The sequence below is a fragment of the Kribbella sp. NPDC056345 genome (assembly GCF_042262745.1).
Lineage (GTDB): Bacteria > Actinomycetota > Actinomycetes > Propionibacteriales > Kribbellaceae > Kribbella.
In genome coordinates, this window is the sequence record NZ_JBHJQQ010000014.1 from 1 (window position 1) to 55,517 (window position 55,517).

55 protein-coding genes (1 of these 55 running past the window's edge) are annotated in these 55,517 nt (G+C 67.8%); 24 read left to right on the forward strand and 31 right to left on the reverse strand.

Annotation, left to right across the window (positions count from 1 at the left end; translation table 11 throughout):
• Window positions 1-170 precede the first annotated feature (170 nt).
• Complete coding sequence (locus tag ACFCV3_RS34800; protein WP_376037589.1) at window positions 171-3,803, reverse strand: S8 family serine peptidase; 3,633 nt, start codon at window positions 3,801-3,803, stop codon at window positions 171-173.
• Between the two features lie 226 nt (window positions 3,804-4,029).
• Between ACFCV3_RS34800 and clpB the strand changes: the two genes are divergently transcribed.
• From clpB to ACFCV3_RS34815, 3 genes are read left to right on the forward strand one after another with little or no spacing between them, the layout of a single operon-like run.
• On the forward strand, window positions 4,030-6,609 hold the full coding sequence (gene clpB, locus ACFCV3_RS34805; RefSeq protein ID WP_376037592.1) for an ATP-dependent chaperone ClpB: 2,580 nt from the start codon (window positions 4,030-4,032) through the stop codon (window positions 6,607-6,609).
• 29 nt (window positions 6,610-6,638) lie between these two features.
• Window positions 6,639-7,034, forward strand: coding sequence for a hypothetical protein (locus tag ACFCV3_RS34810; RefSeq protein ID WP_376037595.1), 396 nt, complete (start codon window positions 6,639-6,641; stop codon window positions 7,032-7,034).
• Window positions 7,034-7,384 carry an ArsC/Spx/MgsR family protein gene (locus tag ACFCV3_RS34815; protein WP_376037598.1) on the forward strand — a complete coding sequence of 117 codons (351 nt, stop codon included), beginning with the start codon at window positions 7,034-7,036 and terminating at the stop codon, window positions 7,382-7,384. The genes ACFCV3_RS34810 and ACFCV3_RS34815 overlap by 1 nt, the downstream gene beginning before the upstream one ends.
• 125 nt (window positions 7,385-7,509) lie before the next feature.
• On the opposite strand, the gene ACFCV3_RS34820 is transcribed toward ACFCV3_RS34815, so the two are convergent.
• The 3 genes from ACFCV3_RS34820 to ACFCV3_RS34830 all read right to left on the reverse strand — a co-directional run bounded on the left by ACFCV3_RS34820 (window position 7,510) and on the right by ACFCV3_RS34830 (window position 11,459).
• Complete coding sequence (locus tag ACFCV3_RS34820; RefSeq protein ID WP_376037601.1) at window positions 7,510-8,661, reverse strand: pyridoxal phosphate-dependent aminotransferase; 1,152 nt, start codon at window positions 8,659-8,661, stop codon at window positions 7,510-7,512.
• A gap of 37 nt (window positions 8,662-8,698) precedes the next feature.
• On the reverse strand, window positions 8,699-10,657 hold the full coding sequence (locus tag ACFCV3_RS34825) for a glycosyl hydrolase family 28-related protein (protein WP_376037604.1): 1,959 nt from the start codon (window positions 10,655-10,657) through the stop codon (window positions 8,699-8,701).
• A gap of 109 nt (window positions 10,658-10,766) precedes the next feature.
• The gene (locus ACFCV3_RS34830) at window positions 10,767-11,459 is read right to left on the reverse strand and encodes a FadR/GntR family transcriptional regulator (protein WP_376037606.1); all 693 of its coding nucleotides are present in this window, start codon (window positions 11,457-11,459) and stop codon (window positions 10,767-10,769) included.
• 795 nt (window positions 11,460-12,254) lie between these two features.
• Here ACFCV3_RS34830 and ACFCV3_RS34835 point away from each other — a divergent pair.
• Complete coding sequence (locus ACFCV3_RS34835; protein ID WP_376037609.1) at window positions 12,255-13,022, forward strand: SDR family NAD(P)-dependent oxidoreductase; 768 nt, start codon at window positions 12,255-12,257, stop codon at window positions 13,020-13,022.
• A gap of 80 nt (window positions 13,023-13,102) precedes the next feature.
• Window positions 13,103-13,900: a hypothetical protein gene (locus ACFCV3_RS34840; protein WP_376037612.1), complete on the forward strand. Its 798-nt coding sequence runs from the start codon at window positions 13,103-13,105 to the stop codon at window positions 13,898-13,900.
• Here ACFCV3_RS34840 and ACFCV3_RS34845 read toward each other — a convergent pair whose 3' ends face one another.
• From ACFCV3_RS34845 to ACFCV3_RS34860, 4 genes are all read right to left on the reverse strand, one after another.
• Window positions 13,901-14,899, reverse strand: a complete 999-nt coding sequence (locus ACFCV3_RS34845; protein WP_376037615.1) for a hypothetical protein — start codon at window positions 14,897-14,899, stop codon at window positions 13,901-13,903.
• Complete coding sequence (locus ACFCV3_RS34850) at window positions 14,896-15,414, reverse strand: RNA polymerase sigma factor (RefSeq protein WP_376037618.1); 519 nt, start codon at window positions 15,412-15,414, stop codon at window positions 14,896-14,898. Before ACFCV3_RS34850 ends, ACFCV3_RS34845 begins: the two co-directional genes overlap by 4 nt.
• A 92-nt stretch (window positions 15,415-15,506) precedes the next feature.
• Window positions 15,507-16,406 (reverse strand): LysR family transcriptional regulator, encoded by a 900-nt coding sequence (locus ACFCV3_RS34855; protein ID WP_376037620.1) that lies wholly within the window; start codon window positions 16,404-16,406, stop codon window positions 15,507-15,509.
• Window positions 16,363-16,575, reverse strand: coding sequence for a hypothetical protein (locus tag ACFCV3_RS34860; RefSeq protein ID WP_376037623.1), 213 nt, complete (start codon window positions 16,573-16,575; stop codon window positions 16,363-16,365). The genes ACFCV3_RS34855 and ACFCV3_RS34860 overlap by 44 nt, the downstream gene beginning before the upstream one ends.
• Before the next feature lie 83 nt (window positions 16,576-16,658).
• On the opposite strand from ACFCV3_RS34860, the gene ACFCV3_RS34865 reads away from it, so the two are divergent.
• Window positions 16,659-17,567, forward strand: a complete 909-nt coding sequence (locus tag ACFCV3_RS34865; RefSeq protein ID WP_376037625.1) for a LysR substrate-binding domain-containing protein — start codon at window positions 16,659-16,661, stop codon at window positions 17,565-17,567.
• A gap of 3 nt (window positions 17,568-17,570) precedes the next feature.
• On the opposite strand, the gene ACFCV3_RS34870 is transcribed toward ACFCV3_RS34865, so the two are convergent.
• The 6 genes from ACFCV3_RS34870 to tdh all read right to left on the reverse strand — a co-directional run bounded on the left by ACFCV3_RS34870 (window position 17,571) and on the right by tdh (window position 22,524).
• On the reverse strand, window positions 17,571-18,395 hold the full coding sequence (locus ACFCV3_RS34870) for an aldo/keto reductase (protein WP_376037627.1): 825 nt from the start codon (window positions 18,393-18,395) through the stop codon (window positions 17,571-17,573).
• A 62-nt stretch (window positions 18,396-18,457) separates the two neighbouring features.
• A complete protein-coding gene (locus ACFCV3_RS34875; protein ID WP_376037629.1) occupies window positions 18,458-19,543 on the reverse strand; it encodes a winged helix DNA-binding domain-containing protein in 1,086 nt (361 codons plus the stop codon).
• A gap of 18 nt (window positions 19,544-19,561) precedes the next feature.
• Window positions 19,562-19,972, reverse strand: coding sequence for a type II toxin-antitoxin system VapC family toxin (locus ACFCV3_RS34880; protein WP_376037631.1), 411 nt, complete (start codon window positions 19,970-19,972; stop codon window positions 19,562-19,564).
• Complete coding sequence (locus ACFCV3_RS34885; RefSeq protein ID WP_376037633.1) at window positions 19,972-20,247, reverse strand: ribbon-helix-helix protein, CopG family; 276 nt, start codon at window positions 20,245-20,247, stop codon at window positions 19,972-19,974. The genes ACFCV3_RS34880 and ACFCV3_RS34885 overlap by 1 nt, the downstream gene beginning before the upstream one ends.
• 46 nt (window positions 20,248-20,293) lie before the next feature.
• Window positions 20,294-21,475 carry a glycine C-acetyltransferase gene (locus tag ACFCV3_RS34890; protein WP_376037636.1) on the reverse strand — a complete coding sequence of 394 codons (1,182 nt, stop codon included), beginning with the start codon at window positions 21,473-21,475 and terminating at the stop codon, window positions 20,294-20,296.
• On the reverse strand, window positions 21,475-22,524 hold the full coding sequence (gene tdh, locus ACFCV3_RS34895; RefSeq protein WP_376037638.1) for an L-threonine 3-dehydrogenase: 1,050 nt from the start codon (window positions 22,522-22,524) through the stop codon (window positions 21,475-21,477). Before tdh ends, ACFCV3_RS34890 begins: the two co-directional genes overlap by 1 nt.
• 106 nt (window positions 22,525-22,630) lie before the next feature.
• Between tdh and ACFCV3_RS34900 the strand changes: the two genes are divergently transcribed.
• From ACFCV3_RS34900 to ACFCV3_RS34925, 6 genes are all read left to right on the forward strand, one after another.
• Entirely contained in the window at window positions 22,631-23,251 is a 621-nt protein-coding gene (locus ACFCV3_RS34900; protein ID WP_376037641.1) for a class E sortase, read from the forward strand.
• A 22-nt stretch (window positions 23,252-23,273) separates the two neighbouring features.
• Complete coding sequence (gene pyrE, locus ACFCV3_RS34905) at window positions 23,274-23,816, forward strand: orotate phosphoribosyltransferase (RefSeq protein WP_376037644.1); 543 nt, start codon at window positions 23,274-23,276, stop codon at window positions 23,814-23,816.
• The gene (locus ACFCV3_RS34910) at window positions 23,816-24,517 is read left to right on the forward strand and encodes a hypothetical protein (RefSeq protein ID WP_376037646.1); all 702 of its coding nucleotides are present in this window, start codon (window positions 23,816-23,818) and stop codon (window positions 24,515-24,517) included. The genes pyrE and ACFCV3_RS34910 overlap by 1 nt, the downstream gene beginning before the upstream one ends.
• Window positions 24,518-24,555: 38 nt before the next feature.
• A complete protein-coding gene (locus ACFCV3_RS34915; RefSeq protein WP_376037649.1) occupies window positions 24,556-25,344 on the forward strand; it encodes a LemA family protein in 789 nt (262 codons plus the stop codon).
• A gap of 243 nt (window positions 25,345-25,587) precedes the next feature.
• Complete coding sequence (locus ACFCV3_RS34920; RefSeq protein WP_376037655.1) at window positions 25,588-28,572, forward strand: BTAD domain-containing putative transcriptional regulator; 2,985 nt, start codon at window positions 25,588-25,590, stop codon at window positions 28,570-28,572.
• A gap of 126 nt (window positions 28,573-28,698) precedes the next feature.
• On the forward strand, window positions 28,699-29,088 hold the full coding sequence (locus ACFCV3_RS34925; protein WP_376037657.1) for a hypothetical protein: 390 nt from the start codon (window positions 28,699-28,701) through the stop codon (window positions 29,086-29,088).
• Window positions 29,089-29,091: 3 nt separating this feature from the next.
• Here the strand turns inward: ACFCV3_RS34925 and ACFCV3_RS34930 are convergent, their stop codons facing one another.
• The gene (locus tag ACFCV3_RS34930; RefSeq protein ID WP_376037660.1) at window positions 29,092-29,787 is read right to left on the reverse strand and encodes a DedA family protein; all 696 of its coding nucleotides are present in this window, start codon (window positions 29,785-29,787) and stop codon (window positions 29,092-29,094) included.
• A gap of 24 nt (window positions 29,788-29,811) precedes the next feature.
• On the opposite strand from ACFCV3_RS34930, the gene ACFCV3_RS34935 reads away from it, so the two are divergent.
• Entirely contained in the window at window positions 29,812-30,486 is a 675-nt protein-coding gene (locus ACFCV3_RS34935; protein ID WP_376037662.1) for a TrmH family RNA methyltransferase, read from the forward strand.
• Between the two features lie 130 nt (window positions 30,487-30,616).
• Window positions 30,617-30,805 carry a hypothetical protein gene (locus ACFCV3_RS34940; protein ID WP_132409272.1) on the forward strand — a complete coding sequence of 63 codons (189 nt, stop codon included), beginning with the start codon at window positions 30,617-30,619 and terminating at the stop codon, window positions 30,803-30,805.
• Here the strand turns inward: ACFCV3_RS34940 and ACFCV3_RS34945 are convergent.
• From ACFCV3_RS34945 to ACFCV3_RS34970, 6 genes are read right to left on the reverse strand one after another with little or no spacing between them, the layout of a single operon-like run.
• Window positions 30,794-32,524, reverse strand: a complete 1,731-nt coding sequence (locus tag ACFCV3_RS34945) for an FAD-dependent oxidoreductase (protein ID WP_376037665.1) — start codon at window positions 32,522-32,524, stop codon at window positions 30,794-30,796. The two genes, ACFCV3_RS34940 and ACFCV3_RS34945, sit on opposite strands and share 12 nt — an antisense overlap.
• Window positions 32,521-33,351 (reverse strand): intradiol ring-cleavage dioxygenase, encoded by an 831-nt coding sequence (locus tag ACFCV3_RS34950; protein ID WP_376037668.1) that lies wholly within the window; start codon window positions 33,349-33,351, stop codon window positions 32,521-32,523. Before ACFCV3_RS34950 ends, ACFCV3_RS34945 begins: the two co-directional genes overlap by 4 nt.
• A gap of 14 nt (window positions 33,352-33,365) precedes the next feature.
• Window positions 33,366-34,568, reverse strand: coding sequence for a thiolase family protein (locus tag ACFCV3_RS34955; RefSeq protein ID WP_376037671.1), 1,203 nt, complete (start codon window positions 34,566-34,568; stop codon window positions 33,366-33,368).
• Window positions 34,565-35,602, reverse strand: coding sequence for a maleylacetate reductase (locus ACFCV3_RS34960; protein WP_376037674.1), 1,038 nt, complete (start codon window positions 35,600-35,602; stop codon window positions 34,565-34,567). Before ACFCV3_RS34960 ends, ACFCV3_RS34955 begins: the two co-directional genes overlap by 4 nt.
• A complete protein-coding gene (locus ACFCV3_RS34965; RefSeq protein WP_376037676.1) occupies window positions 35,599-36,354 on the reverse strand; it encodes a CoA-transferase subunit beta in 756 nt (251 codons plus the stop codon). The genes ACFCV3_RS34960 and ACFCV3_RS34965 overlap by 4 nt, the downstream gene beginning before the upstream one ends.
• On the reverse strand, window positions 36,347-37,165 hold the full coding sequence (locus tag ACFCV3_RS34970; protein WP_376037679.1) for a CoA transferase subunit A: 819 nt from the start codon (window positions 37,163-37,165) through the stop codon (window positions 36,347-36,349). The genes ACFCV3_RS34965 and ACFCV3_RS34970 overlap by 8 nt, the downstream gene beginning before the upstream one ends.
• Window positions 37,166-37,229: 64 nt before the next feature.
• Here ACFCV3_RS34970 and ACFCV3_RS34975 point away from each other — a divergent pair, with 64 nt between their 5' ends.
• Window positions 37,230-38,012, forward strand: coding sequence for an IclR family transcriptional regulator C-terminal domain-containing protein (locus ACFCV3_RS34975; RefSeq protein WP_376037681.1), 783 nt, complete (start codon window positions 37,230-37,232; stop codon window positions 38,010-38,012).
• On the opposite strand, the gene ACFCV3_RS34980 is transcribed toward ACFCV3_RS34975, so the two are convergent.
• On the reverse strand, window positions 37,990-38,424 hold the full coding sequence (locus ACFCV3_RS34980) for a VOC family protein (RefSeq protein ID WP_376037683.1): 435 nt from the start codon (window positions 38,422-38,424) through the stop codon (window positions 37,990-37,992). The genes ACFCV3_RS34975 and ACFCV3_RS34980 overlap by 23 nt on opposite strands.
• A 300-nt stretch (window positions 38,425-38,724) precedes the next feature.
• Here ACFCV3_RS34980 and ACFCV3_RS34985 point away from each other — a divergent pair, with 300 nt between their 5' ends.
• The 4 genes from ACFCV3_RS34985 (at window position 38,725) to ACFCV3_RS35000 (ending at window position 41,688) form a co-directional block, all read left to right on the forward strand.
• A complete protein-coding gene (locus ACFCV3_RS34985) occupies window positions 38,725-39,030 on the forward strand; it encodes an MMPL family transporter (protein ID WP_376037686.1) in 306 nt (101 codons plus the stop codon).
• Window positions 39,031-39,033: 3 nt separating this feature from the next.
• Window positions 39,034-40,179, forward strand: coding sequence for a sensor histidine kinase (locus tag ACFCV3_RS34990; protein WP_376037688.1), 1,146 nt, complete (start codon window positions 39,034-39,036; stop codon window positions 40,177-40,179).
• Window positions 40,176-40,853, forward strand: coding sequence for a response regulator (locus ACFCV3_RS34995; protein WP_376037691.1), 678 nt, complete (start codon window positions 40,176-40,178; stop codon window positions 40,851-40,853). The genes ACFCV3_RS34990 and ACFCV3_RS34995 overlap by 4 nt, the downstream gene beginning before the upstream one ends.
• 100 nt (window positions 40,854-40,953) lie before the next feature.
• Complete coding sequence (locus ACFCV3_RS35000) at window positions 40,954-41,688, forward strand: class I SAM-dependent methyltransferase (RefSeq protein ID WP_376037693.1); 735 nt, start codon at window positions 40,954-40,956, stop codon at window positions 41,686-41,688.
• Between the two features lie 204 nt (window positions 41,689-41,892).
• Here the strand turns inward: ACFCV3_RS35000 and ACFCV3_RS35005 are convergent, their stop codons facing one another.
• Complete coding sequence (locus ACFCV3_RS35005) at window positions 41,893-42,939, reverse strand: SIS domain-containing protein (RefSeq protein ID WP_376037696.1); 1,047 nt, start codon at window positions 42,937-42,939, stop codon at window positions 41,893-41,895.
• A 112-nt stretch (window positions 42,940-43,051) separates the two neighbouring features.
• Between ACFCV3_RS35005 and ACFCV3_RS35010 the strand changes: the two genes are divergently transcribed.
• Window positions 43,052-43,771, forward strand: a complete 720-nt coding sequence (locus ACFCV3_RS35010; RefSeq protein WP_376037699.1) for a GntR family transcriptional regulator — start codon at window positions 43,052-43,054, stop codon at window positions 43,769-43,771.
• 171 nt (window positions 43,772-43,942) lie between these two features.
• Complete coding sequence (gene fbaA / locus ACFCV3_RS35015; protein ID WP_376037702.1) at window positions 43,943-44,968, forward strand: class II fructose-bisphosphate aldolase; 1,026 nt, start codon at window positions 43,943-43,945, stop codon at window positions 44,966-44,968.
• 66 nt (window positions 44,969-45,034) lie between these two features.
• Here the strand turns inward: fbaA and ACFCV3_RS35020 are convergent, their stop codons facing one another.
• The 4 genes from ACFCV3_RS35020 to ACFCV3_RS35035 all read right to left on the reverse strand — a co-directional run bounded on the left by ACFCV3_RS35020 (window position 45,035) and on the right by ACFCV3_RS35035 (window position 49,239).
• Window positions 45,035-45,256 (reverse strand): hypothetical protein, encoded by a 222-nt coding sequence (locus ACFCV3_RS35020; RefSeq protein ID WP_376037705.1) that lies wholly within the window; start codon window positions 45,254-45,256, stop codon window positions 45,035-45,037.
• Window positions 45,257-45,365: 109 nt separating this feature from the next.
• A complete protein-coding gene (locus ACFCV3_RS35025; protein ID WP_376037708.1) occupies window positions 45,366-47,456 on the reverse strand; it encodes a hypothetical protein in 2,091 nt (696 codons plus the stop codon).
• A gap of 224 nt (window positions 47,457-47,680) precedes the next feature.
• The gene (locus tag ACFCV3_RS35030; protein WP_376037710.1) at window positions 47,681-48,691 is read right to left on the reverse strand and encodes a type IV toxin-antitoxin system AbiEi family antitoxin domain-containing protein; all 1,011 of its coding nucleotides are present in this window, start codon (window positions 48,689-48,691) and stop codon (window positions 47,681-47,683) included.
• A 98-nt stretch (window positions 48,692-48,789) separates the two neighbouring features.
• Window positions 48,790-49,239, reverse strand: coding sequence for an HNH endonuclease (locus ACFCV3_RS35035; protein WP_376037712.1), 450 nt, complete (start codon window positions 49,237-49,239; stop codon window positions 48,790-48,792).
• A 147-nt stretch (window positions 49,240-49,386) separates the two neighbouring features.
• Here ACFCV3_RS35035 and ACFCV3_RS35040 point away from each other — a divergent pair, with 147 nt between their 5' ends.
• From ACFCV3_RS35040 to ACFCV3_RS35050, 3 genes are all read left to right on the forward strand, one after another.
• The gene (locus ACFCV3_RS35040; protein ID WP_376037715.1) at window positions 49,387-49,794 is read left to right on the forward strand and encodes a DUF3151 domain-containing protein; all 408 of its coding nucleotides are present in this window, start codon (window positions 49,387-49,389) and stop codon (window positions 49,792-49,794) included.
• A 50-nt stretch (window positions 49,795-49,844) separates the two neighbouring features.
• Window positions 49,845-50,591 (forward strand): 2-phosphosulfolactate phosphatase, encoded by a 747-nt coding sequence (locus tag ACFCV3_RS35045; protein WP_376037718.1) that lies wholly within the window; start codon window positions 49,845-49,847, stop codon window positions 50,589-50,591.
• 150 nt (window positions 50,592-50,741) lie between these two features.
• Entirely contained in the window at window positions 50,742-51,959 is a 1,218-nt protein-coding gene (locus ACFCV3_RS35050) for an MFS transporter (protein WP_376037720.1), read from the forward strand.
• On the opposite strand, the gene ACFCV3_RS35055 is transcribed toward ACFCV3_RS35050, so the two are convergent.
• The 4 genes from ACFCV3_RS35055 to ACFCV3_RS35070 all read right to left on the reverse strand — a co-directional run.
• Window positions 51,920-52,747: a carbohydrate ABC transporter permease gene (locus ACFCV3_RS35055; RefSeq protein WP_376037723.1), complete on the reverse strand. Its 828-nt coding sequence runs from the start codon at window positions 52,745-52,747 to the stop codon at window positions 51,920-51,922. The two genes, ACFCV3_RS35050 and ACFCV3_RS35055, sit on opposite strands and share 40 nt — an antisense overlap.
• Window positions 52,744-53,637 (reverse strand): carbohydrate ABC transporter permease, encoded by an 894-nt coding sequence (locus tag ACFCV3_RS35060; protein WP_376037725.1) that lies wholly within the window; start codon window positions 53,635-53,637, stop codon window positions 52,744-52,746. The genes ACFCV3_RS35055 and ACFCV3_RS35060 overlap by 4 nt, the downstream gene beginning before the upstream one ends.
• The gene (locus ACFCV3_RS35065; RefSeq protein ID WP_376037728.1) at window positions 53,634-54,920 is read right to left on the reverse strand and encodes an ABC transporter substrate-binding protein; all 1,287 of its coding nucleotides are present in this window, start codon (window positions 54,918-54,920) and stop codon (window positions 53,634-53,636) included. Before ACFCV3_RS35065 ends, ACFCV3_RS35060 begins: the two co-directional genes overlap by 4 nt.
• Window positions 54,921-55,023: 103 nt before the next feature.
• Window positions 55,024-55,517, reverse strand: partial view of a DUF6597 domain-containing transcriptional factor gene (locus ACFCV3_RS35070; RefSeq protein WP_376037730.1) — the 3' portion only. The gene runs 328 nt beyond the window's last position; only the last 494 of its 822 coding nucleotides appear in the window; the start codon falls outside the window, past its right edge; its stop codon occupies window positions 55,024-55,026.

The following is a 55,517-nucleotide window of genomic DNA, read 5'->3' on the forward strand; positions in this document are numbered from 1 at the left end:
GGGGCGGGGGCCGCGGGGGCGCCCCGGCACGGCGGGGGGGCCGTGGCAGTCAGGGCGACTGCCACGGCCACGAGGAAGGGTTTCCAGCGATGGCTCACTCGGGACTCCAGTCGGACGGGAGATCTGGCGCACTGAAGTACTGGTCCGAGTGGCCATTGCGTTGCATTCGGCTATTTCAGCCCGAAGGCCGCCGTGATCTCTTGCTTCAGGCTGTTGCCGTCCGCGTCCGTCGCCTGCAACCGCAGGGACGGCGATTTACCGGCCGCGCCGGCCGGCGCAATCAGCTGGGCGGAGTACTTGCCGGCAGTTCCGCTGACGGCCAGAGCGGTCCAGTGCTTGCCGTCGTAGGAGAGTTCCAGTTTCGGCTTGGCGAACTTCGCCGTACTGCCGGATCCGAACTGGTGGCGGAGGCCGAGGGTGATGGTGACGGGCCGGCCGGTCGGGACCTGGTTGTGGGCGTTGGCTTGCGGTACGTCGAGATCGGCGAGGACCAAGGGCATTTGCTCCTGCTCGCCGCCCTTGGAGCGGAACTTCCAGTGCGACTCGACGGTGGTGGAGTAGCGGAAGAGTGCCGGGTCGGGGCTGTTCTTCAGGTGGATCTGGTAGTCGGCGGCCTCGGGCGGTACCTCGACGAATCCGCCGGGTGCGGAGTTGTCGGCGAAGATCTCCACGCCGTTGCGATAGGCAACGATCGAGGTTTCGCCGGTGGTCGACCACCAGGGGGAGTACTGCCGGGGACCGTGGCTGAGCGTGCTGATCGTCATGCTCAGGCCGCCGTCGTACCGGCCGACCTGGGCGATCGGGCCGAGGTTGGCGTCGGGGAGGCCGCTGTTGGTGATCGGGGTCAGCCAGCGTTCGACGGTCCTCGTGCCGGGCCGGTAGACGTGTGGAGTGCCGAGTACGACGGGGTCGGCTTCCTCGCCGTCCACGACGATCTGGCCGTACCACGTGACCTGGTTGGCGAGTACGTACGACGTCCGCTTGGTCGGGCCCACGACGTACGGGAGCAGGAAGTTGTTCAGGTCGGCTCCCGCCGGTGTGGCGCCGGTGCGTGCCTCGGCGGTCGGTAGGCCGGTGTGTGTGCCGAAGGTCTCGTCCACCGTCGCGAGCTGGTCGCGCCCGACGGTGAGCTCGGTGTCGGCCGGCAGCCGGTTCGCCCAGGGCACGACCAGGTCGTACACGTACGGCGTGACAGCCTGACCAGTCACCCGGACAGTCGTCGGCCGCTCCAGCAGGCGCTGGGCGTTCACCCGGGAGATCCGCATGGTCGGGACCTTCGCGTCGCCGGTCTCGGCGGACGCCCAGAACGCGAACATCGCACCGTCGCCGGCTCTGCTCGGGTCGTAGAGCATGACCGCGGCCGCGCCCGCCTGCTCGGCGTTCGTCGCGAGGTCGCCGCTCGTCTGGGTCTGGTCGGAGCGGATCAGTGCGAGCTTGCCCTTCGCCCCGGCGAGCTCGGCCGGCGTCCCCGTACCGCCGTCGAAGACCTGCAGCTCCTTCTGACCGGTGAACCGCGGCCCGAAGTGGAAGTCCAGCGCGGTGAACGACGCACCGCCGACGATCTGAGCCTGGTACGGCGATTGCTCGATCCGCTCGCCGAATCCGATCTCGGCCGTACCGACCGTCTTCTCAGCAGTCCGGGTCGCGGCGAAGGTCCTTCGCGAGCCGGTCTGACTCACCGAGTCGGTACGACGCCAGTTCGGTACGGCGCGGACGTGGCTCATCGAGACTTCCCGGGGTGCTGCGTTGCCGGGCTGGCCCTGCGCACCGAGGTCGAGTGTCTGGGTCTTGCGCGCATCGAGGGTGAGCGCGGTGGCCTTGCCGATCGCGAACTCGTCGGACAGCACCAGGTCGAATCGGCCGGGTGCTTGGTCGGTTGCCGCGGCCATGAAGATCGACGAGACGTCGTACTTGCCCGGGGCGAGCCGAACCTTCGCGGTGCCATTGACGATCGGCACGCTGTGCCACTGGCCGAGCTCCGGCTGCGGACCGTCGAGACGGTTCACGGCGAGATCGCCGCTGGCCGGACCGCCGGCATGGGTGATGCCGGTGACGGTCAGCTCGTAGACCTCCGGCTCGGCGTACCAGCCGATGGTCGTGACGAGCGGGTCGGCGCCGTCCGCGGTTGCGGTGATCCGGCCCGCGAAGTTGCCCGGGCCCCTCTGCGCGCGATCGGTCGTGACGGTGACCTTCGCGTCGCCGTTCGCCGGTACGACGAGTTGGTCGGCGCTCAGCTGGGTGGACTCGAGATCGACCGCCAGCTTGAGGGTGACCGGCGTACCGGTCGGGTTGCGGTAGGTGAGCTCGCGGGTGACGACATCGGTCTGCGGATACGGCCAGGTCAGGCGGCCCAGCTCGAGTTCACCGGTGTCGACCGTGACTTCGGTGGCCGTGGCCTGGTCGGCGTCGACCCGGCCTGCGCCCTGCTCGGCCAGCGGGCTGCCTTGCTGCGGATCGGCGGTCGAGATCAGCCGGGCCTTGAGCGCATCCGCCTTCCAGTCCGGATGTGCCTGGGCCAGCAGGGCCGCCGTACCGGCGACGTGCGGGCTGGCCATCGACGTACCGGAGAGGGTGGTGTAGTTCTCGTCGACCGGCTCACCGCGGCCGGTGCCGGCGGCGCGGGCGGCGACGATGTCGGTGCCCGGTGCGGAGAGCTCCGGCTTCAGTGCGCCGTCGCCCTTGCGTGGGCCGTGGCATGAGGTGCTGCTCGGCAGGCCGTCGCGTTGAAGGTTGCCGACGGCAAGCGCTTCGTCCGCGGCGGCCGGTGTGCTGACGCTGCCTGGAGTCGGCGGATAACAGTTGCCAGCAGCAATGACGAACAGTGCACCGGTCTGCTTGCTGATCCGGTTGACGGCCTCGGAGAGTTCGTCGGTGCCGTCGCTCGGACCGCCGCCGAGGCTGAGGTTGACGACCGACGCACCCTGGGCGGTGGCCCACTCCATGCCGGCGATGATGCCGGAGTCGTAGCCGTTTCCGTCGTTGTCGAGCACCTTGCCGTTGAGCAGGGTGGCGTCCGGAGCAACACCCTTGTACTTGCCCTGGGATGCAGCGCCGTTCCCGGCCGCGATACTCGCGACATGCGTGCCGTGGCCGTGGTGGTCGACCGCGTCACCGGAGTCGCTGAAGTCCTCGGCTGCCGCGATCCGGCCGGCCACATCAGGGTGGGTCGGGTCGATGCCGGTGTCCAGTACGGCGATCTTCACGCCCTTACCGGTGAACCCGCGCTGCCAGGCGGCCGGTCCGCCGATCTGCGGGACGCTCTGGTCGAGGTTGACCTTCACCCGCCGATCGAGGCTGATCCGGGTGACGGTCGAGGCGACCCGAGCGGTCTTGCCCGGGGTGAGGGACTGCCAGAACGCCTGACCTTGCGAGACGCGGGTCGCGCGGGCGCCGAGACTGGCGAGCACCCGGCCTCCCGTCGTACCGGCGACCGCCGAGCGGGCTGATGCTTTGCCGGCGTACCTGATGATCACCGGGGTGCTGTCGGTGGCGCCCTCGGCGATCAGAGTGGTGACGTCGAACAGGCTCCGATCGAGGCGGCCGGCGGTGACATCGGCCGCGGCGGCGGACGGTACGACGTACGTGTGCCCGTTCAGGGTGCTCGTGAGGGCCGAGTCCGACGTACTGCCCGGGCCGGGGATGAAGGCCGTCCGGACCCGGTTGCCGGGGAGGGTGGTGACGCGGACCTGGTCGCCGGTGATCAGGCTGACCGTCGCGGCGGTGGGCTTGGCCTGGGATTGCGGCCGGGGCGGTGGGGACGCAGTGGCGGCGGTGGCGCCGCCGAGCGTCAGGCTCAGGCCCACGAGGGGCGCTAGCCAGCGATGGGGTTGCAAGTGGTTCCTCCAGAGGCGGTGGTGGGTCTCACTTGCGTTGACGGAACGAAGCCGCCAGAAGTTCAAGACTAGACCGGAATTGGCGGTAGATCCCTGGGTTGTCCCGGAGAGATCCCCTAGAGTTGAGTGGAATGGACTCAAGTTTGGCTAGGTTATGTCCAGTGACTGTGTTTGCTTGAACTGAAAGGCTCGAAATATGGATGTTCAGCGGTTGACGACGCTGGCCCGCGAAACGCTGTCGGTCGCCATCCGTCAGACCTCCGCGGCGGGCAACCCGACCGTGGAACCGATTCACCTGCTCTCCGCGCTGCTGGCGCAGCCCGAGGGGACCACGACCGGTCTGCTCGAGGCCGCCGGTGGCGACCTGGACGCCGTACGACGCCGGACCGCCGAGCAGGTGGGCCGGCTGCCGAAGGCCAGCGGGGGCAGCGTGCAGGCGCCGAGCCTGTCGCCGAAGACCGGTGAAGTGCTGAACCAGGCCGAGCAGCGGGCGCTGGGGCTCGGGGACGAGTACGTCTCCACCGAGCACCTGCTGATCTCGCTCGCCACCGTCGACGGGCCCGCCAAGACTGCGCTCGGGGTGACCCCGGAGGCGCTGTTGCAGGCGTTCGACCAGATGCGTGGCAACCGGCGGATCACCTCACCGGAGGCCGAGGGGACGACCAAGACGCTGGAGAAGTACGGCGTCGACCTGACCGAGCGCGCTCGCGACGGCAAGCTCGACCCGGTGATCGGGCGCGACTCCGAGATCCGGCGCGTCGTGCAGGTGCTGTCCCGGCGTACCAAGAACAACCCGGTCCTGATCGGTGAGCCCGGCGTCGGCAAGACCGCCGTCGTCGAGGGGCTCGCCCAGCGGATCGTGGCCGGTGACGTTCCCGAGTCGCTGCGCGGCCGGCGGCTGATCAGCCTCGACCTCGGGGCGATGGTCGCGGGCGCGAAGTACCGCGGTGAGTTCGAGGAGCGGCTGAAGGCGGTGCTGACCGAGATCAAGGAGTCCGACGGTCAGGTCATCACCTTCATCGACGAGCTGCACACCGTGGTCGGCGCCGGTGCGTCCGGCGAGGGCGCGATGGACGCGGGCAACATGCTGAAGCCGATGCTGGCGCGCGGTGAGCTGCGGATGATCGGTGCCACCACGCTCGACGAGTACCGGACGCGGATCGAGAAGGACCCGGCGCTGGAGCGCCGGTTCCAGCAGGTGTTCGTGGGTGAGCCTTCGGTCGAGGACTCGATCGCGATCCTGCGTGGGCTGAAGGAGCGGTACGAGGCGCACCACAAGGTAGCCATCTCCGACAGCGCGTTGGTCGCGGCCGCGACCCTGTCGAACCGCTACATCAGCGGTCGCCAGTTGCCCGACAAGGCGATCGACCTGGTCGACGAGGCCGCCTCCCGGCTGCGGATGGAGATCGACTCGTCCCCGGTCGAGATCGACTCACTGCGCCGTACCGTCGACCGCCTCAAGATGGAGGAGCTCGCGCTGTCCCGTGAGGAGGACCCCTCGTCGCAGGAGCGGCTCGGGCGGCTGCGCGCCGACCTTGCCGATCGCGAGGAGGAGCTGCGCGCGCTCGAAGCGCGCTGGGAGCGGGAGAAGTCCGGCCTGAACCGGGTCGGTGAGATCAAGGAGCGGATCGACGAGCTGCGCGGCCAGGCCGAGCGGGCCCAGCGCGACGGCGACCTCGGGACGGCGGCCAGGATCCTGTACGGCGAGATCCCCGAGCTCACGAAGGAGCTCGAGGAGGCCGACGCCGAGCCTGAGGTGGTTGACGGGCCGGAGGCGATGGTTGGCGAGGAGGTTGGTCCGACCGAGATCGCCGAGGTGATCGCGATGTGGACCGGCATCCCGACCGGCCGGCTGCTCGAAGGTGAGACCGGCAAGCTGCTCCGGATGGAGGACGAGCTGGGTCAGCGGCTGATCGGTCAGCGGGAAGCCGTGAAGGCGGTCAGCGACGCCGTACGGCGGGCGCGGGCCGGGATCTCGGACCCGGACCGGCCGACTGGTTCGTTCCTGTTCCTCGGTCCGACCGGTGTCGGTAAGACGGAGCTGGCGAAGGCGCTGGCCGACTTCCTGTTCGACGACGAGCGGGCGATGGTCCGCATCGACATGTCCGAGTACAGCGAGAAGCACAGCGTCTCGCGACTCGTCGGTGCCCCTCCGGGCTACGTCGGCTACGAAGAGGGCGGTCAGCTGACGGAGGCGGTACGGCGTCGCCCGTACTCGGTGATCCTGCTCGACGAGGTCGAGAAGGCGCACCCCGAGGTCTTCGACATCCTGCTCCAGGTGCTCGACGACGGGCGGCTGACGGATGGTCAAGGGCGGACGGTCGACTTCCGGAACGTCATCCTGATCCTGACCAGCAACCTCGGTTCGTCCTACCTGGCCGATATGGCGCTGGACGAGAAGGTCAAGCGCGACCAGGTGATGGCCGTCGTACGGCAGTCCTTCAAGCCGGAGTTCATCAACCGGCTCGACGAGATCGTCCTGTTCGACGCGCTGGGCACCGAGGAGCTGACGAAGATCGTCGCGCTCCAGATCACCGCCCTGCAACGCCGCCTGAACGACCGCCGAATCACCCTTTCAGTTGACGAGGGTGCGTTGGAGTGGCTGGCCCTGACCGGGTACGACCCGGTGTATGGCGCCCGCCCGCTGCGCCGTCTGGTCCAGTCCGCCATCGGCGACGAACTCGCCCGCGGGTTGCTCAACGGCACCGTCCGCGACGGCGAAACCGTCCGCGTGACGTTGAACGAGTCGAAGGACGCGCTGGAAGTCACCGCCTGACCGTTTGCCCGGTCTGCGAAGATCGGGGAGTGTTCGGGGCCGAGTACTACGAAGAGAACCGACCGCCACGTCAAGTGACGGTGGCAACCATCGTCGTACTCGGCCTCGGTGTCCTCTATGCATTGCTCGGTTTGATGGCCCTGACCTCGGCCGGTGACCCGATCTCCGAGATCGTCACCGGCGCGAAGGGCTCGTCCGCCGTGGTGGTCGTGGTCGCCTGGGTCGGTGCGGTGCTCTACATCGTCCCGGCCCTGTTCCTCCGCAAGGGCCGCCCGTGGGCGCGCTTGGTGATCATGGCGGTCGCTGTCCTGGGGGTCATCGGCGGCCTGGTCGCCTTCCCCACCGGCCTGCTCGGCGCGGCCATCCACGCCGCCCTGCTCGTCCTGATGCTGCAAACCCCCACGAAGGATTGGTTCCGCCGCTGATGGAGATCTGGATCAACCCCGCCTGCTCCAAATGCCGCGCGGCCACCGATGCCCTCGACGAGGCCGGCGTCATGTACACCGTCCGCCGTTACCTCGACGACCCACCAACGGCCGCCGAACTGGACGCCGTACTGGTCCGCCTCAACCTCGACCCGTGGCACGTAGTCCGCCACAACGAACCAGAGGCAGCACCGCTGCGCGACCTCCCCCGAGACGACGCCCACCGCGCCGACTGGATCGCCGCCATGGTCGCCCACCCCATCCTCATCCAGCGCCCCATCCTGACGGCCGACGACGCAACCACCGCCGTCGTACGGGACCCCGATACCCTCAGCCGCTTCCTCCCCTGAAGCTAGCCGCCCCTCCACCACCCGACAACGCGAACGGATATCCCTTCGTGTTGTCCCTTCTCCCCTCGTATACGAGCGGAGAAGGGACAACAGGAGGGGATATCCGGTGCTGTTGTTCGGGGTGGTCAGAGTTTCTGCAGGCGGACCAAGGCTTCCTGGAGGAGTTCTTCCTTCTTGCAGAAGGCCCAGCGGACCAGGGGGCGGCCGGCTTCTTTGTTGTCGTAGAAGACTTGGGTGGGGATGGCTACTACGCCGGTGCGTTCGGGGAGGAGGCGGCAGAAGTCGATGCCGTCGGTGTGGCCGAGGGGGCGGATGTCGGTGGTGATGAAGTAGGTGCCGGCCGGGCGGTGGACTTCGAAGCCCAGGGCGGTGAGGCCGTCGGCGAGGAGGTCGCGGCGAGACTGCAGGGTGCCGCGGACGGTGTCGAAGTAGTCGTTGCCTAGGGCAAGGGCATTGGCGACGGCCGGCTGGAAGGGGGAGCCGGAGACATAGGTGAGGAACTGTTTGGCGGTGGTGACCGCGGTAACCACTTCCGGCGAACCGGTGACCCAGCCGATCTTCCAGCCGGTGACGGAGAAGGTTTTGCCTGCGCTGCCGATGGAGACGGTGCGGTCGGCCATGCCCTCGTACGTCGCCAGCGGGATGTGCCGGTGGTCGTCGTACACGAGGTGCTCGTAGACCTCGTCGGTGATGACGACCAGGTCGTGCTCGACGGCCAGGTCCCGGATCCCGCGCAGCTCGACGTCGGTGAGGACGGTGCCGGTCGGGTTGTGCGGGGTGTTGATCAGCAGCACCTTGGTGCGCGGGGTGACGGCGGCGCGAAGTTCGTCGAGGTCGAGCCGGTACGACGGGGCCCGCAGCGTGACCGGGACGCGGCGGCCGCCGGCGAAGGCGATGCCGGCGGCGTACGAGTCGTAGTACGGCTCGAGGGCGATCACTTCGTCACCTGGTTCGACGAAGGTGAGCAGGGCCGCGGCGATCGCCTCGGTGGCGCCGGTGGTGACCAGGACCTGGGTGTCTGGGTCGTAGGACAGGTCGTAGAACCGCTTCTGGTGGTCGGCGATCGCCTGCCGCAGCGCGGGGATGCCGCGGCCGGGCGGGTACTGGTTCGCGCCGGCGCGGATCGCAGCGATCGCGTCCTCGAGCAACGAATCCGGACCATCGGTATCCGGGAACCCTTGCCCGAGATTGACCGACCCGGTCGCGACCGCGAGGGCCGACATCTCCGCGAAGATCGTGGTGCCCAGCCCGTTCAACCGCTCAGCATGTCCGCGCATGCCCCCGACCTTACCCGGGGGCATGCGCGGGCGGGCCTCAGTTCCAGGCCGACGGAGGTGGTGGCGGTACGACGGCCGGGCGGTCCTCGCACCAGGTGGCGCCGTACCAGTTGCCGTCGTTCCCGGTGAGCAGTTGTACGTCGAACTCCGGCGTACCGTCGAACTGGAAGGTGCCGCAGTTGTTGACGAACGGTGCCCCGACGTTGCGGGCGTCGACGTTCTCGAACGAGGCGGAGCCGCCGACCCGGGCGTTCACCACACTGGTCCCGGTACCGTCGACCTTGATGTTGCGTACGGCAACGTTGTTGATCGCGTAGGTGTCCTTCACCGGCCAGTCGACGACGAACATCACCGCGTTGTACGTCGAGTCCAGGAACGAACTGTCGGTGATCTGCAGGTCGGCCGACATCGTCGACTGCAAGGCGTACAGCCAGATCGCACCGAGACCGATATTCCAGTTCAGGTCCCGGGGACCGCCGCGGACGGTGGTGTTCCGGGCGAAGGTCAGCTTGCCCTCGAACGGCGTCGAGTTGAACCGCGAACCGGCGTGCAAGGTGCTGCCTTCGCGGATCGGGTCGGCGACCAGGTTGTCGGTGACTGCGTTGTCGCGACCGCCGTAGATGGCGATGTTGTTCGCCAGGACCGGTGTCTGGACGGTGTTGTGGTCGTAGACGTTGTTGTGGTTGGCCAGGCCGCCCGGGTTGGTCTCGGACCACATCGCCAGGCCGTCGTCGCCGGTGTTGCGGACGAAGTTGTTGGTGGCCCGGACGTTCGAGACGCCGAGGTGCAGGTTCATCCCGTCGGCGATCGCGTCGGTGATGATGTTGTTCCGGATCAGCAGCCCGTCCATCGGGCCGTCCAGCCAGATGCCGACCTTGGTGCGATGCAGGTAGAGGTTCTCGATCGTCGAACCGCCACCGATCGCCCCGCCGACCCCGTTCACCTGGTCGGTGTCGATGCGTTCGCGTACGTCGCTCTCGATCGCGAAGTCGGCCAGGTGGACCTCGGTGCTGCCGCCGGCATCAGCGTACTTGCCGTAGAAGCCGGGCGCGCTGTGGATCGACTTGTCCGGCGCGGGTTCGGCGAGGGGCAGGACCTTGCCCTTGATGATCGTGTGCCAGTTGCCGGCGCCACGGACGGTGACCTTGTCGACCACGATGTGCCGGTTGACCTGGTACGTGCCCGGTGGGATGAAGACGGACCAGCCGAGCTTCTTCGCGGTCGCGATGGTGCGGTCGATCGCCGGTGCGGCGTCGCGCCGGCCGGTCGGGTCGGCGCCGAACAGGCGGACGTCGAGGGATTGGGGCGGCTGCCGGTTGGGTGCCTTCACGAGTTCGAAGTCGGCGACGTCGATGACGGTCCACGCGGCGTTCGTGTGCTTCGGTACGGCGAACCTGACGCGATCGCCGGCGCGGTAGGTCCGGTCCAGCAGAACGCGCTGTTCGTCGTAGAAGTGGTTCGGCCGGAACGGCTTGGCGACCGGGTCGGGCTCCGGCTTCCACCAGCCCGGGATCGGGTCGACGTTCGGGTCGTTGGAGAACGGATACATCCCGTACAGCCAGGCGTACTCGGACGTCAGAGTCAGTGTGCGCTTGTGCTTGCCGTTGACGGTCAGGTCGAGTGGCGCCCGGATTCCGCCGCCGGTTGGGGCGTCCGGGATGCTGTAGCGCAACGTCAGTGCGTTGGCCGCGTGCGTCAGCGTGAATTCGACGTACTGGCGTGGATGCAGGCGGACGGCGGTCCGGCCGGACGCCTCCGCGGGCAGGGTGTAGGCCTCGCGGCCGGGGCCGATCTGCTCGCCGGTGAAGAAGGCGTTCTCGGCCTCCTGCTCGACGAACGGAACGGTGGCACCGCGGCCGGCGACCAGCGCCGGATCAAGGCCGGCCCGGGTGATCCGTGGTGCCGGCCGGGCGGCCATCGCGGGAGCGGTGAGTGTGGCGCCGAGCACCGCGGTCGTCAGGGCGACGGCCAGGGCGCGCAGAGGTGTTCGGGACATTGGCGGATCCCCTCCAGACGAACTGCCTGGAGGTTATGCAGTAGACCACCCCAACGCAAGATCTCAACAAAACTCCGAAAAATCCCGCGCCTGGATCCCTCGCAAGTGGCTAGTCAGGTTGGGGGGTGGGGCGGAGGGCTCGGAGCCAGACTTCGGTTTGGGCGATGTGGGCGGAGGCAGCGGTCGCGGCGGCGGCCGGGTCGCGGAGGGTGATGGCCGAGAGGATCGCGCGGTGGCCGCGGTCGCTGGTCTGCTTGATCGCGTCGAAGTCGGCGCCTGGTTCGAAGATCCGGTAGTGACCGCCGCGGCCACGGATGACCGCGGTCAGCGCAGTCACGGTCGGGTTGGCGCCCGCCGTACAGATCGCGCCGTGGAACTCGGCGTCCAGCTGCTGGATCTCGTGCGCGTCGGTGGTCGCTTCCAGGCGGTCGAGGATCTCGGCGAGCTTGTCCGCGAGGCCCGGGTCCTGCCGCGCGGCTGCTGACGCGGTGGCGTGGGCCTCGAGCACGCGTCGTACTTCGAGAAGCTCGAGTACACCTTCGAGCGGGATCAGTTCCACCGACAACGAGAACCGGCTGATGATCTCGGCCGGATCCAGCGCCGACACATACGTGCCCGACCCGTGCCGCGACTCGATCACCCCGAGCGCCGCCAGCGACCGAACCGCCTCCCGCAACGAACTCCGCGACACCCCGAGCCGATCACACAACTCCGGCTCCGGCGGAAACTTCGCCCCCGGCCCGAGCGCCCCCGACGCGATCATCTGCCGCAACCCGGTCAACGCCGTGTCGGTCGCCGCCATCGTCCACCTTCCCGTTAGTCCTCAGACCATTCAGGCCCACAATCACCCAAGTCGCCCCGAATTGCGAGCTGACTCCCTCGGTCATCAGATGCCAATGCGCGCAAGAACCACACCAGATCCCAAGCCCGCAACCGCCCCGCCCCCACCCCCCGTACCCCGCCACCCCGGCCACCGGCCCTCCGGGCTCATCCCCAGCCATCCGCCGACCGCCGGCCACCCCAGCCACTCGCACCCGAGCCACTCGCACCCGAGCCACTCACACCCCAGCCAGCGCTCACCCGAGCCACCGTCCACGCCAGCCACCGCTCACCTCAGCCACGGCTCGGGGCTCTGCGTACACAACAGACGGCCGCCGCGGCGACCAGCCACAACCTACGCTCTCGGCCGCATCGCCACCGACCGTTGGTGCCCCGACTCCACCATCCGTTGCGGTCATGCGGCCGGCAGTGTGGGTTGGGGCGTCTCGCCGCTGCGGCCGTCTGTTGTGTACGCAAGCCCTCGGATTGTGGTTGCTGCAGCCTGTGGTTGCTGTCTGCGGTGGTTGCTGTTCGCGGTGCTGGTGTCGTGCCGCTGCGGCCGTCTGTTGTTTACGCAAGCCCTCGGACTGTGGTTGCTGCAGCTTGTGGTTGGTGCGACCCGTGGTTGCTGCAGCTTGTGGTTGCTGTTAGCGGTGGCTGGTGTCGTGCCGCGTGCGGTGGTTGCTGTGGGTGTGGTTGTGCGCGGGGGTGCAGGTCGGGGATTCGGGGAGTACGGGGGCAGGTAGTGACAGACTGGGGTGGACGACGGGAGGACGACGTGGCTACTGCGCTTATCACGGGACCTACGGCTGGGATCGGCCGGGCGTTTGCGGACAAGCTGGCGCGGGAGGGGTATGACCTTGTGCTGGTGGCTCGGGACGAGGCGCGGTTGAAGGAGGTCGCGGCGGAGATCACGCAGGAGTACGGCGTGGGGTGTGAGGTGCTGGCGGCGGATCTGACTGATCGGGTGGAGCTGGCGCGGGTGGAGGAGCGGTTTCGGAGTGGGCCGGTCGAGGTGTTGGTGAACAACGCCGGGTTCGGGCAGAAGAAGCCGTTCTGGGCGAATCCGATCGAGGCCGAGGAGAAGCAGCTGGATCTGCTGGTCCGGGTGGTTTTGCGGCTGACGCATGCGGCGGTGTTGCCGATGATCGAGCGTGGGTCGGGGGCGGTGATCAACGTGTCGTCGGTGGCCGGGTTCCTGCAGCGGGGGAGTTACAGCGCGCACAAGTCGTGGGTGACGAACTTCTCGGCGGGGCTGGCGATCGAGCTGCACGCCAAGGGTGTTGCTGTGATGGCGTTGTGTCCGGGGTTCGTGCACACGGAGTTCCACGAGCGGATGGGGATGGACAAGACGGTCATCCCGTCGTTCATGTGGCTGGATGCGACCGAGCTGGTCGACGCCGCGTGGAAGGACGTGATGCGGGGCAAGGCGATCTCGATCCCGAGCCGCCGGTACAAGCTGATCGCGGCTGCCGCGCGGTACACCCCGCGCACGCTGATCGCGCGGCTCTCGACGGTCGGGCTGGACGGGCGCCGCCGTACCTGATCGGCCGTGATCAACTCGTGTCCCAACCGCAGCGGTCGGTGCCGCGTCCAACCTGACACCTAAGGGGAAGGGTTGGAGCCATGAACACTCGGGGAATGCGTCGCGTCATCGCCGCGGCCGGGCTGGCCGTTGCCGGCGTCGGACTGGTGGCCTGCGGCAACCAAACACCGGGCGGCGGTACGCCGTCGAACGGAGTCAGCACTCCGGCGCCCAGTACGCCGGCACCGTCCGCACCGGACACCAGTACGGCGACGCCCAGCAAGCCGACGTCCGCCCCGACCACCGCCCCGACGTCCGTGCCGACGACCAAGCCGACGCCGACCGTGCGGCCGACGCCGACCAAGCTGCCGGGGGTGATCCGGCTGACGAACTCCATGCTGCTCACCGGTAAGGAGGTCGCGAAGGCGGATCCGAAGCGCGGCTGGATCGCGACCAGCGCAACCAGCCGCTCGATCTGCGGCAAGGCGGCGACCCAGGGGAACGGCGTACAGGGTCGGCTGACCCGCTCGTTCACGACCGAGCTCGACGCGTCCGGTGGTCAGTGGCTGACCCGCTACCAGAGCCCGGCCGCGGCCAAGGCGGCGTACGAGCAGATCGTCGCGACAATCAAGTCCTGCAAGGCTTTCGTGCCCAGTGAGACGCACGCCCGCAAGCTCACCGAGAACCGCACGCTCGCGGTCGGCGACGCCACCGCGATCCTGCGCTGGTACGACTACCCGAAGCCGAACGACCCGGGCAGCGAGGACGGCGGCTTCCCGTACGCCGTCACCCGCAAGGGCACCGTGGTCTCGGTCCTCGCCTTCGGCGAGATGGGCAAGGGCGTCGCCCCGGCCCACTGGGAAGCCCTCACCCGGGCAGCCGCCAAGAAGCTCCCGTAGTCACCGCAGCGGCTCGTCGGTCCCCTTCGCCGGGTCCGACGGGTCGCCGATCAACGTGATCCCGGCCGCGATCGCCTTCTCGTCCCGCCCTGGAGCGGTGATCTGGGCGGAGTAACCGCTGCCGATGCCGAAGACCGTCACACCAGGACCGCTGTCGTCGTAGGCTCGACGGCCGGCGATGGTGGTGTTCGGGGTCATGCCGGGGCGTGGCCGGCGGATGGCGACAGTCGGCAGCCGATACCTGTCGTCAGGGTCCGTCGGTTCCGCCTCGGCAACACCGATCTCCCAGCTGGAGTATCTGTCCAGATAACCGTACGGGACATTCACCATGACGACGTCGTCGCTGAGGCCGACCGTTCGGCGTGGAATGGTGAACGGCACGGTCAGCGGAGCCGGAACTGGACGCCGATGGATGTTCTGCGCGACGCGATGCCCTCGCTGGACCCGGTCCGAGTAGCCCGAGTTGACGGCCACTGTGCCCCAGGCGCCATCGGCGTACTCCCAGGTGATCGTCGCACCCGCATCGTGATCGAGGAGCACGTAGGCCGGTCGGCCCGCGACGTCGTCGAGCCGCCGGATGGTTGCCGCAGGCGCCGATCGCAGGCCGCGGGCGTAGAGCGTCACGATGACGTTCGGGCCGCCGGAGTCTCCGTTCGTCATGGTGGTCAGTCCGACGAGGTGGAAGCGGCGGGAGGCGAGGTAGCTGCAGGGCTGGAATCCGCCGGCCTTGCCGACGTCGAACATGCGCTCCCACACCGGGAGAGGCTCGTACGTCGGCGGACCGGCGACCGGCGCGTCCCGGAAGGTGCCGAGCAACGGGCGGACGCTGGAGGCGACGCCCACGAGGCCGACCACGGCGGCGCCGCCCAGGACGCGACGGCGACGGATGGTACGGCGGCCGTCGTGAATGGCGCGGTTGACACTGATCGACTCGATCGATTCGTCGGGGGCTTCGCGGAGCGCCTTCAGGAGGCCGGAGTAGTCCTCGTGGTGGTTCATGCCCGCTGCTCCCGACGGTCGAAGGATGCGAGGTCGGAGCCGAGTTGCCGGCGGAGCAAGGTCAGACCCCGGGCGGTATGACTCTTCACGGTGTTCTCCGGGCACCCGAGCGTGGCGGCCACATCGCGGACGGACAGGTCGTAGAGGAAACGCAGGACGAGCACGGTCCGGACCTTCGGGGGAATTCGGTCGAGGGCGTCGGCGACGACCAAGCGGGTCTCCACCTCGCGGCAAGGCGTCGCGGGAGGCTCGATCGGCTCGTCGGTGAGCCTGACTCGTGCCCACCGTAGACGGCGTTCGGAGAGGAAGGTCCGGACGACGATGGTCCGCACGTACGCGTCCAGGTTCTCGGCTCCGCGGGCCTTGTGCCAATGCACGTAGAGCTTGGTGATCGCTGCCTGGACGATGTCGTCCGCGCGGTCACGGTCCTTGCAGAGCGACCCGGCCAGTCGCCGCAACGCAGGAAGGTTGGCCGTCACGTAGTCGACGTACTGCTGCTCATCGTGTGCGCGCACGCTCACCCGTCATTTCGGGCCGGTCGAAACCTGGTCTGGACTCTCACACTACGCAGACCTCGTCGGCGAGCCGGACGGTTGAGTGACCTGGGTCACAACTTTTGGGCGACTTCGCCCAGTGCGTCGAGAGTCGCGGTGATCAGGGGGTGGTCGGCGCGACTCCGCCGGACGGCCGCGTACACCCGCCGTACCGGGGTTGGATCGGGCAGCGGACGGATGACTGCGAGCGTCGGCGCGGGGACCGCGAGCCGGGGGACCAGCGAGACGCCGGCGCCCGCGGCGACCAGTGCGGCGACGGCTCGGAAGTCGTCGGATTCGTGCGCGATCCTGGGCTGGAAGCCGGCCTGTTCGCAAGCCAGCAGTACGACGTCGCGGATCGGATTGCCCGGCGCGGTCATCACCCAGTGGTCGCCGGCGAGCATGGCGAGATTGACCGTGTCGTGGCCGGCGGCCGGGTGGGTCGGGGGGAGGACGGCGACGAAAGGCTCGGCGTACAAGGGGATTCGGGTCAGCCGCTGGTCGTCCGGCCGGGGAGAACCGCGGTGCTCGACGGCGATCGCGAGGTCGGCGTCGCCGTCGAGGAGCTGGGTGATGCCTTGATGGCCTTCGGCGTCGCGGACGACCAAGGTGAGGCCGGGGCTGGTGTCGCGGAGGCGGGCCAGGGTCGGAGCGACCAGGAGACTGATCGCGGTCGCGAAGGCGGTGATCCGGACCTCGCCGGTCGAACCGTCGGCGAACAACCGCAGCGCGTCTTCCGCGCGCTCGACCTCGCCGAGGATCGTGTCGGCGTGGCTCAGGAGCAGCCGGCCGGCGGAGGTGATCGCGACCCGGCGGCCGCGGCGTTCGAGCAGCTCCTGGCCGACCTCGGACTCGAGGGCGGCCAGCTGCTGGGAGACCGCCGAGGGGGTCAGGTGCAGGACTTCGGCGGCCGCGGTCACGGTGCCGTGATCAGCAAGCGCGCGCAGGACCCGCAACCGTCGTACCTCGATCACGGACCTCAGCTTGGCACACGTCGGTCGCGGGGAGGTCGAACAGTCTGCGGATGACACGCAGGACCGGGCGCTTGTGCAGCGGCCGGTGCGGCCGGACGGGTGCGTGCGGCTCGGCGGAGTGGATGTCGTCGTGGATGGCTTTGATAACGGAGAAGGGGATGTAGCTCATGTCTTCGACAGTAGGAATTTCCAGATGATGCGTCCAATGAAAGTTCTTCGTAGAGTTGATGTCTGTGGTGCATGATGTAGGTCATGGAGCTACGGCAGTTGCGGTCGTTCGTGGTGGTGGCCGAGGAGCTGAACGTCGGGCGTGCGGCGGTGCGGCTGCATCTCACCCAGCCCTCGTTGAGCCGGCAGATCGCGGCGCTCGAGCGGGATCTCGGGGTGGAGCTGTTCGCGCGGGTGCGGAAGCGGTTCGTGCTGACTGCGGCTGGGGCGACGTTCCTGGCGGAGGCGCAGGATCTGCTGCGGCGGTCGGACGAGGCGGTCCGGGCGGCGCAGCGGACGCAGCGCGGTGAACTGGGGACGTTGCGGCTGTGGTTCGTGCAGTCGGCGACGTTCGAGGCGCTGCCGCGGTTGCTCGGCGCATTCCGGGCGGCGTACCCGGAGGTCGTTCTCGAGCTGGAGTCAATGACCACCTTGCGTCAGACGGAGGCGCTGCGCGACGGTCGGATCGACGTGGGGCTGCTGCGCCCGAACGCGCCGGCTGTCGGGGCGCCTGCGACGGGGGTCGCGATCGTCCGGTTGGCGCCCGGTCTGGAATCGCGGGTGGTGTCTTCGGATCCAGTGGTGGTGGCGCTGCCCGCGCGGCATCGGCTTGCTCGGCGGAAGCGGCTTCGGCTGGAGGAGCTCGCCGACGAACCGTTCGTGTTCTACAGCCGGCCGAGTGGGCCGGTCGTCCATGACACGCTGATCGGCTTCTGCCGGGCGGTCGGGTTCACGCCGCGGATCGAGCAGGTGGCAGCCGACGTACAGACGATCGTGTCGCTGGTCGCGGCCGGGCTGGGCGTCTCACTGCTGATCGGGCCGACGCCTCCGTCGAACCCGGAGGCGGTCGTGTATCGCGAGTTGTCCGACGACCTACCACCTTGGCAACTCTCCGTCGCCTGGTCGCCGGACAACCGGTCCCCTGTTCTTGCGCGGTTCCTGGAGTGCGTCTGAGGTCTAGCCGAGGGTGTCGGGGTCGCCGCCGGTGCGAACCCCGGTCTCGAGGTCGGCGATCGCGGCCATGTCGTCGTTGTCGAGCTGGAAGTCGAACACCGCGATGTTCTCCTGGATCCGGGCAGGCGTCTTCGACTTCGGGATCACCACGTTGCCCAGCTGCAGGTGCCAGCGGATCATCACCTGGGCCGGCGACTTGCCGTACTTGTCACCGAGCGCCTTCAGCGTGGTGTCGCCGAGCAGCTCACCGGACGCGAGCGGGCTCCAGGCCTGGGTGATGATGTCGTTCTCCGCGTTGAACGCGCGCAGCTCGTCCTGCGGGAGCGCCGGGTGCAGCTCGATCTGGTTCACCGCCGGGCGGATCGTGGTCTCGTCGAAGATCCGTCGCAGCGCCGGCTCGTGGAAGTTCGACACCCCGATCGCGCGGATCCGCTTGTCGGCGTACAACTGCTCGAACGCCTTCCACGTCTCGACGTACTTGTCCTTCTTGAGGCACTGCCAGTGGATCAGGTAGAGGTCGACGTACTCGAGGCCGAGCCGTTCCACACTGGCGTCGAAGGCGGCCAGGGTGGAGTCGTAGCCCTGGTCGTCGTTCTGCAGCTTGGTGGTGATGAACAGGTCGTCGCGCGGCAGACCGCTGGCCGCGATCGCGCGTCCGACACCGGGCTCGTTACCGTACGCCGCCGCCGTGTCGATGTGGCGGTAACCCGCCTCGAAGGCCGCGCTGACCACGTCGGCCGCGATCGCATCCTCGACCTGCCAGACCCCCAGGCCCAGCTGCGGGATCTCGACGCCGTTGTCCAGAGTGATGGAGGGGACTGTGTTCATCTACCCATTTCACCGGGCCGACGGGTTCTGGCCCAGTCATCTGATGTGTGACAACAACCTCATCAACTGCCCGTAACCACCTGATAGGTCTTCGCATCGGGCTCCAGGAACCCCAGCAACGCCGTCCCCTCCCGCTCCAGCTCGACCCGATCCCGCTTCAGCAACCGCCCGAACGGTGTCAGCGTGAGAGTGGCCACACCACGCTTCTTCTCCGCTGTCCACAGCCCGGCGACCAGCCCGCCCACCGTGTACGTCGCCTTCACCCGCAGGTTCTTCGTGAAGACCGCCGGCCGGTGCTCGTCGGCGATGATCCGCTCCCGCTTCGCGTACGCCAGCAGCAGATTGTCGAACTCCGGCAGGAACCGGACCGGAACCGCGGTGTCCGGATCAGGGCGCGGGGCGTCCGGTACGTCGTACAGGGTCTTGCCGTTGTCGTCGGTGAACACCTCGAGATCGAGGCTGTCGAACACCGGCTTCGCTTTCGGCAGCCCGGACCAGGTCTGGAAGTCGGCCGGGGTCGCGGGCCCGAACGCCTGCAGGTACCTGACGACGAGCTCGCCCTGCTCCTCCTTCGGATGCACCTTCCGACCGAGCCACGCCTCAGCCGGCGTGAACCGAGCATTGGCCGGCCACCCCCACCGGACGCCGGTCGGATACATCACCAACGGCACCATCATCCGAGTACAGAACCCCAGCGCCCGCTCATTCACCTCGGGGAACTCCGCCTGCAACGCATCCCGCACTTCGGTGAACGTCAACGGCTCCTTGGCGAGAATCCGCTCAGCCGCCACCACCACCTTCGCAGGCTCCATCCCCTCCGCCCGCTCCTTCAGCAACCGCAATCCCGCCTCCAGCACCGGCGCCACGGTCACCCGAAACCGCAGATAATCCGCAGCCGTCACCAAATGCAAAGTCCCCCGGAACAAGGTCGCCCGAACAACCTCCCGAGCCTCAACAGCCCGCCCCAGGTCACCTTCGGCAAACCCGTCCACCCGAGACCACAACCCGACATACGGATGCTTGGCCTCCTGCCCCTGCATCCCCGCCAGCCGCGCAACAGCCTCAACCACCGTCACCTCGGCCCGCCCCACCAACAGCTGCCGAGCCAACGTCGCCCGATTGACCGCCCGCCCACTCAACACCGCCATACCGGCATCGTCCCCCACCTAGTCGCGGCCGGGGGATGCAACTGCGAGGGAGTTGCGGCGGCAGGCGTCGGCGAGGCGGTCGTCGTAGGTGACGACGACATCGGCGTCGATCAGCACCGCGGTAGCGAGATGGATGGCGTCGAGGCTGCGCAGGATTATCGGCTCGACGCGTCGCGCGACGCTGATGACGTCAGCGGTCATCGGGCGTTCGTCGATGCCCGACATCGCTTCGTCGATCAGATCGCCGGCCGCGATCCGCGTGCGGGCTCGAGCCAGCACGGCGCGGGACACCTCGATCATGCCGAGTGAGGACGTCGCCAGTACGTCGTCCTGTTGGTAGTGCTCATCGAGAAAACTCAGCAGCTCGGCGGACTCTTTCTCCGCGACCACTCGCTTGATGAGCGCGCTGCTGTCCACGTACAAGTACATCAGAAGCGGTCCTCTCGATCCAGCAGATCGAGGCTGTTCATGCCCTCCGGTAGGTGGAGGCTTGGAGTCACCTTCCGGTAGGGCACCCGTGCCGGGCGGACCAGGCCCGAGGCGCGGGCCTGCTCCCGATCCGTCAGAGGAACCTCGCGCCCGACCAGGTGAAGATGTCGGGCGACGGCGTCGCGGATGATCTCTTGCTGCGACTTGCCGGTCCGCTCGGCCTCCGCCTGGAGGGCCGAGGCGACCTCGGGGGTGAGTCTCAGATTCATCGCCATACACACATGGTACCGCAGCGGTACCATGTGTGGTACCACACATCGCTCAGGCGACGGCGGCGCGGGCCTCGGTGAAGGCGGCGATGGCTTTCTCGACGTCTTCGGTGGAGTGGGCGGCGGAGAGTTGGACTCGGATTCGGGCCTTGCCGTGGGGGACTACCGGGTAGGAGAAGGCGATGACGTAGATGCCCAGGGTGAGGAGTTTTTCGGCCAGTACGGCGGCTTGGGCGGCGTCGCCGATCATGACGGGGGCGATGGGGTGGGTGCCGGGGAGGATGTCGAAGCCGGCTTCGGTCATCTTGGTGCGGAAGAGGGCGGTGTTGGAGTCCAGCTGGTTGCGGAGTGCGGTGGAGGTGGCGATCAGTTCCAGGGCCTTCAGGGAGGCTGCGGTGACTGAGGGGGCCAGGGAGTTGGAGAAGAGGTAGGGGCGGGAGCGCTGCCTCAGCAACTCGACGATTTCGCGGCGGGCGGAGACATAGCCGCCGGAGGCGCCGCCGAGGGCTTTGCCGAGGGTGCCGGTGACGATGTCGACGCGGTCCTTGACACCGAACAGGGACGGGGTGCCGGCGCCGTCGGGGCCGACGAAGCCGACGGCGTGGGAGTCGTCGACCATGACGAGGGCGTCGTAGCGCTCGGCCAGGTCGCAGATCTCGTCGAGGGGGGCCAGGTAGCCGTCCATGGAGAAGACGCCGTCGGTGGCGATCAGGCGGTAGCGGGCGTCGGCGGCGTCCTTGAGCTGGGCCTCGAGGTCGGCCAGGTCGCGGTTCTTGTAGCGGTACCGACGCGCCTTCGACAGCCGGATGCCGTCGATGATGCTGGCGTGGTTGAGCTCGTCGGAGATGATCGCGTCCTCGGCGCCGAGCAGGGTCTCGAAAAGGCCGCCGTTCGCGTCGAAGCAGGAGCTGTAGAGGATCGTGTCCTCGGTACCGAGGAAGGTGCTCAGCGCCGACTCGAGATCCTTGTGGATCTGCTGGGTGCCGCAGATGAAGCGCACCGAGGACAGACCGAATCCCCACCGGTCGAGGGCGTCCTTCGCCGCGGCGACGACCTCCGGGTGATCGGACAGCCCGAGGTAGTTGTTCGCGCAGAAGTTCAGCACCTCGTTGCCATTGGCAACCGAAATCAGGGACTGCTGTGGTGAGGTGATCACCCGCTCGGACTTGTACAGCCCGGCGTCCCGGATCTCGCCGATCGTGGTCTTCAGATCGTCCCGCATCTGCCCGAACATCAGTGCTTCTCCTCCAGTACTTCGCTCGTCCAGTCCAAGATCACTTTGCCGCACCGACCGGCGCGCGCGACGTCGAAGGCCTGCGCGAAGTCGGCGTACCCGAAGCGGTGGGTGATCACCGGGGTCAGGTCCAGGCCGCGCTCGAGCATCACCGACATCGAGTACCAGGTCTCGAACATCTCCCGGCCGTAGATGCCCTTGATGGTCAGCATGTTCAGGACGACGGTGCTCCAGTCGATCGCGATCTCGTCGGCCGGCAGGCCGAGCATCGCGATCTTGCCGCCGTGGTTCATGTTCGCGAGCATGTCGCGGAGCGCGGCCGGCTGCCCGGACATCTCCATCCCGACGTCGAACCCTTCGCGCATCCCGAGGCTCAGCTGCGCCTCGGCGATCGTCTCCGAACCGATGTTGACCGCCCGGGTGACGCCGATCTTGCGGGCGAGATCGAGCCGGTACTCCGACAGGTCCGTGATCACCACGTTCCGCGCCCCGGCGTGCAGCGCGACGGCCGCGGCCATCACCCCGATCGGCCCGGCGCCGGTGATCAGCACGTCCTCGCCGACCAGCGGGAACGACAATGCAGTGTGTACGGCGTTCCCGAACGGATCGAAGACCGCGGCCACGTCGAGATCGACCGGGTCCTTGTGGACCCACGCGTTCCCGGCGGGCAGGGCGACGTACTCCGCGAAGGCCCCCGCGACGTGGACGCCCAGGCCGCGGGTCTTGATGCAGAGGTGGCGGCGGCCGGCGCGGCAGTTGCGGCAGCGGCCGCAGACCAGGTGGCCCTCGCCGCTGACCAGGTCACCGACCGCGACATCGCGGACCCCGACCCCGATCTCGACGACCTCGCCGACGAACTCGTGCCCGGTCACCATCGGTACCGGCACGTTCTTCTGTGCCCAGGCGTCCCAGCTCTGGATGTGCAGGTCGGTACCGCACAACCCCGTCCGCAGCACCTTGATCAGGACCTCGTCGGCCTCGATCTTGGGCTCCGGAACGTCCTGCAACCACAGACCGGGCTTCGCCTCAGCCTTGACCAGCGCCTTCACCGCACACCTCCGTTGTAAGAACGTCCACATCGTCGTCCCGGGCAACCACCTGCGTCCATCGACACGTGGTACACAGCCTTTGCAGTTCAACTGCATACTTGTCGGCATGCGGGGAGTGATCAGGGGTCTCGGGATCGTCCTGCTCGTCGCGGGCGTCGGTCTGCTCGGGTGGGTCGGGTGGCAGTACTTCGGGACCGGGATCACGGCGAACCAGCAGATGGGTGAGGCGGAGAACGCGCTCCGCGAGCAGTGGAAGAAGCCCGCCAAGAAGACACCGGCCGAGGGAGACCCCGTCGTACTGGTCCGGATCCCCAAGTTCGGCGACGGCTGGGAGAAGCCGGTCATCGAGGGGGTCGGCAAGGGTGAGCTCGCGCGCGGGATCGGGCACTACCCGCAGACGCAGCTGCCCGGTCAGCCGGGGAACTTCGCGATCGCCGGGCACCGGGTCACCCACGGTTCGCCGTTCCGCAAGCTGCTCGAACTGCGCAAGGGCGACCAGGTGATCGTCGAGACCGGCGAGGCGATCTACACCTACGAGCTGGACGGTTCGCCGCGCGACCTGACCGTGAAGCCGGCCGACAACTGGGTGCTCGAACCGGTCCCGGGCAAACCGCGGGAGACCGCCACCAAGTCGATCATCACGCTGACCACCTGCCAGGACCTGTTCCACTCCCCGGACCGCTCGGTCGCCTTCGGCCGACTGGTCCACGTCAGCAAGAAGACCTGAGACCCCTCTAAGCTGTGGCCTCATGAGCTACGACCGGGACGCGCTGCTGGATCAGGTGAAGTCGAAGGCCATCGTGCACGGCAAGGTGACGCTGGCGTCGGGCAAGGAAGCCGATTACTACGTCGACCTGCGCCGGATCACGCTGGATGCGGCCGCGGCGCCGCTGATCGGCCCGGCGATGCTCGAGCTGACCAAGGACATCGAGTACGACGCGGTCGGCGGGCTCACGCTCGGTGCGGACCCGGTCGCGATGTCGATGCTGCACGCGGCCGCGCAGCAGGGCCGGACGTTGGACGCGTTCGTGGTGCGCAAGGCCGAGAAGACGCACGGCCTGCAGCGGCGGATCGAGGGCCCGGAGGTCAAGGGCCGCCGGGTGCTCGCGGTCGAGGACACCTCCACCACCGGCGGTTCGGTGCTGACTGCTGTCGAGGCGCTGCGCGAGGCGGGTGCCGAGGTGGTCGCGGTCGCGGTCATCGTGGACCGGGCCACCGGCGCCAAGGAGAAGGTGGAGTCGGAGGGCCTGCAGTACCGGGCCGTGTTCGGTCTCGACGACCTGGGGCTGTAATGAACGTCGGGCCGATTCTGCTGGTCCTGCTGGTGGTTCTGCTGGCGGCGGGGATCATCTACTTCAGTTACGTCCAGGCCAAGAAGCGCCGCGAGCTGTTCGCCGGTTTCGCGGCCCAGTACGGCTGGTCGTATGCGCCGTACAACAACGCGTTGGCAGGCAACTGGAACGGAACGCCGTTCCGGACCGGTGACAACTGGCGGGTGAAGAACGTCCTGACCGGGCTGTTCAACGGGCACCAGATGGTTGCCTTCGACTACAGCTATCAGACGCACACCTCGAACGGTAAAGGCCAGCGCCGGACCACCACCCACAAGTTCGGCGTCGTCGTCCTGCAGTTGCCGGGCGCCCTGCCACACCTCGAGGTCACCCACGAAGGGATCTTCGGCGGAGCAGTCGCGAACGCGTTCGGCTTCCGCGACCTGCAGTTCGAGAGCGACCAGTTCAACCGCGCGTTCCGGGTGAAGGCGGACGACGAGCGCTTCGGCCACGCCGTGGTGCACCCGCAGATGATGGAGCTGCTGCTGGCCCGCGGCGAGATCGGCTGGCGGATCGAGGGCAACTCGCTGGTCGGCTGGGACTCCGGCCCGCACGATCCCACCGAGGTGCTGCGCCGCCTGCAGCTGCTCGAGCAGGTGGCCGGCCAGGTTCCGCCGTACGTCTGGCGCGACTACGCCGGGGTAGAACTCCGTAACCCGTAGAGTCTTGGCCAGCATCGCCAACACTCGGGAGCAAGGCAATGACGTTTGTCATCATCGCGATCGTGGTGATCGTCGTGATTCTGGGCATCGCCCTGATCGCGTCGTACAACCGGTTCGTGAAGCAGCGGAACCTGATCCAGGAATCCTGGCGGCAGATCGATGTCGAGCTGCACCGCCGGTACGACCTGATCCCCAACCTGGTCGAGACCGTCCGGGCGTACGCCGCGCACGAGCGGCACGTGTTCGAGGAGGTCGCCCGGCTGCGGACGCAGGCGGTGAACGTCCAGGGCGCGACCCCGGAGCAGCGGGCCGCCGCCGAGGGTGAGCTGTCCGGTGCGCTGCGGCAGATGATGATCTCGGTCGAGGCCTACCCGCAGCTGCAGTCCAACCAGAACTTCCTCGGTCTGCAGCGCGAGCTGACCGACACCGAGGACCGGATCGCGGCCGGCCGCCGGTTCTACAACGCGAACGTCGGTGACTACAACACCCGGGTCGAGTCGGTCCCGTCGAATATCGTCGCGGGCGCGTTCAAGTTCGAGAAGGCCGGCTACTTCGAGGTGAGGGACGAGGCGGTCCGCGCGGTTCCGCAGGTCTCGTTCGGGACCATCGGCTCGGTGGCCGGTGAGCAGGCGCCGCCGCAGATGCAGCCGGGCGTGCAGTCCTCGGGCCAGATCCACCCGCAGATGCCGGGCGACCAGGGCGGCTACCAGCAGCAGGCGCCGGGACAGCCGCCGTACGGCGCTCCCCAGGGACCGCCGGTGGGCGGCCCGCCTGCGGGTTCCCCCAGCCCGCAGGACGGACAGCCACCCTTTACCGGCGGCCACTGACGGAGTGCCTGGCGGACACTCCTAGGCACCGGTTTCCCCATGGCTCAGGACCCCCGATCCCGAACTCCTCCGGTGCTGGGTCCAGGGCGCGGCGGCGGTCGGTCGCCGTGCCCCAGCCCCTGCCTCCCCCCGGTACCTGTGTCAAGCCTGCCCGACTGAGATACATCCGGCGTACATCGGGCTTCCCGCGCGGTACGGCGGGATGCCACGATGGGGCGGTTCGAGAGTGGAGAGGGTAGGCGAGTGGACAGTCCGAGGTACGGGATCCTCGGGCCCCTACGTCTCAGCCACGCTCAGGGGCAGCCGCTGAAGGCCGCGAAACCGCGGCAACTGCTGGCCACCCTGCTCCTGCACCCGAACCGTTTCGTCTCCACCGACCTGATCGCGGACGCACTGTGGGAGAGCACTCCACCACGCTCCGCGACGGCGAACATCCGTACCTACGTCCGCGCCCTGCGCGGTGTGCTGCAGGACGCCGGTCTGCCGGCCTCGATCGACACGTCGGCGGCCGGCTACAGCATCGAGGTCGGCGTCGACGAGCTCGACGCGAGCCTGTTCGAATCGCTCCTCGCCGAGGGCGGCCACCTCCGCGACGCCGGTGACGGCCGGCAGGCCATGCAGGTGCTGTCCCGGGCCTACGCCCTGTGGCGCGGCCGCCCGCTGGAGGACCTGATCATCCCGGCGGCCTGGGAGGGCTCGCTGAACCGGCTCGAGGCTCAGCACCGCGGCCTCGTCGACAGCCTGCTCGACCTGCGCCTCCAGTACGGCGATGCCGGCGGCGCCGCCGTACTGCTCACTGCCCGTCTCACCGACGACCCGTACGACGAACAGCTGTGGCGGCGGCTCGTGGACGCGCTCCTGGCGGCTGGTCGAGTCGGCGAGGCGCGAGCGGCGTACGGGAAGGCTGTTCAGACGCTCGCCGACGAGCTGGACATCAAACCCGGCCCAGAGCTCGAGGCAGCCGGGGCGCGTGCCGAGAACGGCCGCTCGGCCAACTGGCCGAACCCAGGTATCCCAGCAGCGCTCAGTACGCCGGAACGCCCAGCAACCGAGGCTCCGCCGGGCCCGATGGCGGCCCCGGAGCTCACTGAACCGCTGCGCCCACCGAGTCAGCTGCCGCTCGATCTGCCCGACTTCAGTGGTCGCGGGGAGCACTTGGAGCAGCTCCGCGATCTGGTCTGCGGTCGCGACCCGGTCCGGCCACCGATCGCGGTCGTCTCCGGTGCGCCGGGAACGGGCAAGACCTCGCTGGCCGTCCGGCTGGGCCATATGGTCAGGGATTCCTTCCCGGACGGGCAGATCTATCTCGACATGCACGGGGCCACGCAGCCTCGTGATCCGGCGGCCGCGCTGACCGATCTGCTGCTCAGCCTCAACCTGCCCGACTACGCGATCCCCACCGATCCCGAGCGCCGTTCGGCGATGCTGCGGTCCGAGCTGGCCAGCCGCCGGGTGCTCATCATCCTCGACGACGTCGCCACCGCCGGTCAGGTCACACCGTTGATGCCGGGCACCGGGGCGTCCGCGGTGGTCGTGACGAGCCGCAACCGGCTGGCAGATCTGGCCGGCGCGGACAGCTTGCCCCTGGACACCTTCGACGACGGCGAGGCCGCTGCGCTGCTGGAGTCCGTGGCCGGTGCCGGCCGCGTCGACCGGACGACGTCCGCCGCCGAGGAGATTCTGGCTGCCTGCGGCAACCTTCCCCTGGCGATCCGGATCGTTGGCAGCCGGCTGGCCCAGCGCCCGGACCTGAGCCCAGGTGAGCTTGCCCGGAGGCTGCGGGACGAGAGCTCCCGGCTCGATGAGCTGAGTATCGGCGAGCTGGCCGTCCGGGCCAGCGCCGACCTGAGCTACGACGCGCTGAGCCCGGACGAGGCCCGGCTGTACCGACTGATCGGCCACTTCGCGGTCGGTGTCTTCTCCGCGCGAGCCCTGGAGGCGATCGCGTCTCCAGCCGCGGTGCGCCGCAGCCTGGACCGGCTGATCGAGGTCAACCTGGTCCGGATCAGCTCCGTCGACCATCGCGGTACGGCGCGCTACCGGATGCACGACCTGCTGCGCCTGCATGCGATCGGGGTCGGCGACGAGAGCCAGCAGGCCGATGCCGTCAAGGACGTGGCGACTGTGGTCGACGCGATCCTGAACAAGATCCGGCGTGCGAACAAGGCGCTCGCGGTCGAGTACTTCGGCGTACTGGAGCACACCGGGCCGTTGACGTCACCGGACCCGGCGCCGTTCACCGAGACCGATGCGATCGCCTGGTTCGACAGCGAACGCAGTACCTTCGTGCCCGCGATCCGGGCCGCGGCCCAGAACGGTCTGCACGAGTATGCGTGGCGGATCGCGTCGGCCTGGGGGCCGTACCTCGACATGCGGGCCGGGTTCGACGACTGGGGTGAGTCGCACCGGCAGGGGCTGCAGAGCGCGATCGTGTCCGGTGACCGATGGGGTGAGGCGATCATGCATCGCAACCTCGGTCAGCTGGGGATCTACCAGGACGACTGGGACACGGCCTCGTATCACCTCGACCAGGCGGCGACGATCTTCGCCGAGGTCGGGGACCGGTACGGCGACGGCATCAGCGCGGTCGGTCTCGGCACCTGGTTGCGTGAACGCGGCCGGCCCGACGAGAGCCTCGCGCAGTACGAGAAGGCGATCGAGGCCTTCATGGAGGTCGGCAACGCGAACGCCGAAGCGGTCGCACGGACCGCGGCGTCGTCGATCTGGCTGTCCCGCGACGACACCGTCACGGCTGGGCGCTATCTGGCCGAGTCGTTCCTGCTCGGCGTGCGGCTGGCCGACGCACACCGCGTGGCGAAGGTACGGCGGCGGATCGCGGAACTGCGGACCCATCAGGGCCGCCACTACCAGGCGGTCCGGCAGCTGAGGCACTCGCTGAGCACTTTCACCGGCCTGGGTGACGACCACTGTGCGGCCTGGGCGCGTGCCGATCTCGGGCATGCGCTGATGAAGTGCGGCGAGCTGGCCGCGGCCCGCAAGATGCTGCTGGACTCGATGGAGATCGGACGACGGCTCGGCGATCGCAGTGTCGAGGGCCAGGCCGCGCAACATCTCGGCCGGCTCTATCTCCAGACCGGCAACCTGGATTGGGCCCGCCGGACCTTCGACCGGGCCGCGCGGGTCTGGCAGCAGGCCGGCCACGACGCCCGCGCCACCGCCTGCCGCCGGGAGCTGGCCGCGTTCGAGAACGACGCTGCCGCGGTCTGATCGCCGTACAGCGGGGCAATGTACGGCTGCTGTATCGCGACCCGCCAGTATTTGTTGTGCCACGGCAACAGGGGCCGGCGGACTACGGGGATCGGGGGATGCCTAATGGCCTGGGGGGATGTTGTTGTGGAGCGCCGGATTCCCGGCCGGGTGACGAACCCGCGGGACACCGAGGCGGCGTTGAACTGGCAGCTCGAACGACTGGGGTCGACGGCCTGGCAGGACTGGCCGCTGAAATTCCAGCGAATGGCTTTTGGTTATGCGCAGGACAGCGGCTGGCACGATGCGGCCGACGCGGTGAAATGGCTCGACCACCACGCCCTTCTGCACGAAGGGACGGCGCCACGGGGGGCGCTGGTCTGGTACCAGGCGGTTGACCGGATCCGGGTGGCTTGTGCACTCGGCTCCGGTCAGGTGGTCGGCCCGTTGCTCGACGGTCCGGTGGCCATTGCCGTGCTCAGTGAGGTGAGCACGGACTGGATCTGGTCGGACCCGGTTTTCCCGTTCGGTCAGTGACGCTCAGTCGTTGACGCCGGCGTGCTTCGGGGCCGCATGCTTCGCCGCGGCCTCGCTGCCGCCGAGCTTCTTGCGCCGGCGGGCCAGCACGATCTCGACGACCATCGGGAGCAGCGAGACCAGCACCAGCAGGATCAGCGCCGACTCGAGGTGGGCGTGGATGAACTCCACGTTGCCCAGCGCGTGCCCGAGCAGGGTGATCCCGGGCGCCCAGATGATCGCGCCGATCCCGGTCCAGAGGAAGAACTTCTTCGGGTCCATCTTCCCGGCGCCGGCCACGATCGTGATGAACGTGCGCACGATCGGGACGAACCGGGCCAGCACCAGCGCCCGCGGTCCGTAGCGCTCGAAGAACTCGTGCGTCTGCACGATGTACTTCGGCTTCAGGAACTTCGCGTTCGGGTTGGTGAACAACGAGGTCCCGAGCACCCGGCCGATGTAGTACCCGGACACGTTGCCCAGGAACGCCGCGACCGTCAGCAGCACGCAGGCCAGCCACAGCGGGACGTCGATCGTGCCGCGCGCGATGAACAGGCCGACTGCGAACAGCAGCGAGTCACCGGGCAGGATCGGGAACAGCACCCCGCACTCGATGAAGATGACGAGGAGGGTGCCCCAGAGGGCCCAATCGCCCAACCAGTTCAGCAGCCACTCGGGGTCCATCCAGTCCGGCATCAGCATCGCGAGTTGTACAAGCACGCGCACAGGGTAGCGTCCCAACCTGTGCAGGAGCTCAATCGTGATGAGAAGGACCTCCGCGGGACCGACGTGGTCGGCCCTCAGGAGGTCGGGGTCGGCCCCTGGGCGGGCGAGTGGCCGGACGACCCGCGGCTGGATCCGGAGCTGCTCTCCGGCGGTGACCGGCGGAACGTGGTCGACAAGTACCGGTACTGGCGGCTGGAGGCGATCGTCGAGGACCTCGACCGGCAGCGGAACCCGTTCCACGTCGCGATCGAGAACTGGCAGCACGACCTGAACATCGGATCGGTCGTCCGCACAGCGAACGCGTTCCTGGCCGCCGAGGTGCACATCGTCGGTAACCGGAAGTGGAACCGGCGTGGCGCCATGGTCACCGACCGCTACCAGCATGTCCGCCACCACCCGCAGCTCGCGGACCTCGCGACGTACGCCGCCGAGCGTCAGTTGCCGGTGATCGGGATCGACAACCTGCCGGGATCGGTGCCGCTGGAGACCTACGACCTGCCGGCCGGTTGTGTGCTGCTGTTCGGGCAGGAGGGGCCGGGGCTGACCGACGAGGCCCACAAGATCTGTACGGCGGTGCTGTCGATCGCGCAGTTCGGATCGACGCGCTCGATCAACGCGAGCGCGGCCGCCGCGATCGCCATGCACGGCTGGATCCGGCGGCACACGTTCGGACAATCGATACCTGACGCGTAACCCAATCGGGTGGTGGCCCGTTGATCCTCTGACAGAAGTGAGGCTTCTCGACCAAAGTCAGCCCCTCGGGCGGGGCGGCGCGCCCTCACGCGCGCCGACTGGGTTTGTGACGGGAAAACAGGGGATGTAGATGAGTTCACTGTGGGACGAACTGATCCACGAGCTGGGGACGGTGCGCGCCCTGAGCGCGGCCGCTCTGGAGGCGCGCTCGGAGTCGTCGCGGGTCGCGCTGATCACGTTGCTGGATGCCGAGACCGCGGAGATCTCGGCGATCCTCGACCGGATTCTCCGTGAGGCCGCCCAGTCGTCAGCGGCCTAGCAGTTGGTTGACGGCCTGTTGCAGGGTCTCGGTCGGATCGGTAGGTAGCTCGGACGCGCGGTAGGCGATGTGCGCGTCCGGGCGGACGAGCAGGCATCCGTTGTCACCGATCTCGCGCACACGCGACCAGTCGCCGTACAGGTCCTCGAGTTCACGGCCGGGGCCGATCACGAACGGCTCGATCGGTACGCCGAGGTGTTCGGAGACGGACTGTGCGGCCTTGACCCAGGCTTCGCCGCCGATCCCGGTGAGCAGGGTGAACCGGCCTTTGCCAACCACGTCTAGGGTGCTGACGGTGTCGGATCCGCGGGTCAGCCAGCAGTGCGGGATGCGTGCACCCGGCCAAGTGGTCGGGTGGTAGTACAGCTCGGGATCGCGGTCGTACGGCGGTTGCGGCGTACCGTCGGTGATGACCGCGGCCGACCGGTACCGCTGCCCCAGCTCGACACCGTGCGCGTTGAACTCGTAGTCCTTGAGCTCGATCGCGGTCCGCAGTTCTTCGCGCTGCGCGATGCCTTCGGGGGTGTCGTCCTTGCGGGACTCGATGGTTCGGCCGGCCGGTGCGTCCGGGGTCATCCCGAGTGCCTTGAAGATCTGGCCGAACTGGGTGCGGCTCTTGTTCGCCCGATCCACGATCTGCTTGGCGATCGGGGTCCGCTCCTCGTCATAGGTGGTGAGCAGGGACGGCGATGCCTGGCCCTTGAGGACGAGGGAGAGCTTCCAGGCCAGGTTGTACGCGTCCTGGATCGACGTGTTCGAACCAAGACCGTTGCTCGGCGGATGCCGGTGGATCGCGTCACCCATGCAGAACACGCGCCCGGCCGACGCTTTCTCGGCGTACATGTGGTTCACGCTCCACACCGAGGTGCTCTTCAGCTTCACGTCGATCGTGTCGTCACCCACCAGGTTGTGCACGATCTCGGTCGCCATCGCCTCGTCCACCACTGGCGGCGGCTGCGTGATGTCGTAACCCCAGACGATCAGCCATTCGGTCCACGGGCGGACCATCCGGATCAGGCCGGCGCCGATCCCGCCGATCTGCGCACCCGGCTGCAGGACCCAGTAGAGGACGCTCGGCCGATGCGCGACGTACTTGGAGAGGTCGGCCTCGAAGACGATGTTCATCGAGCCCTCGATGTCCATCGCACCGGCCATCGGTAGACCGATGTCCTGCGCGACCTTGCTGCGGCCGCCATCCGCGCCGATCAGGTACTTCGCTCTGATCTGATAGGTCTCGTTGCTCAGTCGATCGCGGACTGTCGCGGTCACCCCGTCGTCGTCCTGCTCGAGTGCCAGGTACTCGGTGTCGAACCGGACCCGCGCGCCGCGGGAGGCCGCCGTACTGATCAGGATGGGTTCGAACAGCGTCTGCGGGAGATCGAGTGGTAGTACCGGGCTGGCTTCGGTGTAGTCGGCGAGCCGGCGCGGATGCGTGCCCCACGTACGGATCCGGCCGATCTCCTCACCGGCGAGGCTGGTGCAGAAGGCGGTCTGGCCCATCAGGTGATGTGCGGTGCCCTTGCTGGTGATCTGGTCCTCGATGCCCATATCGCGCATGACCTCGATCGTGCGCTGGTTGGTGATGTGGGCGCGTGGCGTGTTGGCGGTCCAGCCGTAGCGGGTGAGCACGATGTTGTCGACGCCGTACGACGACAGGAACAGCGACGTGGCCCCACCGGCGGGGCCACTGCCGACGATCAGTACGTCGGTGGTGATCATTGCGACTCCTCAGCAAGTACCAGGTCGTAGGTGACGGAGTAGTGGCCATCGGGGTGTTCGGTGAAGTCGGTGACCAGGGAGTCCTTCACACCGAACACGGCGTCCTGGTTGAGGTACGGGTCGCCGTTTTCGAAGACATGGGTGATCAGCCGGTGGTAGCCGGGGGCGGTGACCATGAAGTGGATGTGCGCCGGTCGCATCCAGCCGCGACCGCCGGCGCGGAGCAGCTCACCGACCGGGCCGTCGACGGGGATCGGGTACGCGACCGGTTTCACCGCCCAGAACGAATAGTTGCCCTCGGCATCGGTAGTTAGGTGGCCGCGGTTCTGCGGACCGGTCAGACCTTCCTTCTGGACGTCGTAGAAACCGTCCTCATCGGCCTGCCAGGTCTCCACCCTTGCATCGGCAATGGGTTCACCCTTGGTGTTGAGGACCCGGCCGCTGACCAGGCACGGTACGCCGGGAGCGCCGTTCGCGATGTCGTCGCCGTTCTTCACCTCGGGTGAACCCTCGACGAAGAACGGACCGAAGACCGTCGACTCGGTGACGCCGCTGGTCGCCGGATTGCCGAGGCCGACGGTCAGCATGGACAGGCCGAGGACGTCGGCCAGGAGCACGAACTCCTGTCTGGTCCCGGTGGAGATCTGGCCGGTGCGGGTGAGGAAATCGATGGCGAGGAAGTACTCGTCCTCGGTGAGGTGGATCTCCCGCGCGAACGCGTGCAGATGCCGCACGAGCGCACTCATCACCTCCTTGGTCCGCGGCTCCAGGCTCGGTTCGAAGCTGGCCACCACCGCGTCCGTCAGGTCTTCTCCTTGCAGGTCCATCCGGTCTGCTCCTTCTAGGCTTCGATCACCATCGCCAGCCCCTGCCCGACGCCGATGCAGAGAGTGGCCAGTCCGTAGCCGCCGCCGCGCCGCTTCAGCTCGTGCGCGAGGGTGGTGAGAATGCGCGTGCCGGAGCTGCCCAGGGGATGCCCGAGGGCGATTGCTCCGCCGTTCACGTTGACCAAGGTGTGGTCGAGATCGGGCCATTGACCCAGGCAGGCCAGGCTCTGCGCGGCGTACGCCTCGTTGAGCTCGACCAGCGTGAGGTCGTTCCAGCCGATGCCCGCCTTGGCCAGGGCCTTGTTGGCGGCCTCGACCGGGCCGATCCCGAAGTACTGCGGCTCCACGCCGTGCACCGCCCGGCTGACAATCCTTGCCATCGGCTCGAGGTTGAGCTTGGCCGCGGTTGCTTCGTCACCGATCAGTACGGCGGACGCTCCGTCGTTCAACGTGGATGCGTTGCCGGCGGTGACGGTGCCGTTGTCGCGGAAGGCGGGCTTCAGCTTGGCCATCAACTCTGGCGTGCTGCCGTCGCGGATCGACTCGTCCCGAGTCAACGGCGTGTGCTTCTTCGGGAGGATTGTGGTGAGGCGGTCCCAGGGGAGCACTTCGTCGTCGAAGGCTCCCGCTGCCCAGGCCTTGGCCGCCTTCTCGTGACTCTCCAGGGCGAACAGATCCTGCGCTTCGCGGGTGATTTTGTACTTCTCGGCGAGTTGCTCGGTCGCCTCGCCGAGGGAGACCGTCCACTCCTTCGGCATGCGTGGGTTGATGAATCGCCAGCCCAGGGAGGTCGACTCGGCCTGGAGGCTGCCGTGGGGGAAGGCTCGGTCGGGCTTCGGGAGGACCCAGGGTGCGCGGCTCATCGATTCCACGCCACCGGCGATCACCAGACTCGCGTCGCCGGTCTCGACTGCGCGGGCGGCCTGGATCGCGGCTTCGAGACCGGACCCGCAGAGCCGGTTGACCGTCGTACCGGGGACGCTGGTCGGGAAGCCGGCCAGCAGGGCGGCCATCCGGGCGACATCGCGGTTCTCCTCGCCGGCGCCGTTCGCGTTGCCGAGGAAGACGTCGTCGAGCTCGGCCGGGTCTATCTTTGTTCGCTCGGCCAACTCTTGGAGGGTGACTGCGGCAAGGTCGTCGGGGCGCGCGCCGGACAACGCGCCGCCGAGTTTGCCGACCGGGGTGCGGACGGCGTCCAGCAGGTAGGCGGATCTCATCGGGTCGCTCCTTCGGGCCTGGTCCCGGCCCACGCTCTGGTGAGAATCTCTTCCACGTCGCCCGGGAAGCGATCGGCGGCCTCTTTCGCCTGCTCTCTTGTCAGTCCAAGTGCCTGCAGGCTCGTCGGGACGTTGGCCGCGGCGAACAGATCGAACAGGCCGGTCGCCAGGTCGTGGGTCTGGAGCGCTTCTTCCAAGCGGGCTTTGGCTTGTGGCACTTCGACGGCCTTCACCCGGGCGACCTGGGGGAGCACAGCCGCGTGAGTCTCCGCGTGCGGCAGGTTGTAGGTACCACCGAGGAGGTGACACAGCTTGTGGTGGACGCCGGTGCCGGCCGAGGCTAGCGCGGAACCAGCCAAGCAGGCCCCGAACAGAAGGTTGCTTCTGGCATCTATATCGGTGGGGTTCGCGAGCGTTGTGCGCAGCCCTTTGCTGAGGGCGCGGGCGGCCTCGACGGCAGTGGTTTCGGTGATGGGGTTCGCCTTCTCTGTCCACACCGCCTCCACGCAGTGTGCGAGTGCGTTCGCCACGCTCGCGGCTGTCGTGTGCAGTGGGAGCTGGAGAGTGAGCGTCGGGTCGTACACGACCGTCTTCGGCAGCACCCTCAGGTCGGTGCCGGTGGTCTTGCTGCCACCGCTCGTCTCGCCCCACACCGGCGTCATCTCGGACCCGGCGTACGTCGTCGGCACGGCCAGGATCTGCACGTCTGCTGTGAGCGCGATCGCCTTGGCCAATCCGATCGCCGAGCCGCCGCCGATCGCCACCACTCCGTCGGCGTTCACCTCCCGTGCCTTCGCGCGCGCTGCCTCGGCAACCTCGGTCGGGACGTGCTGCCGGACGCCGTCGATGCGGCCGGCGAAGAGTTCCTTCAACGCTACTTGGGTTTCGTCGGCGGCCTGCTGCGCCGATCCGGTCGCGATCAGGAGCGCCCGCCGTACGCCCAGGAGCTCGACCTCGGCGGCCACCTGCTGGAGCGTGCCCGGTCCGAAGACGACCCGGCTCGCGTACGACGTGTGCACGAAGGGCTCGGTCATGCTCCGATGACCTCCCGGGCGCGCAGTCTGCGCAGCATGTCCAGCTCTACCTCGGTGGGCGCCGGGACAGTTTCGATGCCATCGGCAACCTTCAGGTCCCAGCCGGTGACCGCACGGGCCTGCTCGACGGTGACACCGGGATGCAGGCGGGTCAGCGTCAGCTCGTTGGTCTCCGGGTCCGGCTCGAGGACGCCGTGGTCGGTGATCACCAGCGTCGGCCCGGCGCCGGGTGCCTGCCGTTCGCGCCCGGTCGGCCCGTAGCCGACGCTCGTGACGAAGTCGACCTGCTCGACGAACGTCCGGAGCGACTGCTTCACGATCACGATCACCCGCCCGGCGTTGGCCGCGATCTCCGGTGCCCCGCCGGCGCCCGGGAGCCGCGTCTTCGGGTTGTCGTGGTCGCCGATCACGGTCGTGTTGATATTCGCGAACCGGTCGATCTGCGCGGCCCCGAGGAACCCGACGTCGATCCGGCCGGCGCCGACCCAGTAGTTGAACATCTCCGGCACCGACACCACCGAGGTCGCGGTCGCGGCCAGGTCGTCGTCCCCGATCGACAGTGGCAGCCGACGCGGTTTGGCGTCGATCGCTCCCGATTCGTAGACGAGACGGCAGCCCGGCGCATGCGTGTGCCTGGCCAGGTTCGCCGCGAGGTTGGGCGGGCCGACGCCGACCAGGCACACGTCCCCGTCATGCAGTTCGCGGGCGGCGGCGACGTTCATCATGTCCGCGCTGTTCCAGCTCTCAGACATCGGCAGCCGCCTCCAGTCCGTTCTCCTTAGCCCAGGCGAGGAAGGCGCCGCGATCCCGCGACACGACGTCCCATTGCTGGTAGAAGTCGTTGTCCCTCGTGGAATAGCCGAGTGCGTAGGACGGCCAGGCCCCACCCGGTACGACGCTCACCGCCTTCAGCGCCCACTCCGGCAGAATCACCGCACCCGTCCGCTCGGGGAACTCGTCGACGATCTCCTCGACCGTGACGATCGCCCGGTCGGCCGCGAGCACCGCCTCACGTTGTACGCCGGTCAGTCCCCACAGCATCACGTTGCCCTCGGGGTCGGCGAGCTGGGCGTGGATGACGGTCACATCCGGGTTCACCGCCTTCACCGCGGCCAACTCCTCGCCGGTGAACGGACACGTGACCCGGCTGATGATGTCGCTCTGCTGCTCCAGATCAGTACCGCGATATCCCCGCAGTACGGCGAACGGCAGTCGGCCGGCGCCGGCGACGTACGCGTTGGCGAGTCCGGCGTGACTGTGTTCGTGGACGACGAGTTTGTGCGGCCAGTGCTGCTCCACGGCGTCCCGCAGCCGGTGCAAGGAGCCGACGCCCGGATTGCCGCCGTACGAGAAGACAAGCTCGTCCGCGACGCCGAGGCCGATCAGTTGGTCGTAGACGACGTCGGGTGTCATCCGGACGAGCTTCAGGTGCCGGCGGCCCTGCCGGGCGATCTCGTGCGCGGCGGCGAACGGGATCAGGTGGGTGAAGCCCTCGAGCGCGACGGTGTCGCCGTCGTGGACGTGAGTCGCTATCGCTTCGTCGAGGGGGACTGGACGTGGCATGCGCGGCTCCACTATGATTTCGCCGAGCGAAAAGTTCTTCTTTCAACGAAAAGTAGGCTAGCCGATGGCCGGTGAAGCGTCCAGTGGGACGTTCCTGCAGGGGCTCGAGCGTGGGCTCGCGGTGATTCGTGCGTTCTCCGCCGACGCACCGGCCCTGACGCTGAGCGAGGTGGCTCGCGACGTCGGCATCACGCCGGCCACGGCCAGGCGGATCTTGTTGACCTTGTCGGAGCTCGGTTATGTCCGCACCGACGGCCGCCAGTTCTCACTGACCCCGCGCGTGCTCGCCCTCGGCTGGGCCTACCTGTCCTCGCTGGACCTAGGCGAGCTCGCCGGTCCGTACATGGAGGAGCTCAGCGCCGCGACCCGCGAGTCCTGCTCGATCGCGACGCTCGACCTTCCCGACATCGTGTACGTCGCCCGGGTCCCCACCAGCCGCATCATGACCGTCGCCCTGGGGGTCGGTGCCCGGCTCCCGGCGTACCCGACCTCAATGGGCCGCGTCCTCCTGGCGGGTCTGGGGGCAGTCGAGCTGGACGTCTACCTGTCCGACGTACAGACCGATCAGCTCACCCCCCACACGGTCACCGCACCCGACCTCCTCCGGGCCGCCATCGACCAGACCCGCACCGACGGCTACGCCCTCGTCGACCAGGAGCTCGAGCTAGGCCTCCGCTCCCTCGCGGCCCCCATCCACAACTCCCGCGGCCACATCGTCGCCGCCCTCAACGTCTCCGCCCACGCCTCCCGCTCCACCCCGGACTCGCTCCGCCAAGAAGTCCTCCCCCACCTCCTACACGCAGCCACCCAGATCACCACCGCCCTCAAACACCGCGGTCACCTCTAGCCCCCACCTTGGGCACCGTCGACTCGACGATCTCCAGGTAGTGCGGGTTGTTCATGATGCCGAGCAGGTTGCCGAAGGGGTCGACCACCGACGCCGTGCGGAAGCCCGAGTCGCCATGGTCGACGACGCCCTCGTTGACCGTCGCGCCGAGCTCGACCAGCCGGGCCAGCGTTCCTTCGAGGTCGTCCACGTGCCAGTTGAGGATCGCGCCGGCCGGTCCGCCGTCCACCCTGTGCGGTGCGAACTTGGCGTTGATGATGCCGAGCTCGGCCTGGAAGTCCCCGATCCGGAACTCGACGTACGACGGTTCCTCCTGTGACGGCAGCGCGAAGTACGCCTCGACCCCGAGGAACTCCGCGTACCAGTCGCGCGCCGCCTTCACGTCGTCCGCGTAGTAACTCACCGTCGCCATGCCTCGCAACATCGGTCCACCCTCTTCTGCTGTTCGGATGTCTCCACTCTCCCAGCAGAAGAGGACAGGTTACGTCCGCTACTTGGCAAGGCTTGTCGACCACGGGAGTAGTGCGGATTGTCCACTGCGGGCGGACGAATCAGCTGACCTGCTGGGCCAGTGTTTGAGGTCCAAAGACAGGGGAGGTTCTCGTGTTCACGTTGCCGGCCGGGCGGTGAGGTAAGTGGGGTGTGGTCGCGGTATGGGTGCTGTTGCTGGTGGCGGTGTTTCCGCTGGCGGCGGGACTGGGTGACGTGCAGAGTGACGACGTCACCGATCAGTTGCCCGGCGGTGCGGGCGACCGCGCCGGTGATCGCGTCGGCCGGATTGGTGCTGGCGGCAACCTTCGCGGTGCTGGCGTCGCTGCCGTTCGTGCCGATGGTGGAGATGGGTGTGGTGGTCGCCGTCGGGGTTCTGCTGCAGACTCTGCTGGTAGCGCCTGCGCTGCTGGCGCCGATGATGGTGGGCCTGCGCCGATGGATCTGGTGGCCGAGCCGCCGCGTGGACGACCCAGAACCGGCAGCAGCCCCGGACGAGCCGGTGCTGGTCGGCGAGGAACGGAGCTGAGGGATGGGGACGGTGGTCTTGGCTGGAGCGAGGCGGTGGGGGATCGGCAGGGGCGACCTGCTGCTGACCGCGGCGCTGCTGGTCCTGCCGGTGGCCGCCGTCCTCGCCCTGCCGCGGCACTGGTTCGACGACGGGCAACTCGACGCTCTCGGAATCACCCTGCTCGTCCTGGCGACCCTGCCGGTTCTCGTCAGACGCCGCTACCCGATCCAGGCGCTGCTCGTCTGTCTAGCCATCCAGATGGTCTACCACGCCTTGAACTACACGCACGAAATCATGCTCCCGGTAGCGGTGGTCCTCATCTACACGGTCTCTCTGACCACCTCTCGCGCCTCAACACTGGCGATGGTCGGAATCAGCGTCGTCGGAGTCCTGGTGAGCGCGAGCGTCCCGCAAGACGAATCGATCGGCGCGGAGGTGATCAGTCCCCTTGGCTGGTTCGCGGTCGCCGCGGTTGGCGGCCAGGCAATGCGTCTGCACCGCGCCTTGCTCACCGAGACGAGCGAGCGCCGGGTCGCCGAGGAGCGGCTGCGGATCGCGCGCGACCTGCACGACGTCCTGGCCCACCACATCGTCGTGATCAACTCGCATGCCGGTGTGGCCGCTCATCTGCTCGACGAGCGCACCGACGATCTGACCCTCGCTCCGGTCTCGCAGTCACTGCACACGGTGGCGGACGCGAGCAGCGCCGTACTGGCCGAACTGAGAACCACCCTCGACGTCCTCCGCGGCAACGAGGTCGACGTGGAGCGGCACCCGACGCCGGACCTCGCCGGCCTGGCCCGGCTCGTAGCGGTGACCACGGCAGTCGGCGTACAGGTCGAGCTGCGAATCAGTGGCACCAGTCGGCCGCTGCCGGCAGCCGTCGAGATCACCCTCTACCGGATCGCGCAGGAGGCCCTGACCAACGTGGTGAAACACGCGCACGCTCGACACGCGCTGGTGCAGCTCGAGTACGACGTCGAGGAGGTTCGGCTCGAGGTCACGGACGACGGCCGGGGCAGGTCCGACAGCGGCAGCACAGCCGGCTACGGCATCGCGGGGATGAACGAGCGGGCGCAATCCGTCGGTGGTCAGCTGGTCACCGGCGACGGCCGGTACGGCGGATTCCGGGTCGCGGCGACCGTATCTGTTCCGGGCGCGCGATGATCAGGGTGGTGCTGGCCGACGACCAGGAGCTGGTCCGGAGCGCCTTCGCGATGCTCGTCCGCTCCGCACCGGATATGGAGGTCGTCGGGGAAGCCGCCGACGGCGACGAGGCGGTCGAGCTGGTCCGGTCGACCCGGGCCGACGTCGTCGTGATGGACATCCGGATGCCGGGGACGGACGGCATCACTGCCACCGGCACAATCGCGGCCGACGAGGATCTGAGCGGCGTACGGGTGCTGATCCTGACCACGTTCGAGAGCGACCACAACGTGGTGGCCGCGTTGCGTGCGGGAGCGAGCGGATTCCTGGTCAAGGACACCAAACCCGCGCACCTGCTGACCGCCATCCGTACCGTAGCCGCCGGCGAGGCACTGCTGTCGCCCGGCGCGACCCAGGCACTCATCGAAAGAGTGCTGAGGCAACCCGATCCGGCCGGCCCCGCACTCGGCGCACTGGCCGCGCTGACCAGGCGGGAACGCGAGGTACTGACGCTGATCGGCCGCGGCCTGAGCAACGGCGAACTCGCCGAACAACTGGTGATCAGTCCGCTGACCGCGAAGACCTACGTGAGCCGGCTACTGACCAAGCTGGACGCCCGCGACCGCGCCCAACTGGTGATCGCCGCCTACGAATCCGGCCTGGTCCGAGCCTCCAACCAAGGAGACCCACCCTAGGAGCCCGACCGGAGCTCGTTCGCGACATGCCACCTTCATTGGCGAGGCGGTAGGTTACGTGGCTGTCCCTGCCTATCTGTCGTCGGAGAGGTGTGACTGCATGTCCATGATCAGTAATGCAGAGGCGATCGCAGCGTGGTCGGCGATGCCGACTGACGCGATTGAGGCGTACGACGATCAGGGTGACTTTCCCAAGCGCCACTTGCTGAATGGGAACCTGCTCCGGATGCTGGGGCCTGTCGATGGCCGGAAAGTCCTCGATGCAGGCAGTGGCGAAGGCTATTTGAGCCGGCTGTTGGCCGCACGCGGAGCCCAGGTGGTTGGTGTGGAGCCGGCTGCCGCACTGCTGGCACGCGCTCAGAAGATCGAGCAAGAGCGGCGTCAGGGGATCAGGTTCGTGCAGGCTGATCTCTCGACGTTGCCGGAGGTCGGTCAGCCGTTCGATGCGGTGATCTGCAGCATGGTGCTACTCGCCATACCCGCCTGGCAGTCGGCGATGGCGGCGTGCGTCGGCGCACTGAAGCCGGGCGGGCGGTTCGTCTTCTCGATCACTCATCCGGCGTTCGAGAATCTCTACCCGACATGGCGGGATCACGGTCATTACCAACTTGATCGGTACCTGGATGAGTACGAGATGCCAGCGGGCCATGCGCCCGACTTCCACCGCCCGCTGTCGGCCTACATCAACGAGGTCATCGGCCTCGGGTGTCGCGTGACCGAACTGTGCGAACCGAGACTTGATCCACAGGCCGCACGAGACAGCGGAATCGACGCGATCGAGTCCTACGTCGCACTGCCGAACTTCCTGATCGTCAGCGCCGAACGCGACAGCTGAGCGCTGATCGCCGCCATCGCCTCGGGATACTGCACGAGCTGACCAAGCTTCGGTCATCCGGTACGGGATCGCCACCTTGCTAAGGAAGGTTCTGTACGCGTTGGCGCTGGCCTATTTCGTGGTTGGGGGCACCGTCCTCCTGACACGCTGAGACTCGAGGAACTCAGGCGCGCCAGGAGGAACACCCCGGCCGGTCTCGGGCTTTCAGTCGGTTTGGGTGACCTTGCGGAGGCCGCGGGGGGCGTCGGGGTCGAGGCCGAGTTTGCGGGCCAGGGCCTCGATCGCGCGCTGGGCCGGGATGACGAGGGCCAGCGGGGCCAGGGTCTCGGGCAGGTCCGGGCCGGGCAGGTTCACGTCGCAGCGGGAGGCGAAGGTCGGGTCGCCGCCGATGCCGAGGATCTTGCTGCCCTTCTCGCGGACCAGGCCGGCCAGCTCGGTCATACCGGGCAGCGCCGGGCCCTCGCCGGCGGCGACCAGGATGGTGACCAGGTCGGCGTCGACGACCGCGATCGGGCCGTGCTTCAGGTCGGCGTACGACAGGCCGCGGACCGGCTGGAGGCAGGTCTCCTCGAGCTTGAGCGCCACCTCGAGCGTGGTGCCGAAGGTCAGGCCACGGCCGCTGGCGAGCACGTCGTGCGCACCGGCGAGCAGCGCGGCGGCCTCCTCGACCGAACCCTCGAGCATCTTCGCGGCGGCATCCGGAACGCGGGCGATATCGGTGTCCAGCGTGCCCGGCTTCTGCGCGAGTGCATCGACGACGACCGTGATCGCGGCCAGCTGGGTGGTGTAGGTCTTGGTCGCCGGGACCGCGAGCTCCTTGCCGGCCTGGGTGATCAGCGCGACGTCCGCGGTCGAGGCGAGCTGGCTGTCGCCGTCGTTGGTGATGCCGACCACGGCGGCGCCGTTGCGCTTGGCCCACTCCGCGGTCTCGACGATCTCCTGGGTCGCCCCGGACTGGCTCACCGCCACGACCAGCGAGTTCGACAGGTCGAGGTTGGCGCCGTACAGCGTCGCGACCGACGGAGCAGCCAGCGCGGCCTGCCGGCCGGCGTGGATCTCGGTCAGATAGCGCCCGTACACACTCGCGTTGTCGGACGACCCCCGGGCCACGAAGATGACGTTGCGGCGACCCGCGGCGAGCCGCGTGATGTCGTGCCGCAGCGGGAGAACGTGCTCGAACGTCGCGGCCAGGGCGGCCGGTTGCTCGGCGATCTCGCGCGCCATCTGGGTTGCCGGGGCGGGGACAGACACCACTGCGATCACTGGTCCTATCTGGTCTTAACAGGTATGCTGCGCACGATAGCAGTGAGCGGCGTCCCGGGGCACCCCCGAGTCCCGCCCAGGTCTGGAGGATCGAGTTTCGATGGTGGCGACGAAGCGGGCCCAGGTCCGATCGGTGCTGGAACGACTGATCGATGTCGAGCTGCACCCGGGGGATCCGATCCCCTCGGAGCGGGCCCTGGTGGACAAGCTGAACGTGTCCCGGGTGACCGTCCGGCAGGCGATCAGCGACCTGGTCGAGTCCGGCGCGCTGGAGCGGGTGCACGGCAAGGGCACCTTCGTCACCGGCCCGCAGGTCGACTCCCAGCTGCACCTGACCTCGTTCTCCCGGGAGATGCGGGCGCGCGGCCTGGAGCCCGGCACGGTGGTGCTGTCGGCCACCGAGATCGAGGCCTCCGACGAGACCTCGAAGGGGTTGCGGGTCGCCAAGGGCACCAAGGTGATCCGGGTCGAGCGGCTGCGCACGGCCGATGCCTCGCCGATGGCCTACGAGGTCGGCTTCTATCCGTCCGCGCTCTTCCCCGGCCTGCTCGGCCGCGAGCTCGGCACCCTGTACGACGTCTTCGCCAGCGAGTACGACGTCGTCGTCACCTCCGGTGAGCAGACCGTCCGGGCGGACAACGCCGACGGTCATGTGGCCCGGGTTCTCGGCGTGGCCAGGCGGGCACCCCTGCTGGTCCTCGAGCGCACCACCTTCGCCGGCCGCAAGGTCGTCGAGCTGTCCTGGTCGGCCTACCGGGCCGACCGGTACCGGCTGCACATGGCCCTCACCCCGCGGGGCCCGCGCTCCGGGTCGGCCTGAAAGCTGTAACAAACTGGATCGGTCCTGTTCATCAACTGGTCTGTTCGTCTGCTGTTCGCTCCCCGGCCACCTGGCCGGCTCGGCAGGCAGGCTGCTGGGTACGACGAAGTGCCCGGCGGTGATACTGGAGCTCAACCCACAGGAACTTTGTTGTGAGGAGTACCGCGAGACATGCCTATTGCCACCCCTGAGGTCTACGCCGAGATGCTGGACAAGGCCAAGCAGAACCGCTTCGCCTACCCGGCCATCAATGTCAGCTCCTCGCAGACGCTGATCGCCGCGATCCGTGGCTTCGCCGAGGCGGGCTCGGACGGCATCGTCCAGGTCTCCACCGGCGGCGCCGAGTACCTGTCCGGGTCGACCGTGAAGAACATGGTCACCGGCTCCGTCGCCCTGGCGGCGTACGCGCACGAGGTCGCCAAGAACTTCGACGTGAACATCGCGCTGCACACCGACCACTGCCCCAAGGACAAGCTGGACGGCTTCGTCCGGCCGCTGCTGGAGATCTCCGCCGAGCGCGTCGCGCGCGGCGAGAACCCGCTGTTCCAGTCGCACATGTGGGACGGCTCCGCGGTGCCGCTGGAGGAGAACCTCGAGATCGCCAAGGACCTGCTCGCCAAGGCGGCGGCGGCGAAGATCGTGCTGGAGATCGAGGTGGGTGTCGTCGGCGGTGAGGAGGACGGCGTCGCCAACGAGATCAACGACAAGCTCTACACCACCGTCGAGGACGGCCTGGCCACGGTCGAGGCCCTCGGCGCCGGTGAGCACGGCCGCTACCTGACCGCGCTCACCTTCGGCAACGTGCACGGCGTCTACAAGCCGGGCTCGGTCAAGCTGCGCCCGGAGATCCTGAAGGACATCCAGGACGCGGTCGGCGCCAAGATCGGCAAGGAGCGCCCGTTCGACCTGGTCTTCCACGGCGGCTCCGGCTCGACCCTGGAGGAGATCCGCGCCGCGGTCGACCACGGTGTGATCAAGATGAACGTCGACACCGACACGCAGTACGCGTTCACCCGCCCGGTCGCGGCGCACATGTTCGGCAACTACGACGGCGTACTGAAGGTCGACGGTGAGGTCGGCAACAAGAAGGCCTACGACCCCCGCGCCTGGGGCAAGGCCGCCGAGGCCGGCATGGCCGACCGCGTCAAGGAAGCCTGCGAGAGCCTCCGCTCCACGGGCACGTCGCTGAACGCCTGATCTTTCGTTCCTGAGGGGACGTTCCTTCCGGCTGATGCCGGACGGAGCGTCCCCTTCGGCTTTTTGTCAGCTGGAGTTCTGAGTGCGGTTGACGCACTCCTCGCTGGTCCAGTTGTCCGGAGTGTCACGCAGGCTTTGCTTGGCCTGCGTCCAGGCGTCCGAGGTGATCGCATGATTCAGTGCCGCAATCACCTGGTCTGGTGCAAACGAATGCTTGACCCCCACCGGCCAATCGTGTGCGTCGGCGTAATATCCGGCAGGTCGACTGTCGGACCGGAATGTCGCCATCCGGCCACCCCCTTGCCATGAAGCGTCGGTGCTAGAGGCTAGGGAGTGTACCTCGCTATGACCCGTCATAACCACGTTCTCACTTTCTGTCATGGCAATTAACCGGCGTTCAGCCGTGCTGAATGAAGCTGTTTCCAGGTTGTTCGCGGGTCGAGTGGACGGTGAACTGGAGAGTGAGGACGTAGTACTTGTAACTGATGTACAAGGCATTGGCGATCGATGCCGCGACCAGAATCGCCCACCACAGGTCTGCTACGCCAAGGAGCGAGTAGCCGTCCGGGAGTTTCGGCCAGGCCTCGGCCTTCACCGACTTGTGTGCGACGAAGAGCCCGCTCGCCGCGATCGAGGTGAGTGCGGTGAAGAGCAGGACCAACCGTGCTCGCAATGTCCCCTCTATGCGCTTGCCGGCCTGCGACTCGAAACCCATCCAGGCGGCTATGACGGCTGGGAAGGTCAGCAGGTAGGCGGGAGCATCGGTGTCCATGCCGCCGAACTTGCTGAGGAAGGCGATGAGCCAGATGGTGGCAGCTGCGGAGCCTGCGGCCACGGTGGCGCGGATCAGTGAACCTGGAGGCACTTCCGCGAAGACGAAGCGGATCCTGGGTACCGGAACCGGGCCTGCTGCTGCCGGCTCGGCCTGCTCCGTGGCTTTGCCGTCCTGCTCCGGACTTGGCCGGCGGCCGTCCAGAATGACCTCGCCCGGTGGCCGCGGTGCCTCTGGCTCGGGCATGTAGCGCGCATAGAAATGAGCATGTGGCTGTCCAAGCCGTCGTTGGAAACGCATGTGTGGAACCGTTGGCGCTCCGGGCGCCTTGTTGTCCACCAATGAGCCGAACTCGATGGGAACTTGTTTGCTGACATACAAGTTGTCACCGACTCCCACTCGCATGTGGTAGCTCTGGCAGGTGAACGCGTTCGAGACCGCCAGCGTCAGGGTGGGGGGTCGAGTCCCCATCGCGATCCGCAGGCGTCCGATGAAATCCGCGACCCACGGCATCGACGAATTGCTCAGGTCGAGGTCCGGGATCAACGTCTGCTCGTAGGTGAGCAGCGTGCGGAACTGATCGTCGAGCCGGACGGCCGCGGCGATGCAGTACGACTCGGAGAGGATCTTGACGAACGCGGCGATGGTCCCGCGAAGGGCCTCGGCCAGAGGATCGGACCTGACTGGTAGAGCTGCAACGAGCTCCCAGGCCGCCGGCGAGGTCGCTGCCGGTGCCGGCTCCGGTGCTGCGTCGCCTGTCCTCGACAGGTGCAGGTGCACAGCCCATTGGCGATGTTTCAGCAGCCTCAGTCGTTTGCTGATGTTCTTGGCGGTCGGCGACGGCTCCTCATCGTCGTCCGGGTGACGGCGGGCGATGATCTCCGTCACCGCGGACCGCTCGGCACGCTCGAAAGCCCCCTGGCATTCGCCGAGTCCGTCCTTTCGCAGCTCCTGCAGCAAGACCTTCAGCACACCTGCTGCGAGGTCCAGATATTCGCGATACGACAGAACTGTGAGCTGTGCACCATTGGCGTCCCACAGGTGGAAGTTGTCGAGGAGTTTTCCCTTCTTCGGAATGATGACCGGTACGAAGACGATGTGTGGATCGGCGTCTCCTGGCTGTGCTGCCGGCGACGGGATGAGCAGCTCTGGTGGAGCTTGGATCTCGAGAGTCGCTCGCTGTTCCAGGGTTCGCCCGCCCGGGACGAAGGTGTCGACCACGCGTTGCCGCACGGCGGCGGGCGTGGTCACTGCCAAGGCGAAGAGCTTGGCCTGTTCCGGACTGTAGCGAGAGCGCCCGGCGCGCTGGAGCAGCATGGCTGCGTTCGCATTGCTTACCCTGACGTCCTTGCGGAACCGTGGCGTGTCCAGGTCCTCGAGTTGACGTCTGAGATGTCGTTTGGCGAGCAGATGCAACGCCCCGATGATGGCCAGCCCGATGGCAATGCGGACCGGCAGCTCCACGAACACTTGGTGGTCCCCGCGATACAGGACCAGAACCGCGGCGAACAAAAGGAACAAGGTGACCTCGGCGGCGCGTAATGCAAAGGGCCATCGCCGCTTCTTGATGTCTTTCGTCGGCCACTGGGCCTCGCCGTCCGGTGCGCGGACCTTCCGCTTCCTCTCCCAAAATCTCTTACTACGTTCTTTCAGCACCGTTCCCCCCACGAGATTGGTGACAGCCCGTCCGGCCTGAGAATCCAGCCGGACGGGCAAGTGATTGTTTGAACACCGCCGGCCGTTTGCACGCGCCTCATCGATTAGGCGCAGTCGGCGACTACGTTCCGTTACCCCCTATTAGGTCAGGTAGCGTACGCCGCTTCGTCACGATTCTCTACGGCTGGAGGCCGGGTTATAGATCTGGAATGTGGCAGCTCTGAGAATGTCTGGGAGGGGACTTTTCATCGCTCATTCCGGGCGGCGCGTTACACGAGAAATTCTTAACGGAGAAGACCGCTTTCCGGTTGTTTGCTGCCGCGCGTTGACCCGGCAGGTTCCGCCAGTGGGATGCCGAGGCCCAGCTGGCCGACCCTGGTCCGGCGGGCTGCTCGGGCGAACGTGCTCGTGATGCGGTCGAGCACGGTCTTGGGGTGGTCGAGGTCGGCCCAGGTGATCCAGCAGGTCTCGACCGGGGGCGGGCCGTCCGCGGTTGGGGGCGGTGGTGGTTGGTCTGCGTCTTCTTCGAGGTCTTCGTGCCAATAGGGGTGGCGGGGCTCGAACTCGAGCAGGGTGCGCTGCTCGGGAAACCAGAGGGCGGCCTCCAGCTCTGGCACCTCGATACCTGGTGGCAGTGCTTCGGCTGGGTCGGGCAGGCCGGCGGCGCTCAGGATGAACCGCAGCCGCGACTCGGCCACCGACGCCGAACCGCGGCACTGGGCGAACACGCCGAGCGCCCGATCGCCGCCGTACGGGAGAAGGCCGGCTGCACGGCGCAGGGTGCGTTTGCTGGCGAGCCCGGCGTACAGAGCGGCGTCGGCCAGGGCGATCGCCGGGATCGTGGGTGCGGTCGCCGCCACCTCGGCGACCGCGCGGGCGGCGGACACCATCGGCAACCTGTTCCAGATCAGTACGCCGGGGCCGACCGGATCCCGGATGTGCCGATACACACCGCCCACCCGCCCGCTGCGCCCCGAGGTGGCCGTCACATGCACGGTGGACAGATCCAGCCCCCAGACCGGCAACGCATGCAAGGCCGCGGCCGACTGATGACTGGCAAACACCAGCCCACCGGCCGCCCGCAACGCTCGATGCACGCGCCGGAGATACAACGCCTTCTCCGTCACGACCTCGAACGCCCGCTGCTCCGCATACGTCCCGCGCCGGATCCGCCGCCACCCACCGGTCTCCAGCAGGTAGTCGATATCCGCGTCGTCATAACCACAGGCCCGGGCATCCGCCCGCCGGAAAACCCCACCCCGAAGACAGGCCATCACTGCTAGTTGAGGATTCATACCCAAGAAGTTGCAGCAATCACCCCCGGTTTCCCCCACCAACTTCCAACCTGTGGAGAACTCCTACGCCGGCCGGATCCGGGCATAAAAAATGCTCGTCATGTGAGTATGACGAGCTCGGCTCTGGTTGGAACCCAGGGTTGCCAGAGGAGGGGCATGTTGGCCTCTACCGGGGTGCGGTTGCCTTTGCGCTCGTTGCACGAGGCGTGGGCGGCGACCGCGTTGAGCCACTCGGTGCGGCCGCCTCGGGACCTGGGTTGGACGTGGTCCATGGTGTCGGCGTTCTCGAGGCCGCAGTAGGCGCAGCGGAACTTGTCGCGGCGCAGGACTCCGTGTTTGGAGTACTTCATGCGGCCGGCGGCGTAGCGCCAGTGGGTGACCACGTAGCGGACCAGGCGGAGGACGCGGGGGACCGGAAAGGGGCCGATAGTTCGCTCGCCGTGCGCCTCTTCCACCACTGCGACCTCGCGGACCAGCATCCGGATGGCGTGCTGGATCGAGACGGTGTGCAGCGGCTCATACGACGCGTTCAGGACTATGACACTCATCCGGTTGCCTCCAACTGGGCCGTAGCTGGGAACCACGGCGGTCTTCACGCAGGGTCTCAAGCATCCGTGGCCGGTCGGTGAACGGTCAACGGATTTCGCCAGACGGTCACGTGCCGGGTCGGCTGCGTGATCGGCGAAGATGTGCTCATGGAATTGAACAATCTGCTCTCAGGCCCACCCGAGACACTACTCCCAGTGGACCCGGCCGCGGCGGAACTCGCCGCCGGTACGCCCGCGGTGGAGGTCGCGGCCAAGTTCCCAGCCTCTTCACTGGCCTGGGGGACGCTGGCCGAGGCGGCCCTCGCCGAGGGGAAAACCATCGAGGCCTACGCCTACGCACGTACCGGTTACCACCGCGGTCTGGACGCGCTCCGGCGCAACGGCTGGAAGGGCCACGGCCCGGTTCCGTGGGAGCACGAGCCGAACCGCGGCTTCCTGCGCTGTCTGGCCGTCCTCGGCAAGGCGGCCGGCATCATCGGCGAGACCGAAGAGGCCGAGCGCTGCACGACCTTCCTGCGCGACTCGTCCGCGACCGCCGCGGACGTGCTGGCCTAAAGCACGAAACCGGGTTGCCGGGCTGGTCCCTCGACGGCAGGATGCGTCGGATGACCAGCCCGTACGCCCAGCACGGTTTCCGCGTCGGCTTCGACTGGGGTCCAGTCGGCGCCGGGGTGGTTGCCGGACACCTGGTCGCCGTCGTCGACGTACTGTCCTTCACCACGGCAGTCACCGTTGCGACCGACCTCGGCATCGACGTCTACCCGTACCGCTGGCGCGACGAGACCGCCGTCGCCTACGCCAGCCAGTACGACGCCCACCTGGCAGTCGGCCGTTCCGAAGCCGGCCCCGGTGACGTGAGCCTGTCCCCGGTCACGATCCGTCAGGCGACCGGAGTGACCCGGCTGGTGCTGCCGTCACCCAACGGCTCGACCATCGCGCAGCAACTAAGCGAGAGCGGGGCCACCGTCATCGCGGTCTCGCTCCGCAACCGGCTGGCCGCCGCACAGTGGGCCAACCAGCGTCTGGCCGCGGACCCGAGCCTGAAGGTCGTCGCGATCGCAGCCGGAGAGCGCTGGCCGGACGGCTCGCTCAGACCGGCAGTCGAGGACCTCTGGGGTGCAGGGGGCTTCTTGAGCGCGCTGGAGACCGACGGGCTGTCCCCGGAGGCCCGGGCGGCAGTGGCGGCGTACGACGCGGTGGCTGACGAGCTGCCGACTCTCCTGCACGACTGCGCCGGCGGTCGCGAGCTCACGCAGTACGGCTATCCCGAAGATGTCCGGATCGCGGCAGAGGTAGATCAGAGTCGTTCTGTGCCGGTACTGAAAGACGGTAAGCTGACTACGTCAATCTGAACGATGATTTCTGCCCGTTGACAGAGCCGGCAGGCGGCGCGCGTCCCCGCTTCCTGCCGAACATGGACGGTTGTAGGCGGATTCGGCAGACCGGTGAAGCAGGACGCCCACGGTCGGCCCCCGCCCCGACGGGCAGCGGAAGGCTCTACCGTGCCGGCACTCACCGGACGGCTCAGCTACGCCCAAGTACTCCGTACTCCCGGGGCGTGGAAGTTCTACCTCGCAGCAGCACCAGCCCGCATCGGGATCGCCATGACGGGCCTCGGCATCGTCTGGCTGGTGCACGGCTCCACTGACTCGTACGCCGTCGCCGGCGCCGTGACGGGTGGATTCGCCGTCGCGGAAGCACTCGCCGGCCCGCAGGTCGCCCGTCTGATCGACCGCTTCGGCCAGACCCGCATGCTGCCGATCATCCTGCTGACCCACGCGCTGACCATCGCCCTCCTGATCGGTCTGACCGTGGCGCAGTCACCACTCTGGGTGCTCGTCACCGCCGGTGTGCTGGCCGGCGCATCACTACCGCAACTGGGCGCACAAACCTCAGCACGCTGGTCCTACGCCTTGCGTGGATCCCCGTTGCTGTCGTCCGCCTACACCCTCGAGGCCCTGAGCATTGGCGTCGCCTTCCTGGTCGGCCCGGCCCTGATCGGCCTGATCAGCTCACTCTGGACCCCGGTAGCCGGTTCGGCGGTCGCCACCGGCCTCGTGCTGGCCGGCGGCTTCGCACTCGCCGCACAACGCCGTACGGCGCCACCCCCGGTCGAGCGTGGTCAGCAGGTGAGCTCAAGTCGCTTGCTGCACAAGAAGTTCCTCGCGCTGGTTGCTGCCACGATCGGCATCGGGCTGTTCTTCGGCAGCATGCAGGTGTCGGTCACCGCCTATGCAGTCGAGCGTGGAACACCGGCTCTGGCCGGCCCGCTGTACAGCATCACCAGCCTGGTCAGTCTGTTCGCCGGACTCGTCTATGGCGCCAGACGGTGGCGCATGGCGGCCGAGAGCCAGCTGGTTCTGGTACTGGTCGTTCTGACGGTCACGTCGGTGCCTCTGCTGGTCGTCAATGCGCCATGGGCGCTCGGAGTGGCGTTGGCCTTGCCAGGGCTGGCGATTGCGCCGTTCCAAACGCTCTCGGCGGTGATGACCGAGTCATCCGTGGAGCCGACCGTGCTGACCCAGGCCTTCACCTGGCTGAACTCGGGAAGTGCCGCGGGTATCGCAATGGGCGCTGCGGTCACAGGACGCGTGGTCGACGCCAACAGCGCGCACCACGGCTTCGCTGTCGCATTGGCGGCGACCTTGCTCGCGACCTCGGCGGCTGTGCTGAGCCGCGGTTATCCCTTCAGGCCGCTGGAGAAGCCGCGGATGACGTAGCGCTGCAGGATCAAGAAGATGATCAGGATCGGCAGGGCGGCGAGCACCAGGCCGGCTGAGACCAGGCCGTAGTCGGAGGTGTATTCGTTGACGAAGGCAAAGATTCGGACCGGTACCGTCTCGCGGCCGGAGCCGCCGAGGTAGAGCAGTGGGGTGAAGAAGTCGTTCCAGATGTGGACGGCGTTGAGGATCAGGACGGTGCCGGTGATCGGCCGCAGGAGCGGGAAGATCACGTGCCGGAAGGCCTGCAGGTGTGAAGCTCCGTCGATCAGTGCGGCGTTGGTGTAGTCGGCGGGCAGGGACCGGATGAAACCGGTGTAGAGGAACACCGTGAAGGGCAGCTGGATCCCGGTGTAGAAGAGGATCATGCCCTGGTAGGTGCCGAGCAGGCCGAGGTCGTTGACGAGCTGGTACAGCGGAATCATGCCGAGCTGGAACGGGAGGATGATCCCGACCAGGAACAGGATGTAGAGGCTGTAGCTCAGCCGCGAGGCCCGGCGTGCGAGGAAGTAGGCGGCCAGTGAGCCGAGCACGATCAGCGCAAGCACGCTGGTCACGGTGATCAGGGTGCTGTTGAGCAGCGCCGAGCCGAGGGACGCCGACTGCCAGGCGGTGCCGAAGCTGTCCACCGACGGCGGGTTGGGTGGTGACAGCGGTGCGTTCGCGATCTGCCCAGGATCCTTGAACGCCAGCGTGACCAGGGCGTAGACAGGGAACAGGAAGGCCACCGCGGTAGCCACCATCACGAGCTCCAGGACGAAGGTGCGTGGCCGGTACGCCGTCCTCATGCGGCCGTCTCCCTCGAACGCAGGTAGCCGATCTGAACGAATGACACCGCCGCGACGAAGATCGCCAGGACCAGCGCAACCGCGGTGCTGTAACCGAACTTGCCGAACACGAACGCCTGTTTGTAGAGCACGGTCGACAAGGTGTCGGTGGCATAGCCGGGACCGCCGTTGGTCATCGCGATGATCTGGGTGAACAACGTCAGCCCACCGACGGTGGACAGCATCACGTTGATCGTCACGGCCGGTGCCAGCAGCGGCCAGGTGATGTGCCGGAACCGCGCGACCGTGCCGGCGCCGTCCACCATCGCCGACTCGTGCAGCTCCGGCGGCACGCCTTCCAGCCCAGCAAGGAAGATCACCATCGAGTAGCCGGCGCATTGCCAGATCACCGTGAAGGCGACCGACCAGATCGCCAGCGACGGGTTCCCCAGCCAGTCCTGTCGCAGTGAGCCGAGACCGACCGCGCCGAGGGCAGCGTTGAGGCCTGCGTCAGGTGCGGGGTTGTAGACGTACTTCCACAGGAACGACACCATCACTGGACTGACCACGACCGGCGCGAAGAAGACCACCCGCAAGACCATCCGGCTCTTGATGGTGGTGTGTACGCCGAGCGCCAGCAGCAATCCCAGCCCGTTCTGCACCACCACGATCGCGACGGTGAGCAGCAGCGTGTTCCGCAGCGCACCAAGCGCTTGGTCGTCATGCAGCAACTGCTGGAAGTTCGCCATCCCGACGAACGACCGTTCCTCCCCGACACCGGACCAGTTCGTGAACGCCGACCCCGCACCGACGATGCTCGGGTAGAGCATCACCAACGCGTAGACGAGCAGGGCCGGAGCCGCGAAGAACCAGGGCGGCGCGATCCCGCTCCCTCGTCGTACCGTCGTCATGCCGTCTTCCGGTAGGCCTCGTCCATCTTCTTCAGCGCTCCGTCGACTGTGGTTTTCCCGCCGAGCAGTTCCTGGACGACGGCGAAGTGGGTGGGCTGGACCTCCGCGTTCGGCCAGCGCTGGTCCATGAACGGGACCGCCTTGTTGCCGGTGAGATAGGGGAGGAAGGGCTTCAGGACCGGATCGACCTTCGCCTCGCCCTCGGAGTACAGGGGGACACAGGCGACCGCCTCGGCCCAGGCGTTGACGATGTCCGGCTGGGCGCAGAACTCGATGAACTTGCGGGCCTGGTCGGCCTTTTTGCTCTTCGCGCTGACGGCGATGCCGACCACGATCCCGCCCGGGATCCAGTTGTCCGCGGCCGTGTCCGTCGCCGGGAAGGGGAACATCCCGAGGTCGTCCGGCTTCGGCGCCGCGGCCCGGTAGGCCTGCAGGACGGCTGAGACCTGGACGGCCATCGCCGCCTTGCCGGTGCCGACCATCGAGGTCGCCTGCTCGTACGTCGTTCCGTTCGGGTTGGCGTTGAAGTAGCCGCGCTTCTGCAGTTCCAGGTACTTGTTCATCGCGTCGGCCCAGCCCGATCCCGCGAACGTGGCCGAGCCCGCCGCCATCTTGTCGTCGAAGTCGGGTTGCTTGGCGTAGACCGTGCCCGGCACCAGGGCGTAGTTGATCAGCTGCGTCACCCACGGGGTCTGCGCTCCCAGTGCGAGTGGCACGATGCCCTTCTTCTTAAGGGTTTCGCAGACTGTCAGCAGTTCGCTCCAGGTCGTCGGCGGCTCCACTCCGGCGGTGGCGAAGGCCTTCTTGTTGTAGATGGCGCCGAGCACGCTGGTGCCCGGCGAGAAGATGTAGGTCTTCCCATCCTGCTGATAGGCGCCTTGGAAGCCGGTAGGGATCTTCTGGGTCCAGGCCTGGTCGCTGAGATCCGCCAGCAGCTTGGCCTTGCTCAGCTGGACCATCGACATCGCGCTGCCGTTGCCCGGGTAGACCGCGTGCAGATCCGGCGCGTTGCCGGCCGCCAGCTGCGCGCGCAGAGAGGTCTGCAACTGGTCGGCGGGCGAGAAGGACAGATTGAAGTCGAAGTCGGCGTTCTTCGCCTTGTACTGCTCCAGCGCCTTGCGGAGGCCGGCTTCCTGGCTGCCCGCCCCGATCACCTTCAGCGCGCCGTTGCCGCTGCCGGACGAACTGTTCCCGCAGGCCGCGAGCGTGCCGGCGGCGGCCGCGCCACCCAGCAGTTGCAGGAGTCGCCGGCGCGGAAGGGGACGCTCGAATACGGATGCCACGGATCCTCCTGAGCTCGGAAAATATCGTCGATAGACGTGAATTCACCGGGGAGAAGTGTTAACTTCTCACGCCGCGCACGCTACGGACGCCGTGGAGCGGGTGTCAAGACTTCATTTGAAAGGATTCACTGGCGGCCGCCCGGGCCGCGTACTCGGCCGGGGTCAGGCCGATCTGCTGTTTGAACTCCTTGGAGAAGTGCGCCTGGTCGAAATAACCGAGGGCTGCCGACAGGGCAGCGAGCTCGGTGACCTCGCCGCGCGCCAGCAACTCGGCGCCGTCGTGCAGCCGGTAGCGACGCAACACCCACTTCGGCCCGACGCCGACGTACCGGCGGAACAGGCGCTGGAGGGTCCGGATCGGTACGTCGAACCGCTCGGTCACCTCGTCCACCCGGGCCAGCGAGCGGTCAGCGGCCATCGCCGTGACGATCTCGCGGACCAACTCGTACGACGGGTCCGGCGGCGCGAGGTGATCCCGCAAGAACGCTTCGAACACGGCCCGACGCCGTACGTCGGACTCTTCGGTGAACACGAGGTCCGCCAGCCGATCGCCGTCCGGGAAGACCGCGGTCAGCGGCAGCACCTGGTCGCTGAACG

Coding starts and splice junctions, on each gene's coding strand:
- ACFCV3_RS35000 (WP_376037693.1), top strand. CDS start 40,954: ATGTCCATGATCAGTAATGCAGAGGCGATCGCAGCGTGGTCGGCGATG.
- fbaA (WP_376037702.1), top strand. CDS start 43,943: ATGCCTATTGCCACCCCTGAGGTCTACGCCGAGATGCTGGACAAGGCC.
- ACFCV3_RS34875 (WP_376037629.1), bottom strand. CDS start 19,543: ATGGCGGTGTTGAGTGGGCGGGCGGTCAATCGGGCGACGTTGGCTCGG.
- ACFCV3_RS35030 (WP_376037710.1), bottom strand. CDS start 48,691: ATGAATCCTCAACTAGCAGTGATGGCCTGTCTTCGGGGTGGGGTTTTC.
- ACFCV3_RS34960 (WP_376037674.1), bottom strand. CDS start 35,602: ATGACCGAGCCCTTCGTGCACACGTCGTACGCGAGCCGGGTCGTCTTC.
- ACFCV3_RS34870 (WP_376037627.1), bottom strand. CDS start 18,395: ATGAACACAGTCCCCTCCATCACTCTGGACAACGGCGTCGAGATCCCG.
- ACFCV3_RS34980 (WP_376037683.1), bottom strand. CDS start 38,424: ATGGCGACGGTGAGTTACTACGCGGACGACGTGAAGGCGGCGCGCGAC.
- ACFCV3_RS34970 (WP_376037679.1), bottom strand. CDS start 37,165: ATGCCACGTCCAGTCCCCCTCGACGAAGCGATAGCGACTCACGTCCAC.
- pyrE (WP_376037644.1), top strand. CDS start 23,274: ATGAGCTACGACCGGGACGCGCTGCTGGATCAGGTGAAGTCGAAGGCC.
- ACFCV3_RS34940 (WP_132409272.1), top strand. CDS start 30,617: ATGAGTTCACTGTGGGACGAACTGATCCACGAGCTGGGGACGGTGCGC.
- ACFCV3_RS35035 (WP_376037712.1), bottom strand. CDS start 49,239: ATGAGTGTCATAGTCCTGAACGCGTCGTATGAGCCGCTGCACACCGTC.
- ACFCV3_RS34840 (WP_376037612.1), top strand. CDS start 13,103: ATGAACACTCGGGGAATGCGTCGCGTCATCGCCGCGGCCGGGCTGGCC.
- ACFCV3_RS35055 (WP_376037723.1), bottom strand. CDS start 52,747: ATGAGGACGGCGTACCGGCCACGCACCTTCGTCCTGGAGCTCGTGATG.
- ACFCV3_RS34820 (WP_376037601.1), bottom strand. CDS start 8,661: ATGCGCGGACATGCTGAGCGGTTGAACGGGCTGGGCACCACGATCTTC.
- ACFCV3_RS34845 (WP_376037615.1), bottom strand. CDS start 14,899: ATGAACCACCACGAGGACTACTCCGGCCTCCTGAAGGCGCTCCGCGAA.
- ACFCV3_RS34865 (WP_376037625.1), top strand. CDS start 16,659: ATGGAGCTACGGCAGTTGCGGTCGTTCGTGGTGGTGGCCGAGGAGCTG.
- ACFCV3_RS34900 (WP_376037641.1), top strand. CDS start 22,631: ATGCGGGGAGTGATCAGGGGTCTCGGGATCGTCCTGCTCGTCGCGGGC.
- ACFCV3_RS35010 (WP_376037699.1), top strand. CDS start 43,052: ATGGTGGCGACGAAGCGGGCCCAGGTCCGATCGGTGCTGGAACGACTG.
- ACFCV3_RS34860 (WP_376037623.1), bottom strand. CDS start 16,575: ATGAGCTACATCCCCTTCTCCGTTATCAAAGCCATCCACGACGACATC.
- ACFCV3_RS35060 (WP_376037725.1), bottom strand. CDS start 53,637: ATGACGACGGTACGACGAGGGAGCGGGATCGCGCCGCCCTGGTTCTTC.
- ACFCV3_RS34830 (WP_376037606.1), bottom strand. CDS start 11,459: ATGGCGGCGACCGACACGGCGTTGACCGGGTTGCGGCAGATGATCGCG.
- ACFCV3_RS35020 (WP_376037705.1), bottom strand. CDS start 45,256: ATGGCGACATTCCGGTCCGACAGTCGACCTGCCGGATATTACGCCGAC.
- ACFCV3_RS34825 (WP_376037604.1), bottom strand. CDS start 10,657: ATGTCCCGAACACCTCTGCGCGCCCTGGCCGTCGCCCTGACGACCGCG.
- ACFCV3_RS34950 (WP_376037668.1), bottom strand. CDS start 33,351: ATGGACCTGCAAGGAGAAGACCTGACGGACGCGGTGGTGGCCAGCTTC.
- ACFCV3_RS34995 (WP_376037691.1), top strand. CDS start 40,176: ATGATCAGGGTGGTGCTGGCCGACGACCAGGAGCTGGTCCGGAGCGCC.
- ACFCV3_RS34965 (WP_376037676.1), bottom strand. CDS start 36,354: ATGTCTGAGAGCTGGAACAGCGCGGACATGATGAACGTCGCCGCCGCC.
- ACFCV3_RS34890 (WP_376037636.1), bottom strand. CDS start 21,475: ATGTTCGGGCAGATGCGGGACGATCTGAAGACCACGATCGGCGAGATC.
- ACFCV3_RS34885 (WP_376037633.1), bottom strand. CDS start 20,247: ATGGCGATGAATCTGAGACTCACCCCCGAGGTCGCCTCGGCCCTCCAG.
- ACFCV3_RS34955 (WP_376037671.1), bottom strand. CDS start 34,568: ATGAGATCCGCCTACCTGCTGGACGCCGTCCGCACCCCGGTCGGCAAA.
- ACFCV3_RS35045 (WP_376037718.1), top strand. CDS start 49,845: ATGACCAGCCCGTACGCCCAGCACGGTTTCCGCGTCGGCTTCGACTGG.
- ACFCV3_RS34975 (WP_376037681.1), top strand. CDS start 37,230: ATGGCCGGTGAAGCGTCCAGTGGGACGTTCCTGCAGGGGCTCGAGCGT.
- ACFCV3_RS34915 (WP_376037649.1), top strand. CDS start 24,556: ATGACGTTTGTCATCATCGCGATCGTGGTGATCGTCGTGATTCTGGGC.
- ACFCV3_RS35040 (WP_376037715.1), top strand. CDS start 49,387: ATGGAATTGAACAATCTGCTCTCAGGCCCACCCGAGACACTACTCCCA.
- ACFCV3_RS34945 (WP_376037665.1), bottom strand. CDS start 32,524: ATGATCACCACCGACGTACTGATCGTCGGCAGTGGCCCCGCCGGTGGG.
- ACFCV3_RS34990 (WP_376037688.1), top strand. CDS start 39,034: ATGGGGACGGTGGTCTTGGCTGGAGCGAGGCGGTGGGGGATCGGCAGG.
- ACFCV3_RS34815 (WP_376037598.1), top strand. CDS start 7,034: ATGGAGATCTGGATCAACCCCGCCTGCTCCAAATGCCGCGCGGCCACC.
- ACFCV3_RS34880 (WP_376037631.1), bottom strand. CDS start 19,972: ATGTACTTGTACGTGGACAGCAGCGCGCTCATCAAGCGAGTGGTCGCG.
- clpB (WP_376037592.1), top strand. CDS start 4,030: ATGGATGTTCAGCGGTTGACGACGCTGGCCCGCGAAACGCTGTCGGTC.
- ACFCV3_RS34910 (WP_376037646.1), top strand. CDS start 23,816: ATGAACGTCGGGCCGATTCTGCTGGTCCTGCTGGTGGTTCTGCTGGCG.